Raw genomic sequence first — 44,504 nt, forward strand, 5'->3', positions numbered from 1 at the left:
GGAATCCGGAGACCCCAAATACGCCTGGGTCAACCAAAGCATCTTCGTCGGACAAGGACGCATCCAACCCGGCCCCATCGTCGAATTCCAAGTCTTCCGAGTCGCGGCATGAGTGGGCTGCATACCCAGGTACAGCAGCTGCTGCGCTCCCTGTCCGAACGGCCTGCTGCACAGCCGTGGGAAATGTCGATCGCGGCTTACCGGGAGGCCGGGGAGAAGTTGATCACGTTGGCGGGAGACGTTGACAATCGTTGCGCAGTAGACGATTTCACGATCCCCCTCCGCGACGGTGTAGTCGCGGCGCGGTGTTACCGCCCACCCGTAGCCTTACCGGCACTGCCGGCCGTTGTTTATCTGCATGGCGGGGCGTTCGTACGTGGAAGCCTCGACACCCACGATCGGCTGTGCCGGAAGCTCTGCACGCGGGGCGAACTCATCGTGGTTTCCGTGGCATACCGGCTGGCACCCGAATACCAGTTTCCCTGCGCTCACCACGACGCCGGCGAGGCGTTTACCTGGGTGAGTGAGCACGCTGATGATCTAGGCATCGACCCCGAAGCCCTTGCGGTCGCGGGCGATTCCTCCGGCGGCGCACTGGCGGCAAGCGTTGCGCTTGCCTCCCGAGAACAAGGCCCTCCGGTCAAGGCCCAAGGTCTGCTGTGCCCGGCACTCGATGCCACCATGAGCAGCAACTCGGTCGAACGGTACAAGGACGGCCCCTTCCTCACCCGGACCGCGCTGGACTGGGCTTACGACATGTACGTACCCGAACTGGACGACCGTGGTTCGAGCCTCGCCTCGCCATTGCTGACGCAGAACCTCGTGGGCGCCCCGCCTGCTGTGATCGTCAGCGCTCAGATCGATCCCGTTGCCGATGACGCGCACCGCTACGGTGGCAGGCTCACCGCGGCGGGAGTCAAGGTTCAAACCCACGAGTACGAGGGCATGCCGCACAGCTTCCCCTTACTGGCAGGCGTACTCGACGACGGCGATCACGCGATCACCGTATTCGCGAGGGAACTCGCAGCGTTCCTCAGCTAGCTTTCTACCCCGGCCCATCGGGCCGTTCACCCCTGGTTAAAACACGCACCAGCACAAGTCATTACCGCGTTGTGCTGTGCCGACCTGCGCTCGCTCCAGGCGGCGCCACTTCCGCCGTCAACCAGTCCAAACCAAAGGAAACCAACGATGATTCCCTTTTCGGGTGACGAATCTGCACATGTCCCGAAATGCCGCGCGCGAAGCTGGGTCAGATCGTTGATCATCGCCCTGTGTGTCGCTGCGTCAGTGCCATTTTCGGTGAATACGCCGGTTGCCCGAGCTGACGAATCACAGTACTGGGCCTTCTACACGCCGCCGGATCCCCTGCCCGCGGGCACACCGGGTGATCTCATCCGAACCGAGCCTTCCAGGCTGGTTCTGGAGCCTTCCGGACAACTGGGCTCCTTCGTGGGGACCGGGACCCGAATCATGTATCGCAGCACCGATGCTCAGGGGCATCCCGTGGCAGTCACGGGCACCTATATCGAGCCTGATGTCGCATGGCCCGGCAGCGGGCCCCGCCCGTTGCTTGCCTACGCCACGGCCCCGTACGGAATGGGAGAGCAGTGCGCTCCGTCGCGCCTGTTCAACCAAGGCATCCATGCCTCGTTGGACACAGGCTTCGACCTGATGTTCAACCTCGAGGAGGGATTCATCGCGACCCTGCTGGCGCGTGGCTTCGCGATAGTGGTCACCGATGGTGTCGGATTGGGGGTGCACGGTCAGATGGCGCCCCAGTTCCTGAACCGCGTCGCAGGCGGGACCGCACTGAACGATGCTGCGCGGGCGGCGATGAAGCTGCCCGGTACCACGTTGGATCCGCGCGGGCCCGTTGCCTTCTGGGGCTGGCTGGCGGGCGGCGGCCATGCCGCTTTGGCGGCGGCCGAACTGGCCGGTGCGTACGCACCCGAACTCAACGTGGTTGGCACCTATGCCAACGGCGCCACAACCGATCTGCCAAGCATGTTGCCGCCTCTTGACGGAAACCAGCTCGCCGGATCCCTTGGGTGGGTGCTACGAGGGATTCAAGAAGCGTATCCCGATATGACCCAACCGATTGCGGATTCCCTCACCCCGCGCGGTGTGGAGATGCTGGCCAACACCAGCAGACAGTGCATGATCCAAACCGGCATCAACTATGCGTTCCGCCATCTGCAGCCATGGTTCAAGAAAGACCTCTATCAATCGGTGCGCGAGGAACCACTGAGCTCCATCCTGGCGATGCAGCGAATTGGAAACGTGAAACCAACTGGGCCGGTGTATCTTTCGCATAACCGGTGGGATTCTTTCGCGCCATACGAGTCGGTGGTGGCAACCGCGAGAGATTGGTGTGCGCTCGGAGCCGATGTCACATTGTGGACCAACGAGCAACCACCTTTCCTCAACAAGACGGATACCAACTCACTCCTGACCGCCTTCGTCGACGGCGAGCGGAGCATCGCCTGGATCGCCGACCGCTTCAACGGCGTGCCCACCTCACCCACCTGCAGTCAGCTGTCGGAGTGAACACCGATGCCAGTCGAGCTCAAAGCTGCAGTCCTGCAGTATATATCGGAATATTCGTGGGTTCACGACTGGTTGACTGACTCATGACTAGCTTAAATCTGGGCACCTTCGGCGTATTCGGCCTTTTCCAGCAGTGGAAACAAATGACCGCCGCGCAACTGAGGGATATCGAGGCGCTCGGCTACGGCGCGATCTGGGCAGGCGGCTCGCCGCCGGCCGAACTCGACTGGGTTGAGTCAATCCTTGAGCCGACGAAGACGCTGAAGGTGGCAACGGGCATCGTCAACATCTGGTCGGCGGCCGCCGGCAAGGTCGCCGAGTCGTTTCACCGTATCGATACGGCACACCCCGGACGATTCCTGCTCGGGATCGGGGCCGGACATCCCGAGCTGATCGCCGAGTACAAGAAACCCTACGACGCGCTCGCCGAGTACCTCACCAAACTCGATGAATACGGCGTGCCAAAGGACCAGCGCGTCGTCGCCGCGCTCGGCCCCCAGGTCCTGAAGCTGGCCGCACGCCGCAGCGCGGGAGCCCATCCCTACCTGACCACTCCGCAACACACCGCTCAGGCGCGCGCGTTGGTCGGGCCGGATGCTTTCATCGCCCCGGAACACAAGGTGGTGCTGAACACAGACGCGGCTGAGGCAAGGGCCGTCGGACGCGAAGCTCTCGCCATCTACCTCAACGGCACCAACTATGTGAACAACTGGAAGCAATTGGGGTTCAACGACTCCGACGTTGCCTACCCCGGCAGCGATGCCCTGATCGACGCCCTCGTCGCGTATGGCAGTACCGATGCCATCGCAGCCAGACTGAACGAGCATCTCGTTGCCGGCGCGACCCACGTGCCTGTGCAGGTCCTGACCGGTCCCGACAACCTGATTCCCTCCCTTACCGCATTGGCCGGACCGCTCGGCCTCATCTGATCCACAGTGCGCGGATCACCGATTGATCGAGCTGACCCTTCGCCGGGCTCGGCGATCAGCGAAACGCGTCGAGCCGCTCGCCGGCCCACTGCCGGAACGTGCGTCCGGGCCTTCCGGTGATGCGCTCGACGGATCGCCGGGCCTTGTCGTGTTGTCGCGGCAGCTGCGACCAGTAGTCGAGGATGGCGTCGACCAGAGGAAGCGGCGCGTGTCGCGAAAGATGTTGCACAGCTTGTTCTCTGCTGGGCTCCCGCCAATCCAGCTCTCGCGCGAGCAGGCTTGCCAGAGTGTCACGTTGCTGATGGAAGCTCAGAACCTCGGGGCCGCCAAGAGGCAGGGTGAGCCCCTCCAGATCGTCGTTGATGAGCGCACATTCGGCCACGTCGGCGATGTCCTCGGGATGGATCACGTCGAGACAGGCTCCCCAGAAGGGCTGCTCGACCGGGACTCCGGTGCGGATGAAGGATGCCCAGTCGAGCGTCATGGTGGCGAATGTTCCCGGCCGTAGCACCGTAGTGCTGAAAGACGCACCAGCTATGGCTTTTTCGACTTCATCGTGATGTTGTGCCAGGGCGTTGTGTTCCGCGTTGGCCATCTCCACGGAGTCCGAGGAGAGTAGGACGACGCGCCTGACACCTGCGCGCTCTGCAGAGTCGACGAAGTTCTCGATGGCGGCGGGTTCCGCGTAGAGGAAGATGCGGTCGACGCCCGCCAATGCCTTGTCGAAGGTTTCCCGCTTGGCGAGATCCAGTTCGACGATCTCGACGCCCAGTCCTGCTGCCTTGCGGGGATCGCGACTGCCTGCCCTCACGGCCCGGTCGGCCGACGCCAATCGTCCAACCAGGCTCGCTCCGATTCCACCCGTCGCGCCGGTGATGAGTGTGGTCACCGCTGAAACCCTACGAGCGAAGCCGCGACGAAACAAGACTTGAGTCCGGATTCATGACATCGCGGCAGGTCGAGCAGCTATTCGAGCCCGTTCGACTGGGCGCCCGACAGGACGAGGTCCAGCAACGCGCTCAGTTCGGTGCCGAGATCGGACTCCGGGGGCTCCTCCTGGATCCACTGCGACATCGCGGAGACGTAGCCCGACGCGAGCAGCCGTCCAACCCGTTCCGGTCGCACGGACGGTCGAAGGACCGCCTCGGTTTCCACGATCAGGGCAGCGAAGTCCACCCCGACTGGATGGTCGACCAGCATCGTCGTGTGCAGGAGGGCGGGAGGGACGAGCGCGCACATCTCCGCACGGGCAGCGGAGTTCGAGGTGGCCAGGGCATCCAGGTAAGCGCCGAGCACTTCACGAAGTGGCCGACCCGCCACCCCGTCAGTTCGCGCGGACTGCCAGGCCTCGTTCCGTCGTCGCCGCATCCATTCCTCAAGAAAGAGCGTCTTGCGGGGGAAATGCGTGAATACAGTGCTGCGCGACAGTCCCGACCGGTCGGCGATCTCGTCCATCGAGGACGCCTCGAATCCGCGTTCGACGAACAGCGCGATGGCGGCTTCGTAGACCCGGTCGTGCCGTTCTGCCCGCTTCACCGTCCGCCGGGTCGGCCCCTGCCGAGCACGCCGACCGCGCGTTCGCCCCGTGACCGTCTCGGAGCGCTCTGGGTCCATCCCCCCAGTGAAACACGGCGGTGTCAGTCACCGTGATCAGGTCGTCCCGCGAGATCTTGCACGAATCACATGTGAACCGGCCTGCGGGCCTCGTTCCTGAGTTACCCAGAACCTGTCGCGCCCTGTAAGCGCGAACGCATCGTCTCTTCGCCGGACGCAAAACCGCTGCCACGAAAAGCAACTGAGCAACTACCGGAGCGAGGTAAGGCGATCATTTCGTTTCCTCAGCCAGTTTCTCCAGAAGCGGTGTCAGCCGGAAGTCAACGAGCTTGCGCATGACCAGCGAGGTGTTGGTCTGCTCAACACCGTCAATATCGAGTATCCGGCCGGCTACCCGGTAGAGATCGTCCGCTTCACGGGCGACCACGTGAATCAACAGATCAGTAGTACCCCCGAGTCCTTGAACTTCGACGACTTCGGGAACCTGCTCCAGCGCTCGCGCGATGGCAGCGAGCTTGCGCTGCGTGACGCGCGTCAGGATATACGCCGTCAACGGGTAGCCCAGTGTGGCGGGATCGATGCGTCTCTCGAACGAGCGCAGGACGCCCAATCGCTCCAACTTGTTGATGCGTGCCTGGACAGTGTTGCGCGACAGGCGGGTCTCGTCGGCCAACGCGATCACGGTGGCGCGAGGATCATCGTTGAGAGCCTTGAGGATCCGAGCATCCAAAGCGTCGACTCTGGTTTGCGTGGTCAAAATGACAACCTCCAACTGACTGCCCGAACGCCGACATCAGCAAAATGCTCAATCGCGCCGCTCGAACTTGTTCAAAGTGTAGATCGATGCTCGACTTGACAGCGAGTTCTGCACCCTTACGGAGCTCCGACGGCCGCGTCACCGCGGTCGGCAGCGCCTGCGCTCTCACTCGAGCCCGATTGCTGCGACGCGCAGTCGCCGTGTTCACGACCTGAGCACGGCGAAGGCCGGTCACCCCACAATCTGGAACTCGCATGCAAGGAAACCACCGATGGACCGATCGCAATCAGTCGATGCACGGCTTCGTGTCGCCGACACGTCAGCAGACACCACCCTCCGCGAGATCGAGGACCGCGTGTTGTGGCTATCGACGTCGATCATCCACCACGCCAACCGTGTTCGGCCCAATCCGACCGGCCTGAAGGTGGGAGGCCATCAGGCGTCGTGCGCCTCCATGACCTCGATCATGACGTCGCTGTGGTTCGAACAGCTTCAACCAGGTGATCGGGTGTCGGTGAAGCCGCATGCCTCGCCCGTGCTGCACAGCATCAATTATCTGCTGGGCGAACTCGATCAGAAGTACTTGACTACGTTGCGGGAGTTCGGTGGGCTGCAGTCCTACCCGAGCCGATCGAAAGACCCTGATCCCGTTGATTATTCGACAGGATCGGTGGGGATCGGGGCGACTGCGCCGATATGGGGCACGATCGCCCGTCGCTACGTCGACATGCAGATCGGCGCCGCAGGAAAAGGTCGCCAGTACTCGCTGGTGGGCGACGCCGAACTCGACGAGGGGGCGGTCTGGGAAGCCATCCTGGACAACTCCGTCGCCGAACTCGGCGAGATTGTCTGGATCGTCGACCTCAACCGCCAATCACTCGACCGCGTCGTGCCGAACATCGCGGCCGGACGGCTGGAGGCGATGTTCTCGGCCGCCGGATGGCAAGTGATCAATGTGAAGTTCGGTGCCCAGCTTGAGTCATTGTTCGACCACCGCGGTGGGACCGCGCTGCGCACCCGCATCCTCGAGATGCCCAACCCCGAGTACCAGCGTCTGCTGCGCTGCTCAGCCGAAGAGCTACGGGAGAGGCTGCCCGGCAACGGAATAGGTGCCGAGCAGATCTCGACGCTGATCCGCGACCTGGATGAGAATACGTTGCTGGCCGCGATCCGCAATCTGGGCGGCCACGACCTTGGCGCACTGCGCGCTGCCTACGCCCAAATCGATGACACTCGTCCGACGGTGATCATCGCCTACACCATCAAGGGTCACCGACTGCCCACCCAGGGCCATCCCCAGAATCATTCGTCACTACTCACCGTCGAGCAGTACGAGCAGTTCGCCACGGAACTCGGTATGGACCCGACCAGTCCTTGGCAGCGTTTCTCCAACGATGGTGCGCCCGGAGCGCTCTGCACCACGACTGCCGAGAGGCTGCGGCGCGAGCCGGTGACACTGTCGACTCCCCCCGCCGTTCCCGTCGACACTGGTCGCACCCCCTCGGGCACATCGTCTACCCAGGCGGCTCTGGGCCGGGTTCTGCTCGACCTGAGCCGTCAGGCTCCGGACGCGGCCAAGCGTGTGGTCACCGTGAGCCCCGACGTCAGCTCAACGACCAACCTGGCCGGTTGGCTCAACAAGGTTGGCGTGTGGTCGCCGAACGAACGTCGAAACTGGTTCGACGACGACCCCGAGACGATCATGCACTGGCGGGAGAGACCGACCGGACAGCACATGGAACTCGGTATCGCCGAGACCAATCTTGTCGGCCTGATCGGTGAGCTCGGCGCTACGTGGAGCCGGTGGGGCGAACCCCTCTTTCCGATCGGTGTGGTCTACGACCCATTCGTGGAACGTGCCTTGGAGCCGTGGTCCTACGGGATTTACGCAGGCGGGCAGTCGATTCTGGTCGGGACCCCCTCCGGTGTGTCACTCGCGGCCGAGGGCGGCGCACATCAGTCCATCAAGACACCGTCGATCGGCCTTGAGCAACCCGGTTGCATCAGTTACGAGCCGGCATTTGCCATCGATGTCGAGTGGACCTTGCTGTCATGCATCGGCCAGTTGGGTCGGCCGGACGGCTCGTCGTCGTATGTGCGGCTTTCCACGCGGCCCGTGGACCAGACTTTGGCATCAGTTCCCGACGACGCCGCCGCCCGAGAACGCCGCAGAAAACAAGTGGTCGCCGGTGCGTACATCCTGCGACGAGCCGGTGGCACACCGCAGGTCGCTGTGGTCGCAATGGGAGCGATGATCACCGAGTCCCTGCGGGCGGCGGATCGGCTCGCCGAGCAGGGCATCGATACCGACGTCATCTGCGTGACGAGTCCCGGCCTGCTGTTCGACGCATTACAAGCTCGCCGCGGGCTTTCCGAGAGCCCGAGCTGGATCCTCGAACAGGTCTTCCCGGCCGAGCGAGCGGCCCCGATGGTGACCGTGCTCGACGGACACCCACATACGTTGGCGTTTCTCACCGGTATCAACAATGTGGCGGGAGCCGCTCTGGGAGTGAGTCGATTCGGACAGGTCGGCTCGCTCGACGATGTCTACCGGTACCACGGCATCGACACCGACAGCATCGTCAGCGCAGCACTCGACATGGCCGAACGGAGCGTGAAATGACTTCCGCCACAAGCATGACCAATGTGGAACTGCCCGCTCTTGGCGAGGCGGTCACCGAGGCCACCATCACCCGGTGGCTCAAAGCAGTAGGCGATGAAGTGCAGCCTGACGAACCCCTGCTCGAGGTCGCCACCGACAAGGTCGATACCGAAGTCTGCTCTCCCGCAGCCGGGATCCTGACTCAGATCATCGAACCGGAGGACTCCGTGGTCGAGATCGGCGCGGTCATCGCGGTGATCAGCGCTACCGACGCAGCGCCCACCGAGGAAACGGCCCATGAGCCAGAGAGCGTTCCAGAGGTCGCCGAGCCGGAACCCGAACCGGAACCTGAACCGGCTGAATCAGCAACGGAGCGCGTCGAGAAGCTCTCGCGGATCCGGCGCACGATTGCTCAGCGCATGCTGACATCGCTGCAGACATCGGCACAGTTGACGACGGTGGTCGAAGTCGACCTGACCAATGTGGCGCTGGTGCGCAACCGCAACAAAGCCGAATTCGAGGACAGGACCGGCCAGAAGCTGTCCTATCTGCCGTTTGTCGTCGGCGCTGCCGTGGAAGGCCTTGCGGCACACCCGGTGATCAACGCTTCGTTGAACGCCGACTGCACCGAGGTCACCTATCACAGTGCCGTCCATCTAGGTGTTGCAGTCGATAGTGACAAGGGTCTGATGGTGCCGGTGATCCGCGACGCCGAGTCAATGACGTTGGCCGGCTTGGCAGCGGCCATCGCGGCATCGGCCCTGGCGGTGAGATCGGGGACGGTACGGCCTGACGATCTGTCGGGAGGTACTTTCACGATCACCAACACCGGAAGCCGCGGTGCGCTGTTCGACACCCCCATCATCAATCAACCCCAATCAGCCATCCTGGGTGTCGGGACAGTGGTCGAACGACTGGTTCCTGGGCGCGACGAGCTTGGCAACCTCGTGGTGAAGACGAGTTCGATGGCCTACCTTTCGCTGTCCTACGACCATCGGATCATCGACGGCGCCGACGCCGCACGCTATCTCGGCACCGTGCGCCATCGCCTGGAGCGCGGCTTCGACGATGCGGACCTTCGATGACAAAAGAACCGCGAAAAGCGGGACGACCTACAAATATCAACTCGCACATGCTTACTGAAACTGGCCGCATGCTCTCGTTTGTGGCTCGATGGGCACCGTTCGATCACGGCGACGAATACATCTTGCCGGAGTTCGGCATCGCACCGTCGACCTTCTATCATCGAGTGCTGGTGCTCGTTCGGGAAGCACCGCCCCGGGCGATGCGCGAATCCGATCGAGAACGTGTGATCGGAATCTGTTCGGCGAAACTCGCCGCTCTCGGTCATTCCGACCAAGCTCGCGCGACCGATCACGCGCAGAGATCTTGACCACCGGGACCGAACTCCCTCTCGTACGCAGGGCCGCATGGTGCTGAACACGATCGACCGCACCGGGAAGGTGCTCGATCTCTTCACGGCTGAGACACCAGAGTGGGGTGTGACGGCGGTGGCCGCGAGGCTGCAGCTGCCGAAGTCGACGACCTTCGACATCATGTCCAGTCTTGCAGCGATTGGTCTGCTGCAACAGACTTCAGGCGACCGCTATCGACTCGGCTGGCGCGTTCTGCTCTTCAGTGGCCGGCTCATGAGTTCCAGCTGTTTCAATGCCGATACAAATCGGCGTGTGGCAGCGCTCTCCCACCAGCTCTCAGCCGCGGTGACCATCGGCGCGTGGGATGGTCGAGGCGTCGTCTGCATCACCAATGCATCCGCAGATCGGACGGATCCGATAGTCACTCGCGGAGTTCATATTTCCGGCCACACCTCGGCACTCGGGAAGTTGCTCATGGCGCAGCTACCATGGTCCACGGTTGAAGAACTCATCGACCGCAACGGATTGCCGAGGCTCACGGAGAACTCGGTGGTTGACGTGAATATCCTTCATGCGCAGCTCATCTCCGCCCGACGCGACGACGTCGCGATAGAGCACGGTGAAACCATCCCGGACCAGTCATGTATCGCCGTAGGCATCCATCAGCGTGACCATCGGGCGATTGCGGCATTGTCGATCAGCGCACCAACGGAACGGCTTCTGAACCGCAGAGAAGAGTACATTCGCATCGCCAGGCGGACAGCGCATAGCCTCGTCCAGAACGCGGTTCCGCCGCACTGAACCGTCAACGTCGGCTGACCAATCCCGTTGTGCGCGAGCGATCCGCGAGACTTGTCAGCAAGGCATGGTGGCTCTCGCGGCGCACGGTTTGGCGGTGTGGGTCGGCCGGGCGAATGAAGTGGCCAGCTCCTTCGGAGCCGTTGACCGCGTCACCGTGGCCGACGAAAGATCGTCGCTACGCGCCACGCTGGCTCCGGCGACGTCAGTTCCATGAGTGAAGGACATCGCACCCATCCCTACCGCTGCCGCCACACCCATCACCGCCGACAGCGTCTTTAGGTTTCCGGTGACGCGTCCAATTGCGCTGGCTCCCATGGTGTTCTCCCATCGAACGTGACGACCCGCCGATATACCCGAGGGCCGATGACAGTGACAGGAACCACATTGCCTGCGAGACGTGATGCACGTCATTGACTGTCCGGCTATTTCGGATCGGCCTCTTCTCCGTGGTGTTGATCGTGAATTTCGGAGTCGTCAGGGTGTGGTTGGATGCCCAGGTGCATTGCCTGGGAGGCTGAACCGGCGTCGGCAAGCGGGAATGCCGCCGAGCTGGTGACCTAGCAAGGCCCGTAGGAGGCCGATGGCCGCGGAGAGCTGCGACGGTGAAGCTGATTTGGTCGATGAGCAGCGCGGCGTGATGGCCAGGGTGGTCATAGCCGGTGCTCCGTGGCTGCGCGACAAGTCGAGCAGCGATAGAGTACCGTCGCTGTCCCGCAGGGCTTCTCGCGCGCTCAGGCTGTCCGATTGACTTGACCTCGGTGACGCTCACCCAGAATCCCTCGTTGGTCCGGTTGTTGGTGAACCGGGTTCCGTCGTTGAGCGCCTCAACCGCCCAGCCGTTGACGACATAGGTCTGGTCGTAGCGGATCAGGTGCGGTGGGTCGATCACGCCCAGGTCGGCGGCCAGGTAGGTGAAGGTGCCGCTCTCGTTGAGCGACACCGAGTTCGCGATGTCGCCCGTGCTGACCAGCGGCGGATTGACGAACTGCACGGTGCAACTGACGTGGCCCTGTCGATGCCGCACAGCGTGCGCCCCAACTCGGTTCTGATGTATGTGGCCCCATTTGGTCCCGTCGGCAGGATCTCGTCGCCGGCGGTGATAGCCGGGGCACCGCGTACTCCTCACGTTGCGCGTCATCGAATACCGATCGACAGCCCCGAAACCCCCGGCCGGGGCTGCCGATCGCACCGCTGCGACCCGATGGGGAGTTCAGGTCGCAACGATGAGTCTTGGTTTCGGGGAAACTACGGCGCTAGTTCACCCGCTCGGTCGGGCTGTCGGTGTTGTGCAGATACCACAGGCCGTCGTCGTGCTGCATGCAATACCAGTACTTGAGGAACGCGTCGTCATCGATGTTCTCAAGGCGCTGATCGGGTCCGTCCTTGATGCACGACGCCTCCGTCTGCCAGCTCCGCGGGATACCGTTGGCGTCCCGCACGACCACGTCATCGGCGTGCGCGATGCCGGCGGTGGCCATCACGGCGCCCAGCGCCAGCGCTGCGGCCACGGCAAACTTCTTCAGCACAGGGTTCTCCTCACACTCGGGACCGGGTCGGGCAATCCCGCGCAAACCGAGTGGAACCTAGCGAGAGAACGTCGAGTTCGCTTCCGGAAAACTCACAGGCTGTTGAGAAATCACCGGCGGGCGACCCCTACGGGGAAGATCCGCTGCTGCCTTTACTGTGCGTGCCGTCGGTATTGGCTGGGGGTCAATCCGACCCGGCTTTTGAACGTGGTCGCGAAGTGACTGGGTGTCGAAAATCCTATGGCTGTGGTGATCTCAGTAACACTCAACGTTGAGGTAGCCAGCAGGTGTTTTGCGCGCGAGATGCGTTGGTCGATGACGTATTGGTGTGGGGTGGTGTGAAACGCTTCGTTGAAGGCTGCGGCGAACCGGTTGATAGGCATGCGGGCGATATCAGCAAGTTCCTGCAGACTGATATGTACGTCGAGACTGTCTTCGAGGTATTCGCGCAGCAGAGACTGCATGTTGGCGCTGAGGGTCTTGGGTGCCTGCTCGACATCGACCGCGGCGGCGGGGATGTAGCGATCTCTGAGGTGCAGACGCACCGTCTCGTTCAACGAGTCTTGGAGCAGCCGAGCACCCACGTCGCTGCGGTCCCGCAGGCCATACATGCGTTGCACCAACTCAAACAGCAGGTGATCGCGCCCTACCGCCGGCACCAGGGGGTACGCCCCTAGCGCAGCAGTGGGAATTGTGAGTTGGCAGTAGTCGGCCACCGTGTTGCCGCGAGCAAGCGCAGCGCCTCGGTGTTCAGCAGGAAGTATCCAGACACTGCCCGCTTGTGGTGTCTCAACTCGGCGTGTGCCCATACTTTCGACGTCGTATTCCTTGGCGAGGACACGTCCGCCGCGGTAGACCATGATGGTGTGGGCGGGTTGCAGAAATTCGCAGTCCGCCGATCCATCGAGGTGCTGGCTGACATACTCGAAATCGACATTCATAGCTCTGGACGCTCTCCTGCCGCATTGAAGGGCTCAAGTATTCGAGTACCTCGTAGCTGCGCCGGAGGTACGGCATCAGTCCATATTCGACCCGTTCGCTGCACATTAGCAATGTGACAAGGCGGCGGCTGTGGGGTTTTTGATAGGCGAGCGGTTTTCGAAGGTGCTCTTTGCTGCCGGGTCACTAACTTGGTCGCCAGGGGGCGGCATGCACCTCTGCATTACAGGGTCCCGCGGGGCATCCAGGCGCGCCGATACCCAATAGCGTCGCCGGCCGCGACCGCGGACGCCAGCATCAGTTTGAGCAGGAGGACATTTTCCATGGCTAACCACGGCAACTACAACCCAGAGAAGGTCAGCTTCGACTCGCACGGAGAGCCCATCGCGGGGGTGCTGTACCGCCCGAACGGCGATGGACCATTTCCGGCCGTCGTGATCCTGGGGCCCTACTCGTTCGAAAAGGAACAGGCTCCGACCCATTACGCCACCCGTCTGGCCGATGAAGGCTATGCCGCGCTGGCGTTCGATCCACGCACCGTCGGGGAAAGCAGCGGCACGCCGCGGCGCCTGGAGAACCCCAAGATGAAGAACGAGGATGCGGTCGCCGCTCTGGACTACATCGTCGGCCGCGGCGACATCGATTCGGACCGTGTGTACGGGCTCGGGGTATGTCAGGGCGGTCCGGAGTGGCTCGACATCGCGTCCTACGACGACCGCGTGTGCGCGGTAGCAGCAGTCACCGGCTACTACCGCGACCATGAAACCGACCTGTTCATGATCGCCGCCGGTGTCAGCGAGAACCCGTTTGACCCCGCCACCGCACCCACGACCGAACAACTCGAGGCTCTTCTGGCCGCCCGACTTGAGCGTGCCCGCCAGGCCAAGGCGCTCTACGAGGAAACCGGTGAGGTCGTTTACCAGCCGCTGGTTTCGCCCGACCTCGGCGATCCGATCAAGGGTTCGGATGCTGGTCTGCCCGGGCCGCTGGTGTGGAGCTGGTATGGCTCATGGACGCTCAAAGGCTGGGAGAACCGCTACGCGATCATGAGCGACCTCGACCACTTCGACTACACCACCGTGCCCGGCGTAGCCAAACTGCAAAAGCCGGCACTGCTCGTACACTCCGACTCCTGCATGAATCCTGCCGCCGCCCGGCGGCACTTCGAGTCCATTCCGACGTCAGACAAGAAGCTGATCTGGGAGAACGGGACCAATCACTTCCAGTACTACGACCAGCCCGACATTGTCGACCGCACCGTCGGTCACGTGGCCGACTGGTTCGAGAAGCACACTTAACCTGCCGGTTGAGCCGGACCCACTGAGGCTGGTCTGGCTCAGCCCCTGGTCGGGCCTCATACCGTCCCGCCCGGCGCCATTTTGATTCCGCCGGATGGAGGCCCGGCGTCAAGCGCCTCGCGGATCAGCCCAAGGAGACGGCCTCGCACTCTGTGGTCCTGGAGATGTGGCGGGTTCTGGACGAGCATCGTGACTGCCTGTGCCACGTATGAGCAGGCCCTGCAACCGGATTCGGTTGCGGGGCCTTCTCATAGACGGCTTGTCAGCCGATCTGGCAGACCCACCCGCCGTCGCTGTCAGGCACGTACACGCCGGGGACGCCCATGCCGGTGGTGCAAGCCGAGCCGCCCGGGTCGTCGTCGCGCTGCTCGGTCGGCGCCGAGGTGTTACCGTCCCCACCGTTCTCACCCGGATCCGTACCGGCTCCGTGGTTCGGGTTGGTGCAGATGGTGCCCTCGCACGGCACGTCCGATCCGTCGCCGTTCGGGTTCGGCATCACAGCGCCGCCGTTCTCCGATGGGTCCTCTCCTGCACCGTGATTCGGGTTGGTGCAGATCGTGCCCTGGTCCGGACCGGTACAGCTCGGCTGGTTGTTGTTGCCACCGGGTGCGGGGGCGGAAGGCTTGGGCGTCACCGTGACGGTGCGGGTCGGTGCCTTACTCGGGGCGGGCGCAGGTGCGTCCTCGGGGGCCCCGCACGCTGCGGCCACCAGAGTGAGCGCAGCTAGCGCCGAGGCGAGGCGGATTGTGCGGGTTCGCATCTGGTTCCTAGTTCGTCTGTGGTGATGATTGCCGGCGTTCCTTCAGTGGCGCGCAGTTGGGCGCTGAACGCAAAATCCGGTTACCGAAATGGGATCAAAACGGCAACCGGATCGCACGCCTACGACGCCTATTCGTGTGACGCGTGCCCAGGATACGAATCGCTCCTTGCGGACGCTTTCGAAAAATCCGACCACTTGCCGATAATCTCCAGTTCCCGGTGTCACTGGTGGTGAATTCCAACCTGGTCGTGGTGCGCGATCGCAAGGCGGCGCCGAACCGCGAGCCGCTCAAGCGGGTTCCCGGATGACCTTCATCCGCCAGAGCCGGTCCTGCACCACGCCTGCGCGTATCGACTGGTCTCAGTAATGTTGCCGGTTCCGATGCACGTGCACCTGACGCGCATCGCCGTACTCGATTGCGGGTGTCAATGAGACCCCAAGACTGACGCATACCGACCCCAGAAGAGTACGACCGCCACGCCGTATGCCACAGGTGCCGCGCCGCGCTCGTGCACCGCGATGGCTGGGAGCCGCACGAAACCGACTGGAGCAGTGACGAAGCTTGCGAAATGCAGATGGCGAGTCATCCGCCAGCCTCCGAACAAGGGGCAGATGCTGAACGCAATCCTGGTTGCCGAACGAAACTGCTCGTTCGGCATCCAGGCCGCGCGTCGACGTCGCCTAATTCGTAGGACGCACAGCAACGGTATCCGGAGGGCCCCGTGTGGCGTTGTCGGAAAACACATGCCGGAGTTGCGAAAAACTCCGATGGGTTTTGTCAGGCTTCAGCAGTATTGGCGGTAGGCGGTCGGAGTGACGCCCACCCTCGACCGGAAGGTCGTTGCGAAGTGGCTCGGGGTGGAGAAGCCGACCGCATGGGCGATTTCGGTGATGGGCTTGGTGGTGCAGGTCAGCAACATCTTTGCGCGCCGGATTCGACGGTCGACCAAGTACTGGTGGGGGGTAGTTCGAAACGTCAGCTTGAATCGGGCGGTCAACTCGGTGACTGAGAGCTCTAGGTGCTTTGCCCAGCGCGAAAGAGTGATGTCGGCATCCAGATTGTCTTCGAGGTATTCGACAACCTTGGCCCGCGTCGCGTGGTCCCAGGCGGTCGGTGACCGGACGGCGGCGGACGTTAGGCCCGGGGCGGTGAGCGTTGTGAGGAACTGCAGGCGTACTGCATCTGCCAATGACTCGCACAACATCTGCTCCAACGGGTCGGAGCTGGTCGCTGCTCGGAACATCCGTTGGGTCAGATGTAGCGCCAGAAGGTCGCGATGCTGCACCGTCGCCGCAACGTCGCGATCCTCGAAGTCCGTAGTGGAAATGCGGATCTCGCAGAATTGAACGGAGGTTCCTTGTGCTAGTGCGGCGTAGCGCTGTTGGGCGGGGATCAGCCAGACGTCGCCGATGCGGGGCAGCGCTGGTCCGCTCGGGCCGCGTTCGAATTCGACTTCCATCGTCGTGAGGTCGCCTGCGCGGTGCACTACCAGGACGTGATCAGGGCTGTTGAACTGCCAGTCGGTCGGCGTGTTGACAGCCTCAGCGGCGAACATGAACTGCATGCCGTTGGACTGCCAGTGTGTCCGGGCTAGAAAGGCCCGTGCAGCTGCATCCTCGGCCGCAGCCGCCTCGGGCGCCGCGTTCCTGCGGCTTGGGTTCACCATTGGCTGCACGGTCGCACTTTCTTCCGGTCGGCAAAAGTACACGTCCCATCCTGAGGCAGGCGGCACTTGTTTTCCATTCGACACAGCACACCACAATGCAGAATCGCGAGACGTTGCTCGCCCTCCTGACTCACTGCCTGGCTCACCATCGCTGACCTCCGCGGGATCCTCGACCGGCCCGTCGGGATTCTCAGTGACCGGCTGGCCGGGTCTGATTGCTGGTTCTAGGGCGGGTGGGCCACGCGGAAGGAGTCGGTGCCGGTTTCGATGATGTTGCCGCCGAAGGTGAGTCGGTCGACGATGGCTGCGCACAACCGCGGGTCGGATAACGTTTTGGTCCACCCGGACAGACTTTCGTTGGAGACGATCCGACCGAGGCCTTCTCTTCGCGTTCGGTGAGGACCTGGAACGGCAGCTCGGCGCCGCGACGATCGAGTTCCATGTAGCCCAGCTCGTCAATACAGAGCAGATCAACTCGGCCGTAGCGAGCGACGGTCTTGGACAGCTATCCGGATTCCTCTGCACCCCAATATGTCTGACCACCAGCGTCGATCCGTTCCGGTGCCCACGAAACCGCGAGATTCCCTTCTGGTCTGCTGGATTGATGGTGCAGAGCCCTTCGCCGTCGCTAACCGTCACTCGGTGCTGCGGCACCGTCGCTCAGGGACCGCTGCAGGCGACGCATTCTCGCAAGCCACCCGTCATAGTCCGCGGCCTTGCCGCGGAACATACCCAGAACCTCTTGGTGGGGTAGAACCATGAATCGCTCCGCGCGTACGGCGCCGATCGTCTCCGCCGCGACCTCCGCTGCGCTGATGACGCTGCCGGACTTGATGATCGACTGTGCGCCGATCCGGCGCGACAGGCCTGGGGAGGACCGCACTGCGGTGAGAAGGGGCGTGTCGACTCCGAGCGGACACACACAGCTCACGCCTATTCCCTCCTCGCCGTGGGTGATTGCAAGCCATTCAGCGAATCCGATCGCGGCGTGTTTGGTGACCGCGTACCCCGCCGCGCCCAATTGCGTCAGCAGGCCGGCCGCGGAGGCGACCGACACGAAGTAACCGCTGCCGCGGCTGCGCCATCCCGGTAACAGCAGCCTGGCGGCATTGACATGAGCGCGCAGGTTGATCGCAAGGACCTTGTCCCAGTCGGCGGATTCGCCGAGGCCCGCAGCTCCCATGATGCCGGCATTGGCGACGAAGATGTCCACGGGCCCGAAGTGCCGTTCGGCCTCAGCGATCAAGCTTGTGACGCCGTCAACGGTGGATGCATCCGCCCGGATGCTCGTCGCCGCGTCACCGACGCTCCCGGCCGCTTCGGCAGCGTCACGCTCGTCGAGGTCGCCGATGACGACCTGTGCCCCATTCCTGGCGAGTTCGACCGCCAGTGCCCGGCCGATTCCTGATCCACCGCCGGTGACGACAGCAACCTTGTTCTCGATCTGCATTCTGATCCATCCGCGTCGGTTTGATGTGACCGCAGTGGCGATGTCGATTCAGCGGGGCAACACGGTGACTGGAATCTCGCCGGAGTGGTATCGCTGCCGCATCAGCTTCTTGTCGTACTTGCCGACACCGGTGCGCGCGATAGCGCCGACCACGGCCCACCGCTCAGGCAGCCACCATCGCTGTACGCGCTCCTCAAGCCAAGCCTTCAGATCTTCGACCCGCGCGGCGGAGCCGGGGCGCAAGGTCACCAATGCGAGTGGCCGCTCATCCCAACGGGTGTCAGGTACGCCGATCACGGCAGCTTCGATCACATCGGGATGACCGGCCAGAGTGGTTTCAAGGTGCACGGAGCTGATCCATTCGCCGCCGGATTTGATGACGTCTTTGGCTCGGTCGGTGAGCGTCAGGTATCCGTCTGCGCTGATGTGTCCGATGTCGCCCGTGTGGAGCCAGAGTTGTCCGTCCGAGTCGGTGGAGAAGCTCTCGGCGTCGATGCCGCCGTGGTAGCCGCCAGTGATCCAGGGACCACGCACCTGCACTTCGCCAACCGATCGGCCGTCGCGGGGCAGAACAGTTCCCGCCTCGTCAACGATGCGTCCTTTGGCGCCGAACAGGAATCGGCCTGTGCTGTTGAGCTTTCGCTGCTGATCGGTCGTGGCCGTGTTGCCTGGGACGTCGGCGATGGTCACGATGGGACTGGTTTCGGTCATGCCCCACGCTTGGACCAGCGGAACCGCGAATTCATCGCGATACGCGGTGACAAGGGACGCCGGAACCGCGGCGCCGCCACACAGCACTCGACGCAACGAGTCGATTCGATGACCGGGATTGTCGCGCAGCCACCGCAACATGTCGTTGAAAACCGTAGGGACACCGCCAGACAACGTGGCGCCGTGTTTCGCGATCATGTCGACGAGCGTGTCGGGCTTGAGGTGGCGGTCCGGCAGTATCAGTGTGGCGCCGGCCATCAGCGACGCATACGGAATGCCCCACGCGTTGACGTGAAACATCGGGACTATGGGAAGCACCCGGTCACGGGACGAGATTCCGGCAACGTTGGCCGTGCAGACGGCAAGGGCGTGCAGGTAGACCGACCGATGACTGTAGACCACGCCTTTGGGATCCCCGGTGGTTCCGCTGGTGTAGCACATCGCCGCTGCGCTGAGTTCGTCGAGCACTGGCCACGCGAACGTGGTCGGCTGACTGTTCACGAGTTGCTCATAAGCGATCACGTTGGGCACCAGACGTGATACCTCGGCCAGCTGAGCGTCGGTCGGGTCACCGGCTATTACCAGCGCCGTCAGTTCCGGCATCAGCGGCAACGCTGGGAGCAACGTGTCGAGCAAACTGGCATCGACGATGACGATCTTGTCGCCGGCATCGGAGGCGATGTAGCCGAGTTGATGTGGTGTGAGGCGAATGTTGAGGGTGTGCAGGATCGCACCAGAACAGGGTGCGGCGAGGTATGCCTCGAGGTGCCGCTGGTTGTTCCACATGAAAGTCGCAACTCGGTCACCGGCAACGATTCCAAGACCAGCCAGTCCGTTGGCCAGTTGAGCTGCGCGCGTGGCAATCTCAGAGAAAGTGGCGGTTTGTGCAACGGTGTTCGGGCCCGCGTAGGTGAGGACCTCTGAATCGCCGAAGGTACCGTCAATTCCGTCTAGGATTGCCGTGAGCGTCAGCGGGACGTTCTGCATGGTGGCGCGGATGTCCATGAATGTGTTCTCTCCGATCGTCTGTGTCAATGGGCCTTAGGAAGAAGCCAGCGGTGCAACCGTGTCGGCGGTTCTGCGGATCACACGTGGAGAGAGCAGTCGCAGCTCCAGAAGGACCGACGAATCAATGCGCCGCAGCGGAGAGCCCGCACGATTCCGATACCACGGGAAGCCCTGAGATGGCCAAGTCACACCGGGACGTCACACGTGCGTTGTGCATGCTGTTGGCCACATTGACTGCGGTGAAACCAAGTTCGAGCAGCATGGCAATGATGCAACCTTGTACCACCTCTGACTGCGCCACCGAGAACCGCGGCGCTGACGCGATGGGCGGCCGCAGGTACACGAGGACTCCGCCGCGCGCAGCGATACGCTGGTAGCACCGCTCAAATTCGACTCTGCATTCGCAGCCAGAGGCGAGTAGTGGTTCGCGGTGCACACACTCCTCTACGACATACACGTCTGGATCGATACCGGGTCCGGAGGCGCCGATGAACACCGTTTGTCGAGCGCCAGTCAGCTGGTCTTCAAAGTCGACTGTCTTGATCGTCCGACTCCCAAGCCGGTCTAGCCGATTCTGAACCAGTATCACCCGTTTACGACGTCCGTCACCATGGAACAGGCGGTGGTGTACGACGTTGTCGATGTGCACCATCGGCAAGCGATGGTTCTGAGCGAACACACTGACCGCGGGTTCCCGCAGTAGTTCGCCGTCCTCCCCTAGGAGGGCAGCGGTAAGTCCTACCGGTGGAAGCCCCGCTATGTCACAAAGATCCACCGTCGCCTCTGCGCTTCCCCGGCGCTTGAGCACACCGCAGCCTGCAACCCTCACTGGGAGAACATGACCGGGCCGCACCAGATCACCTGGCCGGGAGCTGTCGCTTGCCAGAACGCGCGCAGTGCGGGCGCGGTCGGTGGCGCTGATGCCGGTACCGATACCGGATGCGGCGTCTACCGCGACGGCAAACGTGGGAGCTTCCACATTCGAGTCATCGTCGCGGGCCATGGTCGGCAGATCCAGTTCCTCTGCTCGACGTGCGGGCAGCGCCGCACAAATCAGCCCCGAGGTGAACCTCACCAGCCATGCCGTCCAATGCGGCGTGGCATGAGCAGCCGCGATCACTACGTCGGCGACGACCTGGTCTTCGGTGCCGTTGACAACCAGAATCGGAGTCCCAGCGCGCAGAGCCGCACCGGCGCGCTCGATCGCCAGCCGAGACACACAGCTGTGCGCCGTCATGAGTCATGTCCGACCGCGAACGTTCGAAATCTGCTGTCGTGAAAGAGAAGCGGCGATGCGTCGAGGTCCGCCGCAGCGGCCTTGACTTCGAGAATGACCACATCATGGTCACCGGCGGAAACGGTCGTGGAGATCTCGCAGTCGAGTTGGGCCACCGCATCCGACAGCAGCACCGCGTCGGATTCGGTGGCGAACCAGGACACTCCGGCAAATCGATCCACATTCTTCGCCGCAATCTGCCGGCACGCGGCTTCTTGCCGCGATTCCAGGACGGAGACGCCGAGATGGCGGCCGTCAGCCAGATGCGGCCAGGTCGTCGACGTGTGCTGCACGCAGATCGACACCAACGCCGGATCGATGGATACCGGGGTGAACGAGGTGGCAACAATCCCGACCGGTTGTCCATCACGCAGTGCGCACACCGCCGCGACGCCAGTTGGATAACGACCGTAAAGCCTGCGCAGTTGCGCCATATCCCAGTCAGAGTTCCCGGTAGAAACGGGATCGAGGGTAGTCATCGCTTGCACTCCGTTCTCGTGGATGTCACGCGCCCCGGGCGCGGGCGTAGTCGGCAATAAGGGAGGTGACCGCGTCGAGGCACGCCTCCCCGATCCGTTCCGAGGCGCCTTCTGGGTCACCCAGAACCCCGTTGGCGGAGACTGCTCCGATTCCGTCTTGAAATGCCCGATCGAGTAGCTGCTGGTCCACCTTGCCGATGTAGCCTCGTGCGAACCGGTCGATGCGGACCTTCTGTGGGTGAAGGGCAAGCATCACCGACGTCTCTGCGATGTCAGCGTGCCCTCCCACGTTGGCGCCCAGAGATGCCACGCAGTCCGCCGCCCGTTGCCACGCGTTCAAGATGGCCTCGGTATCGGAGAAGACGATGACTGTCAGCGGCGCGAGTGCCACCGTGAGTCGCACCTCGAAGTCACGCATCACGGGATGGTTCCCGATATGCCCGGAGAACATGAGGATTCGTTCGAAGCCATCCTTGGCGAGGTGCCGACAGTAGTCTTCGCACACCGATTCCAGCGTCGACGCGCGAAGCGACAGGGTGCCGGTGAATCCGAGGTGGTGCGGGGAATACCCCACCCGTACGGTCGGCAGAACCAGCGCGCCCCCGAGACGGCGCGCGACCCGCACCGCGAGCTCGTCAGCATGATCGGCATCCATCGACAGCGGTAGATGCCCACCATGCTGTTCGACCGCTCCCAACGGCAGAACTGCTGTGCGCGCTCCTTCCGAGATCGCCGCGCTGACCTCGGCGCTTGTCATGAACTCGATCCGAACCTCGTTCATCGATTCACCTACTTCGGACCGCCGCCGGCGAACCGCGCCTGGCGGGCAATCTCCCCCTGCTCATCGGCGTCGTACATCTCATCGACGAGGTCGCGGAAAGACGCGAGGATCGCCGAGCGCCGGATGGTGCCCTTGAGAGTCAACTCACCGTCCGCGGCCGACAGCAACCGTGGCAGGACGCGGAACTTCTTCAATTGCAGCGGCCTTGAGAGCTCAGAATTGACTTCGTCGATCCATGTGGCAAGCGCGACATCTCGGTCAGCCGTGGGCATCGCCCGTGCCTCCGCACTCACGCCGACCAGTACGGTCAGATACTTGCGCCCTTCACCGACGACAATCGCCTCGTCAATGAGTGGACTGGCCTTGAGTCGGAGCTCGATCGGCTGAGGGCTGACAGTTTTTCCGCCGCTGGTCTTGAGGACATCTTTGATTCTGCCGATGATCCGCACTTCCCCATCGGGGTCCATCTCCACCAGATCGCCTGTGCGATACCAGCCGTGGTCCATCGCAGCGGCCGTCGCCTCGGGGTCGTCGAGGTAACCGCTGAAGAGGCAGGGGCTGCGCAACTGCAGCTCCCCCTCTCCAGATACGCGCGCCTTCCACCGTGGGTCAGGCATGGTTTTCCCGATTGTTCCGGGTGGCGGGAATGCGCGATCCCACTGGGCAAGAACCGATCCGCAGGTCTCTGTCGTTCCGAAGAGCTCACGAAGGTCGAGTCCCCACATCTGCCACAACGCTGTCACCTCGGGGGACATGCTGCCCGAAGCCGTCCAGGTCACCCTGATGCGGTCCATGCCAACCTTTGCACGCAGGGGAATGAACACCCAACGGAGACAGATGTCGTTGAGATAGTTGAAATACCAAGGCACGTCCCGATCTGTCCAGCGCATCTCGCTTACTCTGCGAGCAATCCGCATCGCTATCGCGTACCGCAGCCGGAAGGTGACGCCAGACTCCGAGAGCTTCTGCAACACCTCGCCGGCCAGCTTCTCATGCATCCGCGGTGGCCACAGGACCGCTGTCGGTCGCACGCCGACGAGCGCGTCCAGGCGTTGATCCATGGTGCAGTAAGTGATGACGAGGCGAGTCATGATCGGGGTGAATACTCCGATCAGCGCGGGTGCAACATGTGAGAGGCCCAGGAACGCGACGAGGTCGTGCCTGATCCTGCCGACCTCTGGGTACGACATGGCGAAGGCGAGCACCGAGTACTGCAAGGTGCGGTGCGTGTGGATCACACCTTTCGGCGCACCGGTAGAACCCGACGTGTAGAACAGGGCCGCGGGCTGGTCGATATCGCCCGCCTCAACCAGCGTCGCAAACAGCTCGGGTTCGGTCACCCCGCGGGATCGGCCGCGATGGCGCAGTTCTCCCCAGTGCACGGCCTGCACAGATTCCGCCAGGCCCTGCGGTTTGGTGTCGAACCCGATCGTCGCACGCAGTCGTGGCAGCTCGGCCGATACCGCGGCAACTTTCGCGACGTCTGCCGCGTTCTCCGCGAAAACGACTGTGACCTCGGAACTCTCCAGTGCCTGTTTGACTTCGGCGGTCGAGCTCGTGGGGTACACGCCTACTGGAACACCGCCTCCACTGAGTATCGCGAGGGCGGCCACGACCCACTCGTGGCGGGTAGACGACACGATGGCCACCCGGTCGCCTGGCATGGCACCGAGATCATGCAAGCCCAGCGCGACCTCCCGCACCTGCTGGAGATATTCGCTCCACGTGGTCGGGCGGGCTGCCCCGTTGACCCAGCTGCAATACGCGATCACGTCGGGTTCACGCTCAGCACGGTCGCAGAGCATCTGAGCGAAAGTCCGATTCACGGCATCGAACCCCGTCAGGATGTCCAACACTGGCACCTCCGTATATCCCGTCGACGACGAGGTCGCTGCCCGCAGGTTTTGCATCTTCATAGTCAGTCCTGTTCCTCGGTCAACACGACTGCGCTTTGGCCGCGAGAGCCCTCCGGCCACTCCACCGTTGCCGCAACTCTCGCGCGGCCGGGTCGTCGAAATAATCGGCAGCGGCCTTCAGCGTGCGTTGCAGGGACGCCTCATCGCGCACGTCGTCCGCAGCGTTGACGCTGCCCTTCAAGGCACCATAGAGCACCGGAGCCTTCGAGCCGGCCGCGCGCGCCGTTGCGACGGCCGCCGGGATCAGCTCCTCGAGACCGGAGACGAGTTCGTCGATGAGCCCGATGTCGAGAGCGTGCTGCGCGTCGAAAAGCTCACCCGACAAGAGGATTCGCCGGGTAACGCGCACTCCGAGCACCCGGTTGGCTCGTTGGATCCCCTTGTCCGCCGGTAGCAGTCCGTGATTGATCTCCGGAAACCCGAACCGGGCGGAGTTGACAGCCAACGCACTGTCCGAAAAGAGTGCGACCTCCATACCACCGCCAACACAGTGCCCATTGATCGCGCTGACCACCGGACGCGGGTAGCGATCCATCGCCACGAGTAGTGCGTGGAATTCCCGCATTCGGATCTCGATCTCGCCGGCGAGCGCACCCTCCAGCTCCTTGATGTCGCCTCCACCGCTGAAGAACCGCTTTCCCTTACCGGTGAGGACGATCGGTGGTGCGTCCGGCCTGGCGCGGAGCTGCTCGAACAGGCCGGCAAGATCGTGGATGAGCTGGCGGTTCATCGCATTTGCCGGTGGCCTGTCCAACGCGACCACCAGAACACCATCGTGGTCAGCGGTGTCGAGGGTCGCAGACTGGCCGGTCGCGAGTGCGCTCATAGGTCACCTGGCTACGTTCGCCGGTTGCGCTCCCAGGACAGAGTGCGCTTCGCCGTGTGCGGACGGATACTTCGGCGGACGGCCTTCGCGGAAGGCCTGCCGGGCCTCGAAGTAGTCTGCACTCGCGAATCCGATGACCTCCAGCGCCGCGGAAAGCTCGTGCTGCGGAAGGGCATTGGTGAGCCATCCGGTGTTCAGGGACCGCTTTGTCCAGCGGATCGCCTGCTGCGAGCCCTGCGCAAGTTCGTCGGCGATCTCGAGGGCGCGATCCAGCACATTCTCCCTCGGTACAGCGAGACTCACCAAGCCGATTCGTTCCGCCTCGATGCCGGTCATGCTTGCCGAAGTCAACTGGTAGTACTTCGTCTTGGCCATCCCCACGAGCAACGGCCAGATGAGCGAGGAATGGTCGCCGGCGACCACGCCGACACGGGTGTGCCCGTCTCGAAGCAATGCATCCTCGGCGGCGACGCTGATGTCGGCCAGAAGCGCCATCGACAGACCCCAGCCCACTGCGGGACCGTTGATTGCCGAGATCAGAGGCTTGTCCATGTTGAGGAGGGCCGTGATACGTCTGCGCTCACCCTCCATGAGGGCCACCGCTTCGTCCAGCGTCGGCTCCGGCTGGCGTACATCCATGCCCGTGCAGAAGCCACGGCCGGCGCCCGTGATGACGGCAACCCGTGTTTCCGGGTCGCGGTCGACGTCTACCCAGATGTCCGACAGATGGTCGAACATCGGCATCGTCAAGGCATTGAGCCGGTCGGGCTTGTTGATCGTGATGAGCAGTACGCCATTGGGCCTGCGCTCGATCAGGACTTCCTCGGGGTAGCGGCTGAAGATGTCATCAGTGGCCAAGTTGCTCATCGTGTCTCTCCTACCGTGACAACACTCTTATGGGAATTGGACTGGGATTTGGACTCTTCGAACGCTTCGAGCTCCGCATAGTGAGCGGGTCGGGCCGTGCGGATGTCGGCCAAGATCGCGTCAGCGGGGCGCACCACAGCCCGTGGGTTCTTGAACCTGGGGATGACATATTTGCCGAAGAGCTCGATCGACTTCATCAGCTCTCTGTGTGGGAGTCCATCGATTCGCATGACGATGGCGTCTGCGCCAAGGTCGGCGAATCGCTGCACTTGTGCCGCACAGTCATCCGGGTCGCCCACGATGAATCCGGATGACTCCTCGAACATGTATCGCTCATCGTTGAAGTCGACGTTCCGCACCGCGCCCATGTACTGATAGTCGGCCGACAACTTGGACAGGCGCTGATACGCGTCAGTCGAAAGTGCAACCGTCTCTTTGAGATTCCGCGCCCACTTGAGGGCTTCGTCACGTGTCTCGGCACAGTGCATTCCGCCTCCGACGGCGACGAGCTTCTGAGCTTGCAGCGGATAGGTATGCGTGGCTGCCTCGAGGGCATCGTCGTAGATGCGCAACATGCTCTCGACAAACTCGAAGCCCAGGTAAAAGCCACCCACGATAGCCCCGATGCCGAGCTCGGCGGCCTTACGAACCGACTCCGGACTTCCGGCAGCCATCGAGATGGGGGGGTATGGCCGTTGAATCGCCTTGGGCACCAAGCTTCGCGGCGGGATCTTGTAGTGCTCGCCAACGTAGGAGAACACGTCATTGTGCAGGGCCCGCCGAATAACCTCCAGGCCCTCTATGAGCTGATCCTTGTTCTCGCTTGGTTCAACTTCGAAGGCGCGCAGCGCAAGTGTCGTGTTCCCACGTCCCACTCCGAGTTCCACTCGGCCGCTGGACAGGATGTCCTCGGTCGCCAACCGTTCGGCAACACGAAGGGCATGGTTGATGCGCGTGGGCAAGAGGGTGACCAAGTGCATGAATCGGATGCGCTTGGTCAGCGCCATCAAGTAGGGATAGATGACCTCAGGTGCGGAGGTTGTGGCCGTGCCGATCGCGACATGCTGCTCGGACGTTCCGAACGCGTCGAACCCCACCTCCTCCGCAAGTAGGACCTCGTCCACGAGCTCGCGGTAGCGGTGCTCATGGGTATGCCCCGGGACCGTCTCGCCTTCGCTCATGAAAATGAACCGCATATTCACACCACTTTCCACTAGGTGAACGCTTCTTAACGTAAGACGCGACGCCTTGGTTGTCAACGCAGAACTTCGATCGAGTTTTGAGTGCGTCCCGCGCTGCCGACTGAACCCAGTTCACCTGGCAGTATGCCGAGATTAGGCTGTGCGGACACGGTCCCGTCGGCCCAGGGCGCCCGAGTGACCCTAGTTACGAGATATTAATGATCATTAATGCCGTTCTGCCCAGCCGTCCGGCCAGCGGAGGTGCAACGTGGCCTCAACCTCGTGCGCGCCCCTCGACCGCTCCCGAACTCGGCGGCGCCTGGCACCGTGGCTATCGTTGTTTGCCATGACCACTGACGCTGCCGCGCACGAGCCGTCCGTCGGCACTTCACGCCGGGATGTCTTGCTCAAGGTGGCCGCCGACCTGTTCTTGCGAAACTCCTACGACGGAGTGACCGTGGACATGATCTGCACAGCGGCCGGAATTTCCGGGCCGGGCCTCTACAACCACTTCGAGAACAAGCAGGCTCTCTTAATCGCCGTGGTGGAGAGTCCCTTGGCGGCTCTGCACCGGTTCGCCAGGGAAACGGCGGAAGCGGAGCCCGATCCGCGGGCGGCACTCGAGATCTTGGTCGACTTCCACATCAGGAGCGTGGTGACCTCAGCTCCGACGACGCTCGTCTTCATGAAGAACGAACACGCCTTACCGGAGAAGGACCGGCGGCGAATCCGGCGCGAGATGAATCTCTATGCCGAGGAATGGATTTCCATCGTCGCAGCATTGCGGCCCGACCTGTCCGAGCCAGAGGTTCGGCTACTCACCCATACGGTGTTCTCAATGCTCAATTCCGTGGCGACTCTCAACAAGGGCCTGGACCACGAGTCCATCGTCAAGACGATGTCGACCGCAGCGATCAAGGCGCTCACCTCGCCCAGCGACGATTGATATGTCGGCCGGGCCCGGCCAGATATTCGCGTAGGGATTCCACTTCGGCACCGTCAGGGATGGCTCTCGGAACCGTTCGACTCTTGGTGCGTTTAGTACAGCGCAGCCAGTGTCATCGCTATGCATACTGCGCCGATCAGCCCAACATAGGCACGGGCGTGGACGACGTCGGGGATCGTTATCCCGGAGCGCCGCAGCACAACCACCACCGGTGTCGCACCCAGCAGCAGCGCGGCCGCAGAGGTGACATCCACCGATGCGATCAGCGGCACAACGGCGGGTGCTGTGATGGCGAGCGTCATCGGATTGGCAAGAGCTGTCGCCGATTCCATGGAATGCCCGGCTCGACGCAGCAGCGGGACGGTAAGCACGCTGCCACCCACCCCGACGAACGCTGCCACCGCGCCAACCGGGAACCCGAATCCCGCTCGAATAGTGCGGTGTTGGGTGACCACACCGACTGGGCGGACGAAACCCGGCCGGGCGAGGGCATCCATGAGTGTTGCACCGAGGTACGCCACGAATGCCCACCGTCCGAGTTCGGCCGGCGCAAATCGCGCGGCCAGGCCGCCCACTACCCCGCCCACCGCCAGCAGTGCCAGCAGGACACGCCTCCCGCGCAGGCTCGCCAGGATCTCGCGACGGGTCGACGCGGTGGCAATAGCTGAAGCAGCGAAGACTACGACGGCCGATGTGGCCACTGCGGTTCGCATCGCTTCAGCGCCGAGTTCGGCGTCCGTCCACACGATCACCGGAACGGTGACGAACCCACCGCCAAAACCAAACAACACCGTCGTGACGCCCGAAAGCGCACCAATTACGACCAGGATCTCGAGGGTCACGCTCTCATCGAACCGCCTCGGGATGTTTGTCAACAAGCGAAAGTCAGACGACTATCTTCGCGTTTCGGACATAGGGTGGACAGGTGCGCAATGTCGCGGCAGATGACTTCGACGAGGCGCCGCGGGTGGTATTGCCCGTAGGAACCGACTATCCCGACGGCTTCGTACTGGACTGGCATTCCCACCGGCGCGCGCAGTTTCTACACAGCGTGACCGGAGTGATGGTGGTCGAAACGCGCGATGGCACCTGGACAGTTCCCACCGACCTCGCGGTACTGATCCCGCCGGGCGTTCAGCACCTGATGCGAACCCAGGAGGTGAGCACTCGCAGCCTCTACATAGAACCCCAGGCCGTACCCTGGTGGCCCCACCGCTGCATCGTGGTGGAAGTGACCCCGCTGCTGCGTGAACTCCTGCTTGTCGCAGTAGATTTCGACGCAGACTACGATCCGTCCGGTCGCGAGGGCGCAGTTACGGCGTTGCTGTTGCATGAGATCGCCGCGCTGACTCCCATGGCACTTCATGTCGCACTGCCCAGCGCCCCGGACCTAGGCGCACTATGTCGCGACTACCTCACCGAACCGGACGTTCGAATTGACAACGCGCAGTGGGCCGCCCGGGTGAACCTCGGCGAGAGAGCATTCAGCCGCCGGTTCCGCGCCGAAATGGGCGTCAGCCCCGCCGCGTGGCGTCGCCGCGCGCGACTGCTCGCCTCAGTTCCACTCCTACGCCACGCCACTGTCACCGAGGTGGCAGGCCGCCTCGGGTACGCAAGCCCGGCCGCGTTCACGGCCGCCTTCTCCGCCGAGTTCGGAACGTCGCCATCGCGTATGACACGGGCGCCCCGGGCAGGCTGACAGGCCGAGCACGTCCTGATCGGTAGCCACCACAACTTCCTGCGGCGCACCTGGGATTACCTAGGTGGCTAGCCGCCGCACGATCTGACCGGCCCGGCGCAGCACGTCCATCTGCGCCGGGTTGTAGAGATCGGCCATCGCGTCATCGATGGTCTTTTCGGCGAAGTTCGCACCGCGCGGCGCGTCGGCGCGGGCCTCGGCGAGTCCGGGATGAGCCTGCCGGACCGACCAGATGTAGGGCGCCAGCCGCTCGGCGAGATCCTGGCGGGTCGCCTCGTCGGCGTCGGCGGAAAGCGTGTCCAGCTCCGATGCGGCCGGATCCTCGCGGGTGTCCCTGATCAGGTCGGCATAGACCTGTCGGCCGCGCGGGCCCAGCACCCGGCTCAGGACCACCACCAGTTTGCGATCCGCGTCGGTCATCTTGGCGACGGCGTCCACGGGCGCGAACTCGGGCGGCAAATCCGTCGGCGCGGAGCTCTCCAGCAGCTCGCCGAGCTCGTCGCGGGCCCGTTGCAACCGGTCAATGGTCGCCGCCAGCTCGGCGTCCAGTTCCCGCAACGCCTGTTCCGGATGCTCGTCGGTGTCACCCATCGCCGCGATCTGCGGGAGCGAGAACCCCAAGTCGACGAGCCGTTTGATGCGGACCAATCGGACCAGGTGTGCCACGCCGTACTGCTTGTATCCGTTTGACCGGCGTTCGGGCTCCGGGAGCAGGCCGACCTGGTGGTAATGGCGGACGGCGCGCAAGCTGGTGCCGGCCAGTTCGGCGATCTCCCGAGTACTCCACGCCACCTGTCCATCATGCCCAGGCCCATGCCCGGGACTTGACTGTGCCGTTGCGTCCGAGTGTGCGATGGAGGGATGCCAACACCTGAGTTGCTCTCCGTCGACGATCTGTTCGCGCCGCCCGCCCGCGCGCAGGCATCGATCTCACCCGACGGCACCCGTATCGCCTACCTCGCGCCATGGCGGGACCGCCTCAACATCTGGATCCAGGACGTGGGCAACCTCGACGGCGAGCCGCAGCGCATTACCGCCGACAGCACCCGCAGCATCATTCATTACGAGTGGACCAGGGACTCCCGCTGGCTGCTCTACCTGCAGGACACCGGCGGCGACGAGAACTGGCATGTCTTCCGGGCCGACCCGCAGGACCCCGAGTCCGGTGCGGTCGATCTGACCCCGTTCCCGGGAGCGATGGCCGGCCACGAACTGCTCGGCGATCCGGCCAAGGCGATGGTGTACTCCAACAAGCGCACACCGACCCTGATGGACGCCTACGAGCTGGACATCGCCACCGGTGAACTCACCATGGTGGCGAAGAACCCCGGCAAGGGAGCAGGCTGGCGGGCCAGCAGCAACGGCGACTTGTTCTCCACCGCACTGACTGCCGACGGTGACGTGGAGCTGTTGCAGTGGGAGCCGCGGACCGAGACGCTGCGCTCCATCGTCACCTTCGACGGCCGTGACTACACGATGGGGCTCTACCCGATCACCGTCACGCCGGACGGCACCGGCATCTGGATCGGCTCCAACGACGGCACCGACCGGACCCGCATCGTGCGCGTCGACGTCATCACCGGCGAGCAGACCCACGTCGACAGCCATCCGGTCTACGACGTGGACACCCGCGCCAGCGTGGTGAACACGCTGGCCGAGCCGCTGATCCTGGACCGGCGCACCGGCGATCTGCTCGGGGTGCGGTACCTGTTGGAGCGTCAGGTGATTCAGCCGCTGGACCCGCACTTCGCGTCGGTGCTGGCGAACCTGGAGAAGCTGTCCGACGGCGACGTGAACGCCATCAGCTCCGACCTGACCGGCCGACGCTGGGTGGTCAGCTTCACCCATGACCGCGAAGCCGGGATGACCTACCTCTACGACCACGACACCGGGGACAGCCGGCTGCTGTTCGGGTCTCATCCGCAGCTGGATCCCGAGGTCCTGGCGGCGATGGAGCCCGTCACCATCCGCTCGCGCGACGGGCTGGATCTGCACGGGTATCTGACCCTGCCGGTCGGGGTGCCGCCGAAGGATCTGCCGATGGTGCTACTGGTGCACGGCGGGCCCTGGGCGCGGGACGGTTGGATGTTCTCCCCGCCGGTGCAGCTGCTCGCCAACCGCGGATATGCGGTGCTGCAGGTCAACTTCCGCGGGTCGGCGGGCTTCGGCAAGGCCTTCACCAAAGCCGCGGTCGGTGAGTTCGCCGGCAAGATGCACGACGATCTGATCGACAGTGTGGACTGGGCCGTCGAGCAGGGGTATGCGGATCCGAAGCGGATCGCCATCTTCGGTGGCTCCTACGGCGGATACGCGACGCTGGTCGGCGTCACTTTCACACCCGATGTGTTCGCTGCCGCAGTCGATTACGTCGGCATCTCTGATCTGAGCAACTTCATGCGGACGCTACCCGAGATCGCCCGCCCGCACCTGGCCAACAACTGGCATCTGTTCGTCGGCAACCCGGACGACCCGGACCAGTTGGCCGACATGCTGGCCCGTTCGCCGATCACGAAGGTCGACCAGATCCGCACGCCACTGCTGGTCATCCAGGGCGCCAACGATGTTCGCGTGGTCCAGGCCGAGTCCGACAACCTGGTCGAGGCGTTACGCGACCGCGGAGTCGAGGTGGAGTACATGATCAAACACGACGAGGGGCACGGATTCATCAACCCGGACAACGTGATCGACATGTACAAGACCGTCGACCGCTTCCTCGCCGAGCACCTGGGTGATGGAAGGAAATCGTGACAAACGGACCGGGGCAAGGACATTCACCGACCTTGCTCGAACGGGTGGGCGGGGTGTCCGGGCTGGTGTACGCCAGCCTGCCCACGTTTGCCTATGTCATCGCGAACGCGATCGCCGGCCTGGACGCCGCGGTCGTGATATCCGTCAGCGTCAGCGTCGGTCTGATCATGCTCCGGCTGTTGTGCAAGCAGCCTATTCAGCCGGCGGTATCGGGTCTGCTCGGGGTCGTCGTCGCCGCGCTGATCGCGCACTACACCGGGTCCGCCGAAGACTACTTCCTGCCTGGAATCTGGCTCAGTCTGGCGATGGCGGCCGTGTTCGCCGTATCCCTCTTGGCGCGACGCCCCTTGGTCGGAGTGATATGGAACCTGCTGCGTAGCGCCGGGCCCGATCGGTCATGGCGCGCCGACACCGTGGCGCTGCACGCGTTCGACGTCGCCACACTGGCATTCGTGGCGCTGTTCTCCGCGCGATTCGTTGTGCAGCAATGGCTTTACGATGGCGGCTTCACCGGCTGGCTGGCGCTTGCCCGGATCGCCATGGGCTATCCACTGCTCGGCGCGGTATCCGTGGTGGTGTACTGGGCGGTCCGCCGCGCGAACCGGCAGATCGGCTCAGACATCGACCGGCACAGCACAGGGACCGATGCGAGCGACTCTCCGGAGCCCGCCGCGTGCCCCTGATGCGGTGATGGGGCGGTTCCTGGCCAGTCGTGAGTCGTTGATTCTGGCGCAGTAGATTCCGATGCCGCCCAGGATTTGAACGGTGGATTGGTCCAGACGTTCGAGCGAGGTTGCCGTTGCATGATCGGACCAAGGCGTGGATGTCGACGTTGCGCTAACGCATTGAGGTGTGGTGCCGGGCGCAGTAAGTTCGGCGACGACGTCGTGCGCGCTGCTCGCAACCGTGACGACGTACATATTGCCCATATGGCAAGTTCACTTGCCACCTCAGACCCCAGGCGGCCACCCTCGTGGCGTGACCACACCACCGAACCCATTTGACGATCCCGCGCACGTCGCCATGTACGCCAAGCGCGCCGGGCAGATGGTGCCCGCCCTGGCCGACATTCACCGCCTGGTCGGCGTCCTCATCGAGGAACGCGCTCCGTCTGACGCGAGGCTGCTGGTGCTGGGGGCCGGCGGAGGACTGGAGACGAAGGCACTCGCGGAGACTCACCCAGGGTGGACCTTCGATGCGGTCGACCCATCGGCTGCGATGCTGGATCTCGCGGTACAGACCCTCGGATCAGACGCGTCGCGGGTGACGATGCACAACGGATACATCGACGACGCACCGCTTGGCCTCTTCGACGCCGCAACCAGTCTGCTGACACTGCACTTCCTTGCACCCGACGAACGACTGCGTACAGCGACCGAGGTACGACGCCGGCTGATGCCCGGGGCCCCGTTCGTCGTGATGCATCTCAGCATCGCGCACCGCGATGAGGCTGAACGACAGACCTGGATAGACCGGCATGTGGCATACCTCGTCGCAACGGGCATCGATCCCGCGGATGCGCAGAAGGCTCGTGTTGCAATCGAATCCGGCGTCCCCGTCGTGTCACCAGAGGAAGACCGCACCATCCTCGAGGAGGCCGGCTTCACCAACGTCGCAGACTTCTTCCTGGCGTTCAACTTCCGGGGATGGGTCGGCTACGCGTAGTCCACCCGGAGATCTAGCTAGCTTCGTCTCGCTTTCCGGCCGGCTGTCAGTGTTGATCGACCGGGGTGTGAACCCGGCTTTCCGCGATGCGCATGGTTTCGCGAAGGTTGGCTGGGTCTCGCTCCACCAGCATCAACAACTCCTCAGCTAGACGCTGTTGCATTCGCCCCCAGAACCCAAGATGGAATTGCCAGCGGAGAACTGGAAACGACAACCGAGCGGGGTGTAGGTTGCCATTCTGGACGGCGGACGACAGCTCTCCTACCTGTGACTTTGCCAAAGTGGCCACGGAGCTGGCGGGCGCATCTTTGCCATTCCGATTGCGGATCCGAGAACGGGACGGTTGTCCACGAACTGGGAGCCGGTTCGACTAGATCGCCGTACCCGACCGCACATGCGTGGATGCTCGATCGCTGTCTAGCGGAGTAGACCGATCGAACAGAGTCGTGGTCGATACCCAACAGGAAGCCTCGCCAGTGGTCAGAGTTTGTCGAACTCTTCCTGGGCTACGCGCATGGCGGCCAATGCAGCTGGCGCGCCGCAGTATCCGCTGGTGTGGATGATCGATTCGGTGATCTCTGCGCGAGTGAGTCCGTTGTTGAGAGAGCCGCGCACGTGGCCGCGAAGCTCATCGTGCGCTCGCAGTGCTGTGAGGATTCCCAGGTTGAGCAGGCTGCGGTCGCGGCGATCCAGGCCTGGGCGGTTCCAGATCCCGTCCCACACATGCTCGGTGATGAAGTGTTGAAGCTGTTCGGATTCGCTACCTGAAGTGCGGGTTAGTGCCTGGGTGACGAAATCGGTGCCCATCACTTCCTGACGAGTGCGCAGGCCGTTGGTGTAGGCCGGAGTTTTCATAGGTTCGGAGTTCGAGGGTTCGTTGTTAGTCATTGGCTGCCTGTCTGTCGCCGGAAAGGGGTATCCGTATCGTTCGCCGGCCACGATGCACATCACGGCGTGCCGGCCAGTTCAGGGGTGGTCGATGATGGGCAGCGGCGTGGACTCGTTGTGGACGATAGGTGCGCCGTGACCGGGAACCAGGGTATAGGCAGGTTGGCCGGCGAGCTGTTGTGCGCTGAGCCGGGACAGTGCTTCGTCGTGATTGAAGAACGATGGCAGCAGTTGCGGGCCGTCGTCGTCCAACAGGGGGTGCCCGGTGACGAGGGCGTCACCGGAGAACAGAACTTTCTCCGAAGGCATGAAATAGGCGGTGTGACCGGAGGTGTGTCCCGGCGACGGCACGGCGATCAGTCGACCCGGCAGTTGGGCGAGCACCTCGGCCGCGGCGGCAGTCGCTGTGGGCACTGTTGTCTTGATTCCCCCTCGCGCGGCTCTGATCGTTTGAGTGACCCACTTTCGACCACGCCGACTTCCGAGCTGTTTGAGCATCTCGCCAGGCGTAATTTGTTGTAGGTATTCGCGTTTGGCGTGCCGAACTTCTTCGGATCCGGTGTAGACCGGCATCCCGATGCGCTCGACGAGCGTGGGGATCGCGCCAATGTGGTCGAGGTGAGCGTGGGTCAACAGCACGGCGGCCACCTCATCGAGGTGGTGTCCGATTTGACGAATCGAGTCGAGCAGATTGTGGGTGTCGGCCGGATACCCGGCGTCGACGATGGTGACCGCGGATCCGTTGCTGATCAGTGCCCAGTTCACGTTTGTGCCGGCGACCACGTAAACGGAGTCCGACACCTGATCGATCCTCACCGAGATATCACCTCTAGCCTTGGATTCGGTGTTCGATGACACCGATCGCATCGATTTCCAGCCGCAGTTCGTCACCCGGCGCCAGCCATCGGCCCAGTTCCATCCCGCTGCCACCGGGCAGTGTGCCCGTGCTCAGCAGCTCGCCGGGAAAGAGCTGTTCGTCGCGCGATGCGTGGGCGACGGCCTCGGCCATGGAATACCGCGTACCTGCAGTTGTGGTGTGCGAGACCGCTTTCCCGTTGATGGTCACGCTCGCGGCCAACCCGTCTAGACGGGCCGCAAGTGCTGAGCCGGCGACTGCGGTAGCCGACATCGAGCTGATGAAGTGCTTGGCTTTCTGCGGGCCGAAACCGGAACGCATTTCGGCCAGTTGCACGTCCCGCGCGGAGAAATCATTGACGACGACGACTGCGGCGATGGCGGCTGCAGCCTGCTCGACGGTGGCGTCGCGCAGTGGGGTTCCGAGCACGACACCGAGCTCGAGCTCGAAATCGAGGGCGCGACTATAGGACGGCGTGCGAATGGGCACTCCCGACGGTACAAACGTCAACGCGTTGGACATGTAGTAGATCGGCTCGCGATACCAGAGCGCCTTGGGCCGAAACGAGGGAAACGTTCGGCGAGTGACGGTTTCGTAGAGCCGAGCCACCCTATAGCCGCTCGGCACGAACCGCTTCGCCAGGCCACGGGCCGCATCAACGGCATGCTTCTCGTACACCATGAAATCGCGGAACGACGCCGGACAGACAGGCAGTACGGTGGCTCCGTCGGCGAGGCCCAACTGTTCATAGCGGGCGATCTCGAACGCCGGCGTGAACGCCGTCGGAGGCGTGCGCAGATCGTCGATCCCGATGGCGTCCTCGACAGCCAACCAGCCTGCCTTGCTCGAGATTTGGGTGTCAATGCGGTGGTCGGCGGCGTTGAGGACGCGCCGCATCCGTGGCAAGCCCTCGATCTCCTCGGTCACCGGACCGACTCCGCGATCGGAGCGCTCAAATGGTCGCGCAGAAATCTCGCCGCCAACTGCGTCCAATGCTCGGCGTTGCCCATGGCGCAGTGATCATCACCGGCATACAGCGCCAGCAATGCATTGGGCGCTTCGGCGGCGATGTTGATCGAGTCCTGCGTATCGGCCAAGGTGTCGCGGGCTCCGTTGATCACCAATAGCGGGGCGGAAATCTTGCTGCACAGGTCGGTCAGTGCGAAATCTGCCAACTTGCGCGACAAGTCGAGCGGGCTCGTGGCACCGAGAGTGTTGAGGAGGGTCCATACCAGGATTTCCGGCATGCCGACGGAGTTGAGCGTGCCGAAACTCCGGTCCGCGAGGGGCCCGTTGGACACCACCGCCTTCAACCGGTCGTCGACGGCGGCCATTCGGGTCGACCAGTACCCGCCGAAACTCGCGCCGAACATGCCGAGCCGGTCGGTGTCGACGCGGGGCTCAGCGACCAGGTAGTCGACGACTTTGGTGTATGCGGTTTGGGCGCCTTCCACCGTCAGTGGCGCGCTATAGCCATAGGTGCCCGGCATCTCCATGACGAACAGGCCCAGATTCCCGTCTCGCTGGGCCAGCATCGGGAACAGCGCCTCGGCGATGCTGCCCTCCAGTCCGTTGGTGACCAGCACCGTTGGCACGTGGGTTGCGTCTTGGGGCAGCAGTAAGTACCCGCGGACCACGTCATCGCCACCGGAGGGGATTTCCACCACATCCACTGTCCACCCCATGGCCGGGGCGAGTGCGGTCATCAGAACCTCGGTCAGCCGATCCATTCGCTTGTAGGCGCAGAGCCGGCGCGGACTGAATCCTGGCCAAGCAGCGGCGAATTCGTAGACCAGCGCCTTGATCAACGCGTCCAGGGCCTCGGCGGCATCGGCGGATTCCGGGTGCTGGCTGCTGAACTTGACCACCGCGTCCGGATCGGCCACGGCTCCCCGATCGGCCAGGATCGTCACCGCAGGGCCCAACAACTCGCCGAGCACGGCGACGTCGACATCGCCCTGAGGGTCAGCGAGTTGTTCAGCGGACGGGCCGCCCAGGCGCTGGAGCGCCTTATCCGCCCGCGCCAATTGGTCATCGGCGAAGCCCTGCCAGTGCGACGCCCACTGTGCATCCTCGAATGTTCGACATGTGCACAGCTGGTTGCGGAACTGCGCATCGGTGAAACCGCCCAAATGCGTGAATCGATCCACAAATAGTTTGGGCAGAAATTCCGCCACTCCCAGCCGTCGCGCCGCCCAACCTGTGGTGTGCGTCAGCGCGCATGCCGTGACGGCCACCCGCTTCGCAGCTTGCAGCACCGATGCCATGACCAGCCTCCTCAGCGGACACAGTTGCAGAATTTTCTGCGTTAAAGATAGACGGCAAGGCTGGGTAAAAGCAAGAAACTCTGCTTTAGTATGGGCGCATGGTCGAAGTCGCTGATCCCCCACCACCCCGATCGCGGCCCGGCGGCCGCGCCGCCCGCGTGAAACAGGCAGTCCACCAAGCGGTGATCGACGCGGTGAGCGAGCACGGTGCCGACAAGGTCAGCATTCCCGACGTGAGCCGGCGTGCCGGCGTCCGCGACAGCTCCATCTACAGACGCTGGGGAACCCGGGAGAATCTGGTCCTTGACGCCCTACTGACTTCCAGCGCACGGGAACTGCCGATCCCCGACACCGGGTCGCTGCACACAGATCTGACCGCGTTCGGCTCCGCACTCGGTGAATACCTGGACACCCCGCTGGGCCGCGGCCTGGTGCGATCACTGTCTGCGGTCAGCGATTCCGACGACGTGGCCGCTGCCCGAGAAGCGTTCTGGGAACGGCGCTATCAGATGACCTTGCCGATGATCACGCGTGCGATCACCCGTGGCGAACTTCCGGGTGACGTCGATGCCCGGCAGGTGATCGAACTGCTCATCGCACCTATCCACTTCCGAAGCGCCCTCACCCGCCATCCGGTCGATGCGACCTACGTCTCCGAACTGGTAGGACGGGTCATTCAGGCAGCCCAGAATCCCCACTCTGCCGTGAATCCCTGATGGCCAGGAATCACAGAACGCGGCCTTCCCGCGAAGCATCGGAACACAGGGAAACCTTCTCGGACTGGGTTGGGACCATCGGGCTGCAGCAAGACATTCGCCTTGGCCCAAGGCTCGAATCCGACCTCGGCTTGGACCGAGGGGACTGGTTCATCGTCGCGATAAACGTTGACCTGTCCTGCGTGAAAGGGACTCCTGACCGAATCACGATCGACGCAGTCGATCTCAGCGCATTTCATGACCACGCCGGATCTGGAAGCTTCTTCGACATCCTCGCACTGGCCGACGCTCACGGAGCATTGCCCGTCACGCGCATCGAACTTTCCAACGAAAAAGCCCGGAACATCTTGCGCTACATGACCAAAGGCTGGATTCAGCTTCACATGTCCGGGCTCGACGCCTCCATCAAAGTCGTGGCGCACCGAACGCAGCCTGGCACCGATGCGGAATCCTGTGCACTACAACACATTCAGCATTGACGACGTCGTCGTGTCGTAGAGAGAGAATGAGCTGCATTCCTTGAGTGGCGGTCAGCATAAGCAACCCTAATCTATCTGAAGAATCATTAGCTGTACTTGATCACTGCACGTCCATAGCCTCGAACGCATGGCTTCACCTGTGCTCATCGGATTCCTCACCACCATGGCGCTGATCGCCGCGATCGGCGCGCAGAACGCCTTCGTGTTGCGTCAGGGCATCCGTGGCGAGCACATCGTCGCCGTCATCGCGTTGTGCACGGTCTCCGACCTGATCCTCATCGCCGCCGGCATCGCCGGGGTCGGCGCGCTGATCACCGCGCATCCCGACGCGATGACGGTCGCGAAGTTCGGCGGGGCGGCCTTCCTGATCGGCTATGGCGCACTGGCCGCGCGGCGCGCCTTCCGGCCCTCGACCCTCAACCCGTCCGAGCGCACCCCAGCTCGCCTGGCCGAGGTGTTGGTCACCTGCCTGGCGCTGACCTGGCTGAACCCGCACGTCTACCTGGACACCGTGGTGCTGCTCGGCTCGCTGGCCAACGAGCACCACGAGCAGCGGTGGCTGTTCGGCGCCGGCGCGGTGGCCGCGAGTGCGGTGTGGTTCACCGGCCTGGGCCTGGGTGCCCGCCGACTGGCTGGACTGTTCGCCACCCCGATGACCTGGCGCATCCTCGATGGACTGATCGCGGTGATGATGATCGCGCTCGGCACGAGCCTCGCGCTGTCCTGAGCCTCGGAGGACGCTCAGCCCGACATGCGCCGGGGCGGGTCTCGATCGATTTCCGGCGATGAGACAGAATCAGCAGGTGAACCGCATGTTCCGGCGTGGAGTGCCGACGGAGGCCCCGCACCCCTTTGCGAATGCCCCGGCCTGGTTCACCTCTGCCCTGGAACAGACCCCCGAGCACTCGACCATCGACGTCGACGGCTGCGCCATCCACGTGCGGAGCTGGGGTGATCCGGACAATCCGCCGCTGGTGTTCGTTCATGGCGGCGGCGCTCACTCCGGCTGGTGGGATCACGTCGCCCCGTTCTTCGCGCGAACCCATCGCGTCGTCGCACCCGACCTGAGCGGGCACGGCGAGAGCGACACTCGCAAGGAATACGCCCTGTCGATCTGGGCCCGCGAAGTGCTCGCCGCCTCGGACGCCTCCGGGTCCACGGCGCGGCCCACGATCGTCGGCCACAGCATGGGCGGCTGGGTGGGGGCCTCGGCCGCCACCCGCTACGGCGCGCAGATCGACAGCATCCTGGTCATCGACTCCCCGCTGCGTGATCGCGCCCCGGAGGAGGTCCGGTTGCGCAACCGACGTCGCGACACCGCCGGATACGCGACCGAGGACGAGATCCTGGCCCGATTCCGGGCGGTGCCGAAGCAGGACGTGACGCTGCCCTACATCGGTCACCACATCGCCGTGCAGTCGGTGCGCAAGACCGACAACGGGTGGGTGTGGAAGTTCGACCCGGACATCTTCGGCGGCCATCTGATGGACGAGACAGCCACCGACCAGGAACTCCTGGAGCACACGTTTGCTCGAATCCCTTGCCGGGTCGGGTATTTGCGATGCGAGAACGGGGTGGTCCCACCGCCCATGGCGGCCCAGATCCGGTCGATGCTGCAACTGCGCGGCCCGTTCGTCGAACTCGCCGAGGCCGGCCACCACCCGATGCTGGATCAGCCCCTACCGCTGGTGGCGACGATCCGGACGCTGCTGGAGTTCTGGTCGATCACCTAGCGGCCAACGGCCCGGCGAATGACTTCTTCAGCGCGCTCGGGGCGACGGCCGGCAACAAGGCGGCCAGCAGTTTGCGCTTGAGACCGGTGGGAGTGCGGACGAGTTCGATGTCGATGCGCGTGCCGGTCTCCTGCGGCGTGAGTTGAAATGTCCAGCCGCCGCCCGGGCCGAAGACCTTCGAGTCATGGGTGGTCACGGTGACGCGCCGCCGCTCGGCGTCCCAGTCGTAGCGGGCGCGCTCCCACGCCGACGCTGTGCCTTCGGTCACTTCTGCCCAGGTGTCGCCCAACGCATGCACCCGAAAATGCTCCTCGTCGATGGTTGGCCACCGATCTGGCCGGGACGGCCCAAAGTCGGTGAGCACGTCCATGAGGGCGACGGGGTCGAGCGTCGACGACATCTGGAACCGAACCACGGGCATGCTTGCTCCTTTGGGATTGAACTGGGACATACCGACATTCAGCTGGTATCCGCGCGGGCTGCGCAGCCGACGCGAACGCCGCATGCTTCATCTGACCCGAGGAAAATGATCTAGTCCAACGATGGTTTTTGATGGGAACCATCTGAGTTAGAGATGACCTTGTCAGCGCGCGGATCGGCCCGGCAGAATCCCCGAGGCATCTGATCTTGATTCGATACCCATTCTTTCGGCCGTGGCTGTCGGAGGCTGTCTGCCTTCCAAGAGAGAATGCTTACGCCGCCCGCCGAAAGCGAGCGGCTGGAACCGATCGCTCCGGCATCGGCCCTGGTGGGAAAGGACCAGCAGTGAGTTACAACGCCGCAGACATCACCGAGCTCGACGATGTCCAGCACACCCGCCTGCGGCCGGCGGTCAACCTTGGTCTCGACGTGCTCAACACGGCGCTGCGTGAGCTGGTGGACAACGCGATCGAAGAGGTCGCCGATCCCAGCCACGGCGGGTCCACGGTCACCATCACCCTGCACGCCGACGGCTCGGTCAGCGTCGCCGACGACGGTCGCGGCCTTCCGGTCGACTCCGACCCCACCACCGGGAAGAACGGCATCGTCAAGACCCTGGGCACCGCGCGGGCCGGCGGCAAGTTCTCCGCGCACACCGACGCCACCAGCACCGGCGCCGGCCTGAACGGAATCGGCGCCGCGGCAGCGGTGTTCATCTCCGCCCGTACCGACGTGACCGTACGCCGGGCCGGCAAGACCTACCTGCAGAGTTTCGGCGGCGGTTACCCCGGCACCTTCGAGGGCAAAGACTTCGACCCGAACGCGGAGTTCACCCGCTCGGACACCCAGAAACTGCGTGGCACCGGCAACCGCAAGCCCGATGCGCACGGCACCACGGTGCGCATCCTGTTCGACGCGACGGTGGTGCCGGACTCGACCGTGGACATCGGCGAGGTCCTGCTGCGGGCGCATGCCGCGGCGCGAATGTCGCCCGGGGTGCACCTGGTCGTCATCGACGAGGGTTGGCCCGGTGAGGAAGTCCCGCCCGCCCTGCTCGAACAGTTCAGCGGCCCGTGGGGCACCGACACCCTGCTGGACCTGATGTGCACCACCTCGGGCAATCCCCTGCCCGGCGTGCGTGCCGTCGTGGAAGGCCGCGGCGAGTACACCACCGGCCGCGGCCCGACCCCGTTCCGCTGGTCGTTGACCGCGGGCCCGGCCGAGCCGGCCACCGTCGCCGCGTTCTGCAACACCGTGCGGACCCCCAACGGCGGATCCCACCTGACTGCCGCGATGAAGGGACTCTCCGAGGCCCTGGCCGACCGGGCGTCCCGCATCCGCGACCTGGGTCTGGCCAAGGGCGAGGACGGCCCGGAACCACAGGACTTCGTCGCCGTCACCGCCTTGGCCGTGGACACTCGAGCACCGGACGTGGCCTGGGACTCGCAGGCCAAGACGGCGGTGTCGTCGCGGTCGCTGAACGTCGCGATGGCCCCGGATGTCGCACGCAGCGTCACCATCTGGGCGGCGAACCCCGCCAACAACGACGCGGTGTCGCTGTGGACCAAGCTGGCGCTGGAATCCGCCCGCGCGCGGCGCAGCGCCGAAGGCGCGAAGGCCCGCTCCCGCGCGGCATCGAAAGCCAAGGGGCTGGGGACGAACCTGTCGCTGCCGCCCAAGCTGCTCCCCAGCCGGGAGACCGGCCGCGGTTCGGGCGCCGAATTGTTCCTGTGCGAGGGCGATTCCGCGCTGGGCACCATCAAGGCCGCACGCGACGCCACGTTCCAGGCGGCCTTCCCGCTGAAAGGCAAGCCACCCAACGTCTATGGGTTTGCGCTGAGCAAGGCGCGGGCCAAAGATGAGTTCGACTCGATCGAACGCATCCTGGGCTGCGGCGTGCGCGATCACTGCGATCCGGAGCTGTGCCGCTACGACCGGATCCTGTTCGCCTCCGACGCCGACCCCGACGGCGGCAACATCAACTCCAGCCTGATCTCGATGTTCCTCGACTTCTACCGGCCCCTCGTCGAGGCCGGGATGGTCTACGTGACGCTGCCGCCGCTGTTCGTGGTCAAGGACAGCCAGGACCGGATCTACTGCCAGGACGAGTCCGAACGCGACGCGGCCGTGGCGCAATTGAAAGCCACCTCGAAGCGCAAGGTGGAAGTGCAGCGCAACAAAGGCCTGGGCGAGATGGATGCCGACGATTTCTGGAACACCGTGCTGGATCCGCAGCGGCGCACCGTGATTCGAGTGAATCTCGACGACGGCGAAGCCAAGCTGCACCACACCCTGTTCGGCGGGCCGCCGGAAGGCCGGCGCACGTGGATGGCCGAAGTCGCCGCCCGTGTCGACACCGCAGCGCTCGACTTGACCTAGGAAGAAGTACTGTGACCGCCACCCTGGACGTTCCTGAGCAGAACCCTGACCTGGTGCTCGACCAGAGCGCCGATGACTACTGGAATCACTACCAGCTGACGTTCGCGCTCTACAGCGTCAGCGACCGCGCCATCCCCTCTGCATTCGACGGGCTCAAGCCGGGTCAGCGCCGCCTGCTCTACCAGATGCACGAGTCGAAACTGTTGCCCGGCAACAAACCGCAGAAGTCCTCGAAGATCTGCTCGGCGGTCACCGGTAACCTGCACCCGCACGGTGGCGCATCGATGTACGGGGCCGCGGCGGGAATGTCGCCCTGGATGCGGGGGAATGCGCCTTGTCCGTCAATGACTTTCACGCGCTGGAACTCGGCGGCCATGAGCGCCGCGGCCCCGTACATCGATGCGCCACCGTGCGGGTGCAGGTTACCGGTGACCGCCGAGCAGATCTTCGAGGACTT

The 44,504-nt window shown here is 63.8% G+C and carries 43 protein-coding genes and 3 pseudogenes; 20 read left to right on the forward strand and 26 right to left on the reverse strand.

The annotated features are described in order from the left end of the window. From A5779_RS34820 to A5779_RS26595, 4 genes are all read left to right on the forward strand, one after another. Positions 1-112 (forward strand): DUF3237 family protein (locus A5779_RS34820; protein ID WP_131811699.1); only part of this gene is annotated, 112 nt, incomplete at its 5' end. Next, a complete protein-coding gene (locus tag A5779_RS26585) occupies positions 109-1,041 on the forward strand; it encodes an alpha/beta hydrolase (protein WP_064886716.1) in 933 nt (310 codons plus the stop codon). The genes A5779_RS34820 and A5779_RS26585, both read left to right, overlap by 4 nt. 147 nt (positions 1,042-1,188) lie before the next feature. Further along, the gene (locus A5779_RS26590) at positions 1,189-2,547 is read left to right on the forward strand and encodes a lipase family protein (protein ID WP_165609836.1); all 1,359 of its coding nucleotides are present in this window, start codon (positions 1,189-1,191) and stop codon (positions 2,545-2,547) included. Between the two features lie 83 nt (positions 2,548-2,630). Next, positions 2,631-3,476 (forward strand): LLM class F420-dependent oxidoreductase, encoded by an 846-nt coding sequence (locus tag A5779_RS26595; RefSeq protein WP_064886718.1) that lies wholly within the window; start codon positions 2,631-2,633, stop codon positions 3,474-3,476. A gap of 55 nt (positions 3,477-3,531) precedes the next feature. On the opposite strand, the gene A5779_RS26600 is transcribed toward A5779_RS26595, so the two are convergent. From A5779_RS26600 to A5779_RS26610, 3 genes are all read right to left on the reverse strand, one after another. Beyond that, positions 3,532-4,365: an SDR family oxidoreductase gene (locus tag A5779_RS26600; RefSeq protein ID WP_064886719.1), complete on the reverse strand. Its 834-nt coding sequence runs from the start codon at positions 4,363-4,365 to the stop codon at positions 3,532-3,534. A gap of 77 nt (positions 4,366-4,442) precedes the next feature. Continuing rightward, positions 4,443-5,012: a TetR/AcrR family transcriptional regulator gene (locus A5779_RS26605; protein ID WP_236734890.1), complete on the reverse strand. Its 570-nt coding sequence runs from the start codon at positions 5,010-5,012 to the stop codon at positions 4,443-4,445. Positions 5,013-5,301: 289 nt separating this feature from the next. Further along, entirely contained in the window at positions 5,302-5,787 is a 486-nt protein-coding gene (locus tag A5779_RS26610; RefSeq protein ID WP_064886747.1) for an Lrp/AsnC family transcriptional regulator, read from the reverse strand. A gap of 271 nt (positions 5,788-6,058) precedes the next feature. Between A5779_RS26610 and A5779_RS26615 the strand changes: the two genes are divergently transcribed. Genes A5779_RS26615 through A5779_RS26630 form a run of 4 tightly spaced genes read left to right on the forward strand, consistent with a single transcriptional unit; the run spans position 6,059 to position 10,566 of the window. Further along, a complete protein-coding gene (locus tag A5779_RS26615) occupies positions 6,059-8,410 on the forward strand; it encodes a thiamine pyrophosphate-binding protein (protein ID WP_064886721.1) in 2,352 nt (783 codons plus the stop codon). Further along, positions 8,407-9,474 (forward strand): 2-oxo acid dehydrogenase subunit E2, encoded by a 1,068-nt coding sequence (locus A5779_RS26620; protein ID WP_064886722.1) that lies wholly within the window; start codon positions 8,407-8,409, stop codon positions 9,472-9,474. Before A5779_RS26615 ends, A5779_RS26620 begins: the two co-directional genes overlap by 4 nt. Further along, complete coding sequence (locus tag A5779_RS26625; RefSeq protein ID WP_131811700.1) at positions 9,471-9,782, forward strand: hypothetical protein; 312 nt, start codon at positions 9,471-9,473, stop codon at positions 9,780-9,782. The genes A5779_RS26620 and A5779_RS26625 overlap by 4 nt, the downstream gene beginning before the upstream one ends. Before the next feature lie 37 nt (positions 9,783-9,819). Continuing rightward, positions 9,820-10,566 carry an IclR family transcriptional regulator gene (locus tag A5779_RS26630; protein WP_064886724.1) on the forward strand — a complete coding sequence of 249 codons (747 nt, stop codon included), beginning with the start codon at positions 9,820-9,822 and terminating at the stop codon, positions 10,564-10,566. Between the two features lie 202 nt (positions 10,567-10,768). On the opposite strand, the gene A5779_RS26635 is transcribed toward A5779_RS26630, so the two are convergent. The 3 genes from A5779_RS26635 to A5779_RS26645 all read right to left on the reverse strand — a co-directional run bounded on the left by A5779_RS26635 (position 10,769) and on the right by A5779_RS26645 (position 13,033). Beyond that, on the reverse strand, positions 10,769-11,557 hold the full coding sequence (locus tag A5779_RS26635; protein WP_064886725.1) for a hypothetical protein: 789 nt from the start codon (positions 11,555-11,557) through the stop codon (positions 10,769-10,771). Between the two features lie 262 nt (positions 11,558-11,819). Beyond that, complete coding sequence (locus A5779_RS26640) at positions 11,820-12,092, reverse strand: hypothetical protein (RefSeq protein WP_064886726.1); 273 nt, start codon at positions 12,090-12,092, stop codon at positions 11,820-11,822. Between the two features lie 152 nt (positions 12,093-12,244). Continuing rightward, positions 12,245-13,033, reverse strand: coding sequence for an AraC family transcriptional regulator (locus tag A5779_RS26645; RefSeq protein WP_064886727.1), 789 nt, complete (start codon positions 13,031-13,033; stop codon positions 12,245-12,247). Between the two features lie 321 nt (positions 13,034-13,354). Here A5779_RS26645 and A5779_RS26650 point away from each other — a divergent pair, with 321 nt between their 5' ends. Further along, a complete protein-coding gene (locus tag A5779_RS26650) occupies positions 13,355-14,329 on the forward strand; it encodes an alpha/beta hydrolase (protein WP_064886728.1) in 975 nt (324 codons plus the stop codon). Between the two features lie 262 nt (positions 14,330-14,591). Here A5779_RS26650 and A5779_RS26655 read toward each other — a convergent pair whose 3' ends face one another. The 12 genes and pseudogenes from A5779_RS26655 to A5779_RS26705 form a co-directional block, all read right to left on the reverse strand. Next, positions 14,592-15,089 carry a hypothetical protein gene (locus A5779_RS26655; RefSeq protein ID WP_131811701.1) on the reverse strand — a complete coding sequence of 166 codons (498 nt, stop codon included), beginning with the start codon at positions 15,087-15,089 and terminating at the stop codon, positions 14,592-14,594. Between the two features lie 785 nt (positions 15,090-15,874). Further along, positions 15,875-16,840 carry a helix-turn-helix domain-containing protein gene (locus A5779_RS26660; protein WP_131811702.1) on the reverse strand — a complete coding sequence of 322 codons (966 nt, stop codon included), beginning with the start codon at positions 16,838-16,840 and terminating at the stop codon, positions 15,875-15,877. A gap of 140 nt (positions 16,841-16,980) precedes the next feature. Continuing rightward, positions 16,981-17,261: pseudogene (locus A5779_RS33205) on the reverse strand (ATP-binding protein); the annotation flags it as partial. 123 nt (positions 17,262-17,384) lie between these two features. Beyond that, positions 17,385-18,206, reverse strand: a complete 822-nt coding sequence (locus tag A5779_RS26665; protein WP_064886730.1) for an SDR family oxidoreductase — start codon at positions 18,204-18,206, stop codon at positions 17,385-17,387. Positions 18,207-18,254: 48 nt separating this feature from the next. Beyond that, positions 18,255-19,904: a long-chain fatty acid--CoA ligase gene (locus A5779_RS26670; RefSeq protein ID WP_110777770.1), complete on the reverse strand. Its 1,650-nt coding sequence runs from the start codon at positions 19,902-19,904 to the stop codon at positions 18,255-18,257. A 142-nt stretch (positions 19,905-20,046) separates the two neighbouring features. After that, on the reverse strand, positions 20,047-21,162 hold the full coding sequence (locus A5779_RS26675; RefSeq protein ID WP_064886731.1) for a 3,4-dihydroxy-2-butanone-4-phosphate synthase: 1,116 nt from the start codon (positions 21,160-21,162) through the stop codon (positions 20,047-20,049). After that, on the reverse strand, positions 21,159-21,635 hold the full coding sequence (locus tag A5779_RS26680; RefSeq protein ID WP_236734891.1) for a flavin reductase family protein: 477 nt from the start codon (positions 21,633-21,635) through the stop codon (positions 21,159-21,161). The genes A5779_RS26675 and A5779_RS26680 overlap by 4 nt, the downstream gene beginning before the upstream one ends. A gap of 70 nt (positions 21,636-21,705) precedes the next feature. Continuing rightward, positions 21,706-22,461: a creatininase family protein gene (locus A5779_RS26685; RefSeq protein ID WP_064886732.1), complete on the reverse strand. Its 756-nt coding sequence runs from the start codon at positions 22,459-22,461 to the stop codon at positions 21,706-21,708. An 8-nt stretch (positions 22,462-22,469) separates the two neighbouring features. After that, on the reverse strand, positions 22,470-24,377 hold the full coding sequence (locus A5779_RS26690) for an AMP-dependent synthetase/ligase (RefSeq protein WP_236734892.1): 1,908 nt from the start codon (positions 24,375-24,377) through the stop codon (positions 22,470-22,472). 19 nt (positions 24,378-24,396) lie between these two features. Beyond that, positions 24,397-25,203 (reverse strand): enoyl-CoA hydratase/isomerase family protein, encoded by an 807-nt coding sequence (locus A5779_RS26695; protein ID WP_064886733.1) that lies wholly within the window; start codon positions 25,201-25,203, stop codon positions 24,397-24,399. A 3-nt stretch (positions 25,204-25,206) separates the two neighbouring features. Further along, positions 25,207-26,070, reverse strand: coding sequence for an enoyl-CoA hydratase/isomerase family protein (locus A5779_RS26700; protein WP_064886734.1), 864 nt, complete (start codon positions 26,068-26,070; stop codon positions 25,207-25,209). After that, complete coding sequence (locus A5779_RS26705) at positions 26,067-27,266, reverse strand: LLM class flavin-dependent oxidoreductase (RefSeq protein ID WP_064886735.1); 1,200 nt, start codon at positions 27,264-27,266, stop codon at positions 26,067-26,069. Before A5779_RS26705 ends, A5779_RS26700 begins: the two co-directional genes overlap by 4 nt. Before the next feature lie 331 nt (positions 27,267-27,597). Between A5779_RS26705 and A5779_RS26710 the strand changes: the two genes are divergently transcribed. Further along, positions 27,598-28,197: a TetR/AcrR family transcriptional regulator gene (locus A5779_RS26710; RefSeq protein WP_064886736.1), complete on the forward strand. Its 600-nt coding sequence runs from the start codon at positions 27,598-27,600 to the stop codon at positions 28,195-28,197. Positions 28,198-28,289: 92 nt separating this feature from the next. Here the strand turns inward: A5779_RS26710 and A5779_RS26715 are convergent, their stop codons facing one another. Next, positions 28,290-29,039 carry a sulfite exporter TauE/SafE family protein gene (locus tag A5779_RS26715; RefSeq protein WP_064886737.1) on the reverse strand — a complete coding sequence of 250 codons (750 nt, stop codon included), beginning with the start codon at positions 29,037-29,039 and terminating at the stop codon, positions 28,290-28,292. Positions 29,040-29,122: 83 nt separating this feature from the next. Here A5779_RS26715 and A5779_RS26720 point away from each other — a divergent pair, with 83 nt between their 5' ends. Then, the gene (locus A5779_RS26720; RefSeq protein ID WP_064886738.1) at positions 29,123-29,896 is read left to right on the forward strand and encodes an AraC family transcriptional regulator; all 774 of its coding nucleotides are present in this window, start codon (positions 29,123-29,125) and stop codon (positions 29,894-29,896) included. A gap of 60 nt (positions 29,897-29,956) precedes the next feature. On the opposite strand, the gene A5779_RS26725 is transcribed toward A5779_RS26720, so the two are convergent. Further along, positions 29,957-30,688 carry a helix-turn-helix domain-containing protein gene (locus A5779_RS26725; protein WP_064886739.1) on the reverse strand — a complete coding sequence of 244 codons (732 nt, stop codon included), beginning with the start codon at positions 30,686-30,688 and terminating at the stop codon, positions 29,957-29,959. Positions 30,689-30,757: 69 nt separating this feature from the next. On the opposite strand from A5779_RS26725, the gene A5779_RS26730 reads away from it, so the two are divergent. The 3 genes from A5779_RS26730 to A5779_RS26740 all read left to right on the forward strand — a co-directional run bounded on the left by A5779_RS26730 (position 30,758) and on the right by A5779_RS26740 (position 34,309). Then, on the forward strand, positions 30,758-32,644 hold the full coding sequence (locus tag A5779_RS26730) for a S9 family peptidase (RefSeq protein ID WP_064886740.1): 1,887 nt from the start codon (positions 30,758-30,760) through the stop codon (positions 32,642-32,644). Further along, positions 32,641-33,327 carry a DUF3159 domain-containing protein gene (locus tag A5779_RS26735; RefSeq protein WP_236734894.1) on the forward strand — a complete coding sequence of 229 codons (687 nt, stop codon included), beginning with the start codon at positions 32,641-32,643 and terminating at the stop codon, positions 33,325-33,327. The genes A5779_RS26730 and A5779_RS26735 overlap by 4 nt, the downstream gene beginning before the upstream one ends. A 295-nt stretch (positions 33,328-33,622) precedes the next feature. Beyond that, positions 33,623-34,309: a class I SAM-dependent methyltransferase gene (locus A5779_RS26740; RefSeq protein ID WP_236734895.1), complete on the forward strand. Its 687-nt coding sequence runs from the start codon at positions 33,623-33,625 to the stop codon at positions 34,307-34,309. 480 nt (positions 34,310-34,789) lie between these two features. Here A5779_RS26740 and A5779_RS26745 read toward each other — a convergent pair whose 3' ends face one another. From A5779_RS26745 to A5779_RS26760, 4 genes are all read right to left on the reverse strand, one after another. Then, a complete protein-coding gene (locus A5779_RS26745) occupies positions 34,790-35,197 on the reverse strand; it encodes a carboxymuconolactone decarboxylase family protein (RefSeq protein ID WP_064886752.1) in 408 nt (135 codons plus the stop codon). A gap of 78 nt (positions 35,198-35,275) precedes the next feature. Next, positions 35,276-36,013: an MBL fold metallo-hydrolase gene (locus A5779_RS26750; protein ID WP_082941866.1), complete on the reverse strand. Its 738-nt coding sequence runs from the start codon at positions 36,011-36,013 to the stop codon at positions 35,276-35,278. A 13-nt stretch (positions 36,014-36,026) separates the two neighbouring features. Next, positions 36,027-36,980, reverse strand: coding sequence for a fumarylacetoacetate hydrolase family protein (locus A5779_RS26755; protein ID WP_236734896.1), 954 nt, complete (start codon positions 36,978-36,980; stop codon positions 36,027-36,029). Then, positions 36,977-38,320, reverse strand: a complete 1,344-nt coding sequence (locus tag A5779_RS26760) for an alpha/beta hydrolase family protein (protein ID WP_064886742.1) — start codon at positions 38,318-38,320, stop codon at positions 36,977-36,979. Before A5779_RS26760 ends, A5779_RS26755 begins: the two co-directional genes overlap by 4 nt. 98 nt (positions 38,321-38,418) lie before the next feature. Here A5779_RS26760 and A5779_RS26765 point away from each other — a divergent pair, with 98 nt between their 5' ends. The 4 genes from A5779_RS26765 to A5779_RS26780 all read left to right on the forward strand — a co-directional run bounded on the left by A5779_RS26765 (position 38,419) and on the right by A5779_RS26780 (position 41,248). After that, positions 38,419-39,036 (forward strand): TetR/AcrR family transcriptional regulator, encoded by a 618-nt coding sequence (locus A5779_RS26765; RefSeq protein WP_064886743.1) that lies wholly within the window; start codon positions 38,419-38,421, stop codon positions 39,034-39,036. Further along, the gene (locus A5779_RS26770) at positions 39,036-39,515 is read left to right on the forward strand and encodes a hypothetical protein (protein WP_064886744.1); all 480 of its coding nucleotides are present in this window, start codon (positions 39,036-39,038) and stop codon (positions 39,513-39,515) included. Before A5779_RS26765 ends, A5779_RS26770 begins: the two co-directional genes overlap by 1 nt. 127 nt (positions 39,516-39,642) lie before the next feature. Next, positions 39,643-40,242, forward strand: coding sequence for an L-lysine exporter (gene lysE / locus A5779_RS26775; protein WP_064886745.1), 600 nt, complete (start codon positions 39,643-39,645; stop codon positions 40,240-40,242). Between the two features lie 85 nt (positions 40,243-40,327). Beyond that, the gene (locus A5779_RS26780; RefSeq protein ID WP_064886755.1) at positions 40,328-41,248 is read left to right on the forward strand and encodes an alpha/beta fold hydrolase; all 921 of its coding nucleotides are present in this window, start codon (positions 40,328-40,330) and stop codon (positions 41,246-41,248) included. Here the strand turns inward: A5779_RS26780 and A5779_RS26785 are convergent. Further along, positions 41,241-41,669, reverse strand: coding sequence for a hypothetical protein (locus A5779_RS26785; RefSeq protein ID WP_064886756.1), 429 nt, complete (start codon positions 41,667-41,669; stop codon positions 41,241-41,243). The two genes, A5779_RS26780 and A5779_RS26785, sit on opposite strands and share 8 nt — an antisense overlap. A 344-nt stretch (positions 41,670-42,013) precedes the next feature. On the opposite strand from A5779_RS26785, the gene A5779_RS26790 reads away from it, so the two are divergent. Beyond that, the gene (locus A5779_RS26790) at positions 42,014-44,047 is read left to right on the forward strand and encodes a toprim domain-containing protein (RefSeq protein WP_064886746.1); all 2,034 of its coding nucleotides are present in this window, start codon (positions 42,014-42,016) and stop codon (positions 44,045-44,047) included. 11 nt (positions 44,048-44,058) lie between these two features. Continuing rightward, positions 44,059-44,358 (forward strand): annotated as a pseudogene (locus tag A5779_RS35000) (DNA gyrase subunit A); the annotation flags it as partial. On the opposite strand, the pseudogene A5779_RS34905 reads toward A5779_RS35000, so the two are convergent. Continuing rightward, positions 44,334-44,444 (reverse strand): annotated as a pseudogene (locus tag A5779_RS34905) (hypothetical protein); the annotation flags it as partial. The pseudogenes A5779_RS35000 and A5779_RS34905 sit on opposite strands and share 25 nt — an antisense overlap. Positions 44,445-44,504: the final 60 nt, after the last annotated feature.

Origin of the sequence: Mycolicibacterium peregrinum (assembly GCF_001665625.1) — a bacterium.
In the GTDB taxonomy this organism is placed as follows: Bacteria; Actinomycetota; Actinomycetes; order Mycobacteriales; family Mycobacteriaceae; genus Mycobacterium; species Mycobacterium peregrinum_B.

Bases quoted from the DNA above. Each gene is read 5' to 3' on its own strand.
- A5779_RS26685 (WP_064886732.1), bottom strand. From the start codon at position 22,461: ATGAACGAGGTTCGGATCGAGTTCATGACAAGCGCCGAGGTCAGCGCG.
- A5779_RS26680 (WP_236734891.1), bottom strand. From the start codon at position 21,635: ATGGCGCAACTGCGCAGGCTTTACGGTCGTTATCCAACTGGCGTCGCG.
- A5779_RS26690 (WP_236734892.1), bottom strand. From the start codon at position 24,377: ATGAAGATGCAAAACCTGCGGGCAGCGACCTCGTCGTCGACGGGATAT.
- A5779_RS26670 (WP_110777770.1), bottom strand. From the start codon at position 19,904: ATGCAGAACGTCCCGCTGACGCTCACGGCAATCCTAGACGGAATTGAC.
- A5779_RS26745 (WP_064886752.1), bottom strand. From the start codon at position 35,197: ATGACTAACAACGAACCCTCGAACTCCGAACCTATGAAAACTCCGGCC.
- A5779_RS26705 (WP_064886735.1), bottom strand. From the start codon at position 27,266: ATGCGGTTCATTTTCATGAGCGAAGGCGAGACGGTCCCGGGGCATACC.
- A5779_RS26590 (WP_165609836.1), top strand. From the start codon at position 1,189: ATGATTCCCTTTTCGGGTGACGAATCTGCACATGTCCCGAAATGCCGC.
- A5779_RS26780 (WP_064886755.1), top strand. From the start codon at position 40,328: ATGTTCCGGCGTGGAGTGCCGACGGAGGCCCCGCACCCCTTTGCGAAT.
- A5779_RS26785 (WP_064886756.1), bottom strand. From the start codon at position 41,669: ATGCCCGTGGTTCGGTTCCAGATGTCGTCGACGCTCGACCCCGTCGCC.
- A5779_RS26655 (WP_131811701.1), bottom strand. From the start codon at position 15,089: ATGCGAACCCGCACAATCCGCCTCGCCTCGGCGCTAGCTGCGCTCACT.
- A5779_RS26700 (WP_064886734.1), bottom strand. From the start codon at position 26,070: ATGAGCAACTTGGCCACTGATGACATCTTCAGCCGCTACCCCGAGGAA.
- A5779_RS26645 (WP_064886727.1), bottom strand. From the start codon at position 13,033: ATGAATGTCGATTTCGAGTATGTCAGCCAGCACCTCGATGGATCGGCG.
- A5779_RS26650 (WP_064886728.1), top strand. From the start codon at position 13,355: ATGGCTAACCACGGCAACTACAACCCAGAGAAGGTCAGCTTCGACTCG.
- A5779_RS26630 (WP_064886724.1), top strand. From the start codon at position 9,820: ATGGTGCTGAACACGATCGACCGCACCGGGAAGGTGCTCGATCTCTTC.
- A5779_RS26765 (WP_064886743.1), top strand. From the start codon at position 38,419: ATGGTCGAAGTCGCTGATCCCCCACCACCCCGATCGCGGCCCGGCGGC.
- A5779_RS26665 (WP_064886730.1), bottom strand. From the start codon at position 18,206: ATGCAGATCGAGAACAAGGTTGCTGTCGTCACCGGCGGTGGATCAGGA.
- A5779_RS26675 (WP_064886731.1), bottom strand. From the start codon at position 21,162: ATGACGGCGCACAGCTGTGTGTCTCGGCTGGCGATCGAGCGCGCCGGT.
- A5779_RS26625 (WP_131811700.1), top strand. From the start codon at position 9,471: ATGACAAAAGAACCGCGAAAAGCGGGACGACCTACAAATATCAACTCG.
- A5779_RS26615 (WP_064886721.1), top strand. From the start codon at position 6,059: ATGGACCGATCGCAATCAGTCGATGCACGGCTTCGTGTCGCCGACACG.
- A5779_RS26760 (WP_064886742.1), bottom strand. From the start codon at position 38,320: ATGGCATCGGTGCTGCAAGCTGCGAAGCGGGTGGCCGTCACGGCATGC.
- A5779_RS26695 (WP_064886733.1), bottom strand. From the start codon at position 25,203: ATGAGCGCACTCGCGACCGGCCAGTCTGCGACCCTCGACACCGCTGAC.
- A5779_RS26770 (WP_064886744.1), top strand. From the start codon at position 39,036: ATGGCCAGGAATCACAGAACGCGGCCTTCCCGCGAAGCATCGGAACAC.
- A5779_RS26710 (WP_064886736.1), top strand. From the start codon at position 27,598: ATGACCACTGACGCTGCCGCGCACGAGCCGTCCGTCGGCACTTCACGC.
- A5779_RS26620 (WP_064886722.1), top strand. From the start codon at position 8,407: ATGACTTCCGCCACAAGCATGACCAATGTGGAACTGCCCGCTCTTGGC.
- A5779_RS26595 (WP_064886718.1), top strand. From the start codon at position 2,631: ATGACTAGCTTAAATCTGGGCACCTTCGGCGTATTCGGCCTTTTCCAG.
- A5779_RS26730 (WP_064886740.1), top strand. From the start codon at position 30,758: ATGCCAACACCTGAGTTGCTCTCCGTCGACGATCTGTTCGCGCCGCCC.
- lysE (WP_064886745.1), top strand. From the start codon at position 39,643: ATGGCTTCACCTGTGCTCATCGGATTCCTCACCACCATGGCGCTGATC.
- A5779_RS26585 (WP_064886716.1), top strand. From the start codon at position 109: ATGAGTGGGCTGCATACCCAGGTACAGCAGCTGCTGCGCTCCCTGTCC.